General features: G+C 72.8%; 38 protein-coding genes, 1 pseudogene and 1 riboswitch. Of the genes and pseudogenes, 19 read left to right on the top strand and 20 right to left on the bottom strand.

Features of this window, described 5'->3' with window-relative positions; translation table 11 throughout:
* Window positions 1-121: 121 nt before the first annotated feature.
* From hisN to ACFWPI_RS34085, 5 genes are all read right to left on the bottom strand, one after another.
* Window positions 122-919 (bottom strand): histidinol-phosphatase, encoded by a 798-nt coding sequence (hisN, locus tag ACFWPI_RS34065; RefSeq protein ID WP_063347890.1) that lies wholly within the window; start codon window positions 917-919, stop codon window positions 122-124.
* Window positions 920-1,042: 123 nt separating this feature from the next.
* Window positions 1,043-1,366: a multidrug efflux SMR transporter gene (locus tag ACFWPI_RS34070; protein WP_063347889.1), complete on the bottom strand. Its 324-nt coding sequence runs from the start codon at window positions 1,364-1,366 to the stop codon at window positions 1,043-1,045.
* 130 nt (window positions 1,367-1,496) lie between these two features.
* Complete coding sequence (rsgA, locus tag ACFWPI_RS34075) at window positions 1,497-2,552, bottom strand: ribosome small subunit-dependent GTPase A (protein ID WP_063347888.1); 1,056 nt, start codon at window positions 2,550-2,552, stop codon at window positions 1,497-1,499.
* 15 nt (window positions 2,553-2,567) lie between these two features.
* Window positions 2,568-3,899, bottom strand: a complete 1,332-nt coding sequence (gene aroA, locus ACFWPI_RS34080) for a 3-phosphoshikimate 1-carboxyvinyltransferase (protein WP_063347887.1) — start codon at window positions 3,897-3,899, stop codon at window positions 2,568-2,570.
* 154 nt (window positions 3,900-4,053) lie between these two features.
* Window positions 4,054-4,785 (bottom strand): M50 family metallopeptidase, encoded by a 732-nt coding sequence (locus ACFWPI_RS34085; RefSeq protein WP_380379560.1) that lies wholly within the window; start codon window positions 4,783-4,785, stop codon window positions 4,054-4,056.
* Window positions 4,786-4,923: 138 nt separating this feature from the next.
* Here ACFWPI_RS34085 and ACFWPI_RS34090 point away from each other — a divergent pair, with 138 nt between their 5' ends.
* From ACFWPI_RS34090 to ACFWPI_RS34145, 12 genes are all read left to right on the top strand, one after another.
* The gene (locus tag ACFWPI_RS34090; protein WP_380379557.1) at window positions 4,924-5,676 is read left to right on the top strand and encodes an SOS response-associated peptidase; all 753 of its coding nucleotides are present in this window, start codon (window positions 4,924-4,926) and stop codon (window positions 5,674-5,676) included.
* A gap of 73 nt (window positions 5,677-5,749) precedes the next feature.
* Window positions 5,750-6,385: an alpha/beta family hydrolase gene (locus ACFWPI_RS34095; protein WP_063347884.1), complete on the top strand. Its 636-nt coding sequence runs from the start codon at window positions 5,750-5,752 to the stop codon at window positions 6,383-6,385.
* Window positions 6,386-6,686: 301 nt separating this feature from the next.
* Entirely contained in the window at window positions 6,687-7,430 is a 744-nt protein-coding gene (locus tag ACFWPI_RS34100) for a sigma-70 family RNA polymerase sigma factor (protein WP_063351149.1), read from the top strand.
* Entirely contained in the window at window positions 7,427-7,834 is a 408-nt protein-coding gene (rsrA, locus tag ACFWPI_RS34105) for a mycothiol system anti-sigma-R factor (protein WP_380379553.1), read from the top strand. The genes ACFWPI_RS34100 and rsrA overlap by 4 nt, the downstream gene beginning before the upstream one ends.
* A gap of 356 nt (window positions 7,835-8,190) precedes the next feature.
* The gene (locus tag ACFWPI_RS34110; RefSeq protein WP_380379551.1) at window positions 8,191-9,639 is read left to right on the top strand and encodes an HD-GYP domain-containing protein; all 1,449 of its coding nucleotides are present in this window, start codon (window positions 8,191-8,193) and stop codon (window positions 9,637-9,639) included.
* Window positions 9,636-10,994, top strand: coding sequence for an HD domain-containing protein (locus tag ACFWPI_RS34115; RefSeq protein WP_063347882.1), 1,359 nt, complete (start codon window positions 9,636-9,638; stop codon window positions 10,992-10,994). Before ACFWPI_RS34110 ends, ACFWPI_RS34115 begins: the two co-directional genes overlap by 4 nt.
* A 304-nt stretch (window positions 10,995-11,298) precedes the next feature.
* Entirely contained in the window at window positions 11,299-12,291 is a 993-nt protein-coding gene (locus ACFWPI_RS34120; RefSeq protein WP_380379549.1) for a tetratricopeptide repeat protein, read from the top strand.
* Window positions 12,292-12,374: 83 nt separating this feature from the next.
* Window positions 12,375-13,019 (top strand): peptide deformylase, encoded by a 645-nt coding sequence (gene def / locus ACFWPI_RS34125; protein ID WP_079135633.1) that lies wholly within the window; start codon window positions 12,375-12,377, stop codon window positions 13,017-13,019.
* Window positions 13,020-13,340: 321 nt separating this feature from the next.
* The gene (cseB, locus tag ACFWPI_RS34130; protein ID WP_363377176.1) at window positions 13,341-14,057 is read left to right on the top strand and encodes a two-component system response regulator CseB; all 717 of its coding nucleotides are present in this window, start codon (window positions 13,341-13,343) and stop codon (window positions 14,055-14,057) included.
* Between the two features lie 5 nt (window positions 14,058-14,062).
* Window positions 14,063-15,301 carry a sensor histidine kinase gene (locus tag ACFWPI_RS34135; protein WP_380379546.1) on the top strand — a complete coding sequence of 413 codons (1,239 nt, stop codon included), beginning with the start codon at window positions 14,063-14,065 and terminating at the stop codon, window positions 15,299-15,301.
* Window positions 15,302-15,477: 176 nt separating this feature from the next.
* Window positions 15,478-16,233 carry an ABC transporter ATP-binding protein gene (locus ACFWPI_RS34140; RefSeq protein ID WP_380342858.1) on the top strand — a complete coding sequence of 252 codons (756 nt, stop codon included), beginning with the start codon at window positions 15,478-15,480 and terminating at the stop codon, window positions 16,231-16,233.
* Between the two features lie 30 nt (window positions 16,234-16,263).
* The gene (locus ACFWPI_RS34145) at window positions 16,264-18,831 is read left to right on the top strand and encodes an ABC transporter permease (protein ID WP_380379543.1); all 2,568 of its coding nucleotides are present in this window, start codon (window positions 16,264-16,266) and stop codon (window positions 18,829-18,831) included.
* Between the two features lie 100 nt (window positions 18,832-18,931).
* Here ACFWPI_RS34145 and ACFWPI_RS34150 read toward each other — a convergent pair whose 3' ends face one another.
* The 9 genes and pseudogenes from ACFWPI_RS34150 to ACFWPI_RS34190 form a co-directional block, all read right to left on the bottom strand.
* Window positions 18,932-19,213: a hypothetical protein gene (locus ACFWPI_RS34150; RefSeq protein ID WP_380379541.1), complete on the bottom strand. Its 282-nt coding sequence runs from the start codon at window positions 19,211-19,213 to the stop codon at window positions 18,932-18,934.
* Between the two features lie 188 nt (window positions 19,214-19,401).
* On the bottom strand, window positions 19,402-19,821 hold the full coding sequence (locus tag ACFWPI_RS34155; protein WP_380379539.1) for a hypothetical protein: 420 nt from the start codon (window positions 19,819-19,821) through the stop codon (window positions 19,402-19,404).
* 76 nt (window positions 19,822-19,897) lie between these two features.
* Window positions 19,898-20,134: a DUF397 domain-containing protein gene (locus ACFWPI_RS34160; protein ID WP_380381083.1), complete on the bottom strand. Its 237-nt coding sequence runs from the start codon at window positions 20,132-20,134 to the stop codon at window positions 19,898-19,900.
* 93 nt (window positions 20,135-20,227) lie between these two features.
* A complete protein-coding gene (locus ACFWPI_RS34165; RefSeq protein ID WP_380381081.1) occupies window positions 20,228-20,464 on the bottom strand; it encodes a hypothetical protein in 237 nt (78 codons plus the stop codon).
* A 206-nt stretch (window positions 20,465-20,670) separates the two neighbouring features.
* Window positions 20,671-20,943 carry a Scr1 family TA system antitoxin-like transcriptional regulator gene (locus tag ACFWPI_RS34170; RefSeq protein WP_380381079.1) on the bottom strand — a complete coding sequence of 91 codons (273 nt, stop codon included), beginning with the start codon at window positions 20,941-20,943 and terminating at the stop codon, window positions 20,671-20,673.
* Between the two features lie 19 nt (window positions 20,944-20,962).
* Window positions 20,963-21,517 carry a DUF5753 domain-containing protein gene (locus ACFWPI_RS34175; RefSeq protein WP_380381085.1) on the bottom strand — a complete coding sequence of 185 codons (555 nt, stop codon included), beginning with the start codon at window positions 21,515-21,517 and terminating at the stop codon, window positions 20,963-20,965.
* A 72-nt stretch (window positions 21,518-21,589) separates the two neighbouring features.
* Window positions 21,590-21,718 (bottom strand): annotated as a pseudogene (locus tag ACFWPI_RS34180) (helix-turn-helix domain-containing protein); the annotation flags it as partial.
* Window positions 21,719-21,913: 195 nt separating this feature from the next.
* Window positions 21,914-22,909 (bottom strand): ribonucleotide-diphosphate reductase subunit beta, encoded by a 996-nt coding sequence (locus tag ACFWPI_RS34185; RefSeq protein ID WP_079136257.1) that lies wholly within the window; start codon window positions 22,907-22,909, stop codon window positions 21,914-21,916.
* 20 nt (window positions 22,910-22,929) lie between these two features.
* Entirely contained in the window at window positions 22,930-25,347 is a 2,418-nt protein-coding gene (locus tag ACFWPI_RS34190) for a ribonucleoside-diphosphate reductase subunit alpha (RefSeq protein WP_380379463.1), read from the bottom strand.
* 191 nt (window positions 25,348-25,538) lie between these two features.
* Window positions 25,539-25,681: riboswitch (cobalamin riboswitch) on the bottom strand.
* A 544-nt stretch (window positions 25,682-26,225) separates the two neighbouring features.
* On the opposite strand from ACFWPI_RS34190, the gene ACFWPI_RS34195 reads away from it, so the two are divergent.
* From ACFWPI_RS34195 to ACFWPI_RS34215, 5 genes are all read left to right on the top strand, one after another.
* Complete coding sequence (locus ACFWPI_RS34195) at window positions 26,226-27,128, top strand: hypothetical protein (RefSeq protein WP_380379439.1); 903 nt, start codon at window positions 26,226-26,228, stop codon at window positions 27,126-27,128.
* Between the two features lie 140 nt (window positions 27,129-27,268).
* A complete protein-coding gene (locus tag ACFWPI_RS34200) occupies window positions 27,269-28,723 on the top strand; it encodes a glycoside hydrolase family 26 protein (RefSeq protein WP_159398436.1) in 1,455 nt (484 codons plus the stop codon).
* A 182-nt stretch (window positions 28,724-28,905) separates the two neighbouring features.
* Window positions 28,906-29,808, top strand: a complete 903-nt coding sequence (locus ACFWPI_RS34205) for a hypothetical protein (RefSeq protein ID WP_380379442.1) — start codon at window positions 28,906-28,908, stop codon at window positions 29,806-29,808.
* A gap of 131 nt (window positions 29,809-29,939) precedes the next feature.
* Window positions 29,940-31,391 carry a glycosyltransferase family 2 protein gene (locus ACFWPI_RS34210; RefSeq protein WP_063347871.1) on the top strand — a complete coding sequence of 484 codons (1,452 nt, stop codon included), beginning with the start codon at window positions 29,940-29,942 and terminating at the stop codon, window positions 31,389-31,391.
* 15 nt (window positions 31,392-31,406) lie between these two features.
* Window positions 31,407-32,603: a glycoside hydrolase family 113 gene (locus ACFWPI_RS34215; protein WP_380379444.1), complete on the top strand. Its 1,197-nt coding sequence runs from the start codon at window positions 31,407-31,409 to the stop codon at window positions 32,601-32,603.
* 7 nt (window positions 32,604-32,610) lie between these two features.
* Here the strand turns inward: ACFWPI_RS34215 and ACFWPI_RS34220 are convergent, their stop codons facing one another.
* Together ACFWPI_RS34220 and ACFWPI_RS34225 are read right to left on the bottom strand one after the other, a co-directional pair.
* Window positions 32,611-34,761 carry an acyltransferase family protein gene (locus ACFWPI_RS34220; protein ID WP_380379447.1) on the bottom strand — a complete coding sequence of 717 codons (2,151 nt, stop codon included), beginning with the start codon at window positions 34,759-34,761 and terminating at the stop codon, window positions 32,611-32,613.
* A 135-nt stretch (window positions 34,762-34,896) separates the two neighbouring features.
* A complete protein-coding gene (locus ACFWPI_RS34225) occupies window positions 34,897-35,391 on the bottom strand; it encodes a GNAT family N-acetyltransferase (protein WP_380342789.1) in 495 nt (164 codons plus the stop codon).
* 407 nt (window positions 35,392-35,798) lie between these two features.
* On the opposite strand from ACFWPI_RS34225, the gene ACFWPI_RS34230 reads away from it, so the two are divergent.
* Entirely contained in the window at window positions 35,799-36,758 is a 960-nt protein-coding gene (locus tag ACFWPI_RS34230) for a helix-turn-helix domain-containing protein (protein WP_380379452.1), read from the top strand.
* A 43-nt stretch (window positions 36,759-36,801) separates the two neighbouring features.
* Here the strand turns inward: ACFWPI_RS34230 and ACFWPI_RS34235 are convergent, their stop codons facing one another.
* The 4 genes from ACFWPI_RS34235 to ACFWPI_RS34250 all read right to left on the bottom strand — a co-directional run bounded on the left by ACFWPI_RS34235 (window position 36,802) and on the right by ACFWPI_RS34250 (window position 40,765).
* Entirely contained in the window at window positions 36,802-37,590 is a 789-nt protein-coding gene (locus ACFWPI_RS34235; protein WP_380379455.1) for a histidine phosphatase family protein, read from the bottom strand.
* Window positions 37,591-37,745: 155 nt separating this feature from the next.
* Window positions 37,746-39,359 (bottom strand): monocarboxylate uptake permease MctP, encoded by a 1,614-nt coding sequence (gene mctP, locus ACFWPI_RS34240; RefSeq protein ID WP_063347866.1) that lies wholly within the window; start codon window positions 39,357-39,359, stop codon window positions 37,746-37,748.
* The gene (locus tag ACFWPI_RS34245) at window positions 39,356-39,622 is read right to left on the bottom strand and encodes a DUF3311 domain-containing protein (protein WP_380379458.1); all 267 of its coding nucleotides are present in this window, start codon (window positions 39,620-39,622) and stop codon (window positions 39,356-39,358) included. The genes mctP and ACFWPI_RS34245 overlap by 4 nt, the downstream gene beginning before the upstream one ends.
* Before the next feature lie 351 nt (window positions 39,623-39,973).
* Complete coding sequence (locus ACFWPI_RS34250; protein ID WP_244293370.1) at window positions 39,974-40,765, bottom strand: GntR family transcriptional regulator; 792 nt, start codon at window positions 40,763-40,765, stop codon at window positions 39,974-39,976.
* 337 nt (window positions 40,766-41,102) lie between these two features.
* Between ACFWPI_RS34250 and ACFWPI_RS34255 the strand changes: the two genes are divergently transcribed.
* A complete protein-coding gene (locus ACFWPI_RS34255; RefSeq protein WP_063347864.1) occupies window positions 41,103-42,395 on the top strand; it encodes an extracellular solute-binding protein in 1,293 nt (430 codons plus the stop codon).
* Window positions 42,396-42,439: the final 44 nt, after the last annotated feature.

Below are 42,439 nucleotides of genomic sequence, written 5' to 3' on the forward strand. Positions count from 1 at the left end.
TGCGGGCCGGCGGGGCGGGGCGCACGCTGTCGCGGGGCCGCGCCCCGTGGGGGGGGGGGCCGGGTCGACCTGTGCCGTGGTCCCCGGGGCCCGCACCACGTTCGGCCGCGCAGGAGAGCCCTTAGACGCTCAGGCGGCGCAGGGTCTCCTCGTGGAGGATGCCGTTGCTGGCGACGGCGTCGGCGCCGCCGGGGCCGGGCACGCCGTCCAGGCCGGTGAAGCGGCCGCCGGCCTCCTCGACGATGACGCAGTTGGCGGCCATGTCCCAGAGCGACAGCTCGGGCTCGGCGGCGATGTCGACCGCGCCCTCGGCCACCATCATGTAGGACCAGAAGTCGCCGTAGGCGCGGGTGCGCCAGCAGGCGCGGGTGAGGTCCAGGAAGGGGTCGAGGCGGCCGCGCTCCTCCCAGCCGGAGAGCGAGGAGTAGGAGAAGGAGGCGTCCTCGATCCGGGAGACGCCGGAGACGTGGATCCGGGAGGCCTTGGTGAGGCTGCGTCCGGCGTAGGCGCCGAGGTCCTTGGCCGCCCACCAGCGGCGCTGCAGCGCGGGGGCGGAGACGATGCCGACCACCGGGCGCTCGACGCCGTCCGGGCCGTCCTCCAGCAGGGCGATCAGGGTGGCCCAGACCGGGACGCCGCGGATGTAGTTCTTGGTGCCGTCGATCGGGTCGATCACCCAGCGGCGCGGGCCGGAGCCCTGGAGGCCGAACTCCTCGCCGAGCACCGCGTCGCGCGGGCGGGCGCGCTGCAGCACGCTGCGGACGAGCTCCTCGGCGGCCTTGTCGGCGTCGCTCACGGGGGTGAGGTCGGGCTTGGTCTCGACCTTCAGGTCGAGGGCGCGGAAGCGCTCCAGGGTGACCGAGTCGGCCGAGTCGGCGAGGACGTGGGCGAGTCGGAGATCGTCGTGGTAATCGGCCATGTCCGAAACCCTAGCGATCCCGCCCGGATCGGGACAGCCGGGCTCGCGGACCGGGACGGGCCTGCCGGCGGCGAGCGGGCGAGCAGCGGGGGTGGGCCGGTAGCAGGGGTGGGCCGGTGACGGTCAGTGCGCCGAGCCGCTGAGCTGGAGGCCGATCACGCCGGCGATCACCAGGGAGATCGAGACCAGCTTCAGCACCGAGGTGGTCTCGTCCAGGAAGACCATGCCGTAGATGGCGGTGCCGGCCGCGCCGATGCCCGTCCACACCGCGTAGGCGGGGCCGACCGGCAGGCTCTTCAGGGACAGCGTGAGCAGGCCGAAGCTGCCCAGGGCGAACACACAGAAGCTGATGGTGGGCCAGAGCTTGGTGAAGCCCTCGCTGAGCTTGAGGTTGATCGCGAAGCCGGTCTCCAGCAGGCCGGCCAGGACCACCAAGGCCCATGCCATCGCGTGCCCTCCCTGTCGATCGACGGGTCGGACCGCGCTGTGGCCCGACCTTCCTATGATCGCCAGGCCGGCGCGGTCCGACACCTCGAACGGTCGGGAAACCCATGGGACGGTAAAACCGCCGCCCGGGTCAGTCGCCCTCGCGGGCCTCCTTGCTGGCCAGCAGCCGGCGCAGCGAGTAGAGCCGGGCGCCCTCGGCGTGGCCGTCGGCGACCCAGGCGTCCAGCGCGCAGTCCGGTTCGTCGTGGCTGCAGGCGCGCGGGCAGTCGGCGGTGCCGGGCTCCAGGTCGGGGAAGGCGTGGATGACCCGGGACGGGTCGATGTGCGAGAGGCCGAAGGAGCGGAAGCCCGGGGTGTCGATCACCCAGCCCGGGTCCAGCGCCTTCTTGGAGCCCGGCTTGGCGCCCGGCGGCGGGGGCAGCCGCAGCGCCAGCGCGGACACGGTGGTGTGCCGGCCGCGCCCGGTGACCGCGTTGACCCGGCCGGTCTGCCGCTGGTGGTCCGGGACGAGGGCGTTGACCAGGGTGGTCTTGCCGACGCCGGAGTGGCCGATGAACACCGTGGAGAGGCCGCGCAGGTGCGCGCGGACGGCCTCGGCGCCCTCCGTCTCCAGTTCGTCCCGACGGGTGACCACGTAGTCGATGCCGAGCGGCGCGTACGACTCCAGCAGCGGCCCGGCCGGGGCGAGGTCGGCCTTGGTGAGCACCAGCAGCGGCTCCATGCCCGCGTCGTAGGCGGCCACCAGGCAGCGGTCGATCAGCCGGGGCCGGGGCTCCGGGTCGGCCAGCGCGGTGACGATGGCCAGCTGCTGGGCGTTGGCGACGACGATCCGCTCGTACGGGTCGTCGTCGTCCGCGGTGCGCCGCAGCACCGAGCTGCGCTCCTCGACCCGGACGATCCGGGCGAGCGTGTCGGTGTCCCCGGAGAGGTCGCCGACGATGTTGACCACGTCGCCCACGACGACGCCCTTGCGGCCCAGCTCGCGGGCCTTCATGGCGACGATCTCGCGTTCCTGCTTGGTGCCCGGGTCGATCAGGCAGGTCAGCCGGCCGCGGTCGACGGTCAGCACCATCGCCTCGGCGGCGTCATCGTGTTTGGGCCGGATCCGGGTCCGCGGCCGGGATCCCCGGCGGGCGGGGCGGTTGCGGATGTCGTCCTCGTCGGCGTCCTTGCCGTAGCGGCGCATGTGCTCAGTCTCCGCTCAGGCGTCCGCCACCGCTTCGCCGAGCAGTTCCGCCCACATCTTCGGGAAGTCCGGCAGGGTCTTGGCGGTGGTGGCCACGTTCTCCACCTCGACGCCGGGCACGGCCAGGCCGACCACGGCGGCGGCGGTGGCCAGGCGGTGGTCCTCGTAGGTGTGGAAGACGCCGCCGTGCAGCGGGCGCGGGCGGATGCGCAGGCCGTCCTCGGTCTCGGTGACGTCGCCGCCGAGGTCGTTGATCTCCTTGGCGAGCGCGGCGAGCCGGTCGGTCTCGTGCAGCCGCAGGTGGGCGATGCCGTACAGGTGGGACTCGGAGTCGGCCAGTGCGGCGACGGCGGCGATCACCGGGGTGAGCTCGCCGACATCGTGCAGGTCCGCCTCGATGCCGTGGATCCGGCCGGTGCCGGTGAACTGCAGGCCCTCGTCGGTGAACTCGCAGGCGCCGCCCATCCGGGTGTAGATCTCGCGCAGCTGGTCGCCGGGCTGGCTGGTGTGCTTGGGCCAGTCGCGGACCGTCACCCGGCCGCCGGTGACCAGGGCGGCGGCGAAGAACGGCGCGGCGTTGGAGAGGTCCGGCTCGACCACCAGGTCGCGGCCGATCAGGGCGCCGGGGGTGACCCGCCAGACGTCCTTCTCGCCGCCGTCCTCGGGGGCGTCGACCTGGACGCCGGCCAGGCGCAGCATCTCGACGGTCATCCGGATGTGCGGCAGCGACGGCACCGGGCCGCCGACGTGCCGGACCTCGACGCCCTGGTTGTAGCGGGCGCCGGAGAGCAGCAGGGCGGAGACGAACTGGGACGAGGAGGAGGCGTCCAGCTCGACCGGGCCGCCGTCGAGCGCGCCGGTGCCGTGCACGGTCAGCGGGAAGGCGCCGCGGCCGCCGTCGTCGATCCGGGCGCCGAGCGCGCGCAGGGCGTTGATCACGCCGTGCTGGGGGCGCTCGTAGCTGCGGGGGTCGCCGTCGAAGTGCACCGGGCCGTCGGCGAGGACGGCGAGCGGGGGCAGGAAGCGCATCACGGTGCCGGCGTTGCCGACGTCGATCGAGGCGGGGCCGCGCAGCGCGGGGGTCGGGATGACCCGCCAGGCCTCGCCGCCGCCGGTGCCGCCGGAGTCGTTGTTGACCTTCTCCTCGATGCCGACGCCGAGGGCGCGCAGGCCGTCGGCCATCAGCTGGGAGTCGCGGCTGCGCAGCGGCCGGCGCACCCAGCCGGGCTCGTCGGCGAGCGCCGCCAGCACCAGGGCTCGGTTGGTGACCGACTTGGAGCCGGGGATGGTGACGGTGGCGTCAACGGGGGTGGTCGCGACGGGGGCGGGCCACAGGGTCTCGGTCATGGGGGCAAGTTTAGGGGCCGTACCGGAACGGCCCCTGCGCCAACCGCATGGCGGGACGGGGGAGGCCCGGTGCAGGGGTTGTGGCAGCAGGCCCGTGCCGCGGGGGCGGCCCGGCGCAGGGTCCGGAGCAGCAGGTTCGCGCCGAGGGTGGGGTTCAGTGCAGGGGCTGGAGCAGCCAGGTCGCGCTCAGGGCGAGGCAGGCGAGGGCGGTGAGCAGGAAGACGGTGATCCAGGCGAGGCCGGGGATGTGGGTGAGGCGGGCCAGTTGGTCGGCGTCGGAGTCGCGGGCCCAGCCGATGCGGCGCTGGTGCTGGAGTTCGAGGACCGGGCGGACGGCGCCGAACAGCAGGAACCAGCAGCCGAGGTAGGCGAAGCCGGCCTGGACCTCGGCGCTGCCGAACCAGGAGACCAGGAAGAAGGCGCCGCCGGCGACCAGCACGGTGAACAGGCCGAAGGCGTTGCGGATGCGCACCAGGAGGGCGAGCAGCAGGACGATGGCCAGCCAGAGCAGCAGGGTGATCCGGCCGGTGGAGAGCAGGGCGGCGCAGCCGAGGCCGAGCAGGGCGGGGGCGGTGTAGCCGGCGGCGGCGGTGAGGATCATGCCGGGGCCGGTGGGGCGGCCGTAGGAGAGGGTGAGGCCGGAGGTGTCGGAGTGCAGTCGGATGCCGGCGAGCCGGCGGCCGGTGACGAGGGCGATCAGGCCGTGGCCGCCTTCGTGGGCGATGGTCACGGCGTTGCGGGTGACGTGCCAGAGCGGGCGGGCGAGGACGGCGAGCAGGGCGGCGCCGGCGGTGGCCAGCACCAGCCAGCCGGGCGGCGCGGGCTGGGTGCCGGTGACCTGGTTCCACAGTTCGCCGAGGTTCTGGTCGGTGGGTTGTGCGCTCATCGTCTCGTCTCCGCCTCCGTCCGCTGCGTTGGGCCGTTCGGGGCAGCCTCCCATGCGGGGACGGGCGGGCGGGAGCGGACGGTTCTCCTGGCGGGATGAAGAAGTGGTGAGCGGGGCGGGCATGGCAAGCTGGCCCGCATGTGCGGTCGCTTCGCAGCCAGTGGCAAGCCCGAGGACATCGTCGAGCTGTTCGGCGTCGAGCAGTGGGATCCGGCTGAGACGCTGGCCCCCAACTGGAACGTCGCCCCGACCACCAGCGCCTTCGTGGTGCTGGAGCGGGTGCCGAAGGGCCGGACGCGGCCGGTGCGCCAGCTGAGGGTGCTGCGCTGGGGCCTGGTGCCGCAGTGGTCGCGGTCGGCCGAGACGGCGGTGAAGATGATCAACGCCCGTTCGGACACGGTGCACGAGAAGCCCTCGTACCGGCAGGCGTTCGCCTCGCGGCGGTGCATCCTGCCGGTGGACGGCTACTACGAGTGGCAGACGGTGCCGGGCGAGCGCGGCAAGGCGCGCAAGAAGCCGTTCTTCGTGTCCCGGGCGGACGGCACCCCGCTGGCGCTGGCCGGGCTGTACGAGTTCTGGCGCGACCGGACGGTGCCGGCCGACCATCCGGCGGCCTGGTTGGTGACCTTCACCATCGTCACCACCGACGCCGAGGAGTCGCTGGCGTCGATCCACGAGCGGATGCCGCTGTTCCTCGACCCGGCCTCCTACGGCGAGTGGCTGGACCCGGGGCTGGACGACCCGGACGAGCTGCGCCGGCTGCTGATACCGCCGCCGCCCGGTGCGCTGCTGGCCACTCCGGTCTCGCCGGCGGTCGGCAGCATCCGCAACAACGGCCCGGAGCTGAAGGAGCCGTGGGCCGAGGCGGAGTACGAGACCACCCTGTTCTGATGTCTGAATGTTTGAAGTTCGACGATTGCGTCCTGACAGCTGAGGGAGCCTGAGCCGGTTGGAGCGACCGACGATGACCACCGAACTCGTCCCCACCGAGGTGGGGGACGCCCGGATCAGCTACCACCGGGCCGGTGCGCCGAAGGCGCTGCTGGCGCTCGGTCACGGCGCGGGCGGCGGGATCGAGGCCCGGGACCTGGTGGCGCTGGCCGCGGCGCTGCCGGCGCGCGGGATCACCGTGGCGCTGGTGGAGCAGCCCTGGCGGGTGGCGGGCAAGCGGCTCGCCCCGGCGCCGCGCACGCTGGACCGCGGCTGGACCCCGGTCGCCGGGCGGCTGGCCGGTCAGGGGCTGCCGCTGGTGGTGGGCGGGCGCAGCGCCGGGGCGCGGGTGGCCTGCCGGACCGGGGCGGCGAGCGGGGCGGTGGGGGTGGTGGCGCTGGCGTTCCCGCTGCACCCGCCGGGCCGGCCGGAGAAGAGCCGGGCGCAGGAGCTGCTGGAGTCGGGGGCGGCGACGCTGGTGGTGCAGGGTACGGCGGATCCGTTCGGTGGGCCGCAGGAGTTCCCGGAGCTGCCGCCCGGGCACGAGCTGGTGGCGGTGCCGTACGGCGGGCACGGTTTCGACGTGCCCAAGCGGGCGCCGGTGGGGCAGGACGAGGTGCTGGAGGCGATCTGCCGGGCGGTCGGGGACTGGGTGCTGCGGGTCGTCTGAGGCGGCGGGGGCGGCCGTGAGCGGGGGGTTTCCGCTCGATCACCCGTACGAGCGATTTCGGGGCGGGCGCGGGAATGCGGGCGGGGTCGGGGTGGTTGGCACTCTCGTCAGTACGATTCCCGGTTGAGAGGCAGGGCAGATGGGTTCGATCGCGTGCCCCGAGCGGTCAGAGCAGCGCGAGGCCGCCGCGGCGTTCGGCCCCGCCTGGTCCGACTGGATTGTCGCGGGCGAGAAGCCCGTCAGCCCGATATCCTCCATTTCGGGGCGGCCCGCCGTGGGTCGTGCCCGCCATGCCGAGGAGGTGGGTCCGGTCGTCGGGACCGAGCACGAGGCCGAGCCGGGCCGGGGCCCGGAGGAGGGCCAGCCCACGGGCGAGGCGCTCACCGGTGAGGAGCTGGCCGAGGCGATCGGTGAGGACACCTTCCGGGTGTCGGCACAGGAGAGCGAGGAGGCCCGGCGGGAGCGCTTCGAGCGCGACGCCCTGGGCTACCTGGATCCGATGTACTCGGCGGCGCTGCGCATGACGCGCAACCCCGCGGACGCGGAGGACCTGCTCCAGGAGGCGTTCGCCAAGGCGTACGCGTCCTTCCACCAGTTCCGCGAGGGCACGAACCTCAAGGCCTGGCTGTACCGCATCCTCACCAACACGTTCATCAACTCGTACCGCAAGAAGCAGCGCGAGCCCCAGCGCACGGCGGCGGAGGAGATCGAGGACTGGCAGCTGGCCCGCGCCGAGTCGCACATGTCGACCGGTCTGCGCTCGGCCGAGACCCAGGCGCTCGACCACCTCCCCGACAGCGATGTGAAGGACGCGCTCCAGGCCATTCCGGAGGAGTTCCGGATCGCCGTGTACCTCGCGGACGTAGAAGGCTTTGCGTACAAGGAGATCGCGGACATCATGGGTACTCCCATCGGCACGGTGATGTCCCGGCTGCACCGCGGCCGCCGTCAGCTGCGCGGCATGCTGGAGGATTACGCCCGTGAGCGCGGGCTCGTCCCGGCCGGCAGCGGGGCAGGGCAGGAAGCGAAGGGCTCGGGCTCATGAGCTGCGGCGATCCGCACGACACGGAGTGTGGCGAGGTCCTCGACCACCTCTACGAATTCCTCGACAACGAGATGGCCGAGGGCGACTGCGCCAAGCTGCGGGTGCACTTCGAGGAGTGCTCGCCCTGCCTGAAGCAGTACGGGCTGGAGCAGGCGATCAAGGCACTGATCAAGCGTTCCTGCGGCTGCGACGACACCCCGGCTGACCTGCGCAGCAAGGTGCTGGCCAGGATCGACTCGATCCGGGCGGGGCAGCGTTCGGGCGAGCAGGTGGTGGTCGCCGTCGACACCACGGTCGAGTTGCACGTCGAGACGGACCGGTCGGCGCCGGCCGCCGGCGAGGCCCCGGAGGAGCCGACGGTCCGGCCCGGTGCCACCGTCGAGGCGGGCGCCCCGGCGGAGTAGCCGGGCGGCCGTTCAACGGCTGGGCGGTCGTTCAGCGGCCGGGCGGAGCAAGCGGACGGGCCCGCCGGCGAGGGCGGGCCGAGCGGTCCGGACACGGAGTCAGACGGCCCCGGGAGCGTGCGCTCCCGGGGCCGCTCCCGTTGTGCTTGCGTGCGCCCCTCACTCGTTCGGGTGAGTTGGCGGTGCGCCAGCAGCGTCGTCGCGCCATCATGCGTCCCTGCGCCCGGGTGGCGGCCTATCCTCCTGACGGACGCTCACCGCCGGTCCGCCCGGCGAGCTGAGGCAACGCGGGCCCGGACGTCGGGGAGGTCGAGATCGCTATCGACGGCGAAGACGCGGCCCTGCCGGAGGGGGCGATGCGCTACCTGGTGGCCGTCCCGGTGGCGGCGCTGTGCTGCCTGCTGCCGCTGCTGCCGACCGGCGTGCCACCCGGGATCCCGCGCTGGCTCGGTGCCCCGGTGGACTGGCCCAAGGTCGGGCTGCTGGCCTTCCTGCACGGCTGCTGGGAGTCGCTGGCCCAGGGCCTGCCGACGCCCTGCCTGCGGCTGGTCCGCCGGCTGCTGCGCCGACCGCCGCCGCCCGAGCGGGCGCTCTCCCGCCCCGGGGTCAACGCCTTCTTCCCGGTGCTGTTCGCCGGCGTGCTGATGCTGCCGCCGGCCGCCGCCGCGCTGGTCGCGGTGCCCGCCGCGGTGCTCGGCGGCCCGGCCGGGCGCGGCTGCCGGACCCGCCAGCTGTGGAACGGCTCCCAGCTCGCGCTGTGCGCCTTCGCCTCCGCAGCGGCCTTCCACCTGCTGCACGGGCCGCAACTGCTGCTCGGCTCCCGCTTCCCGGCCGCGCTGCTGCCCGGCTTCGCCGCCGTCGTCACGTTCTGCCTGGTCAACGGGGTGCTGGTGGGCGCGATGCTGATGCTCGCGGAGGACCGCCGGCCCGTCGTGCTGCTGCGCGGGGCGGTCGCGGTGTGCGGGCTGCCGGTGCTGGTGCACGCGGCCGGCGGCCTGATGGTGGCCGTGCTCTGGCAGGGCCCGTACGGGGCGTTCGCGGCGCTGCTGGCGCTGCTGCCACTGTCGATCTCGGCCTGGGTGTTCGCCCAGGGCCAGCGCGAGCGGGACGCCCACCAGGCCACCGTGCAGTCGCTGGTGCAGGCCGTGGAGATCAAGGACTCGTACACCCGCGGGCACAGCGAACGGGTCGGCCGGGCCTCGGTGCTGATCGCCGGTCAGCTCGGCATGGAGGCCGAGCGGCTGCGCACCCTGCGCTTCGCGGGGATCCTGCACGACGTCGGCAAGCTGGGCGTGGCCACCGAGTTGCTGCGCAGAAACGGTCCCCTCAGCGAGGCGGAGCGGCGGGCCGTCGAGATCCACCCGGTGTACGGGTACGAGCTGGTGCGCGGGATCGCCTTCCTCGGCGAGGCGCACGCCGGGATCCTGCACCACCACGAACGGATGGACGGCCGGGGCTACCCGAGCGGGCTGGTCGGCGAGCAGATCCCCGAGTTCGCCCGGATCATCTCGGTCGCCGACGCCTTCGACTCGATGACCTCCACCCGCTCCTACCGGCGCGGCCGCCCGGTCGCCGAGGCCGTGGCGGAGCTGGAGCGCTGCTCGGGCAGCCAGTTCGACCCGGTGATGGTCCGGGCCCTGATCGACGCGCTGGCCGGGCACGACTGGCAGCCGGTGCTGCCGCCGCCCGGGGACGGCATCCGGGCCGTCCCCGACATTCCGCTCGGGGTGCCCGAGCCGGCGCGGGCGGCGCCGGGCCGGGTGCCCGCGCAGGGCGGGAGCGTCCCCACGGCCGGGCAGCCGTGACCGCGGCCGGCCGGGAGGCCCGCGTGGTGCACGCGGCGGCGGCCGCGCTGCTGGTGTTCGCGGTGGGCGCGGTCGCGGTGCGCGGGGTGGCCGGGGCGAGGGTCGCGCTGGCGTTCACGGCGCTGATCGCGCTCGGTGAGTGCGTCCGGATCACCCTTCCGGGCGACCGCGAACAGGCGCCGATCGGCGCGGCCGGCGCGCTGGCGTACGCCCTGCTCGGGCCGCTGCGCGGGGTGCCCACCGCGCACGGGATGCTCCAGGTGGTCGCGGTGACCGGCGTCGGCCTGCTGCTGGCCTGGCTGCCCGGCCTCGCACTGCCCTGGCTCAGGGCGTGCCGCCCGGGCCGGGGCCGGCCGGGCCTGACCCAGCGGGCCCGCCCCGGCCGCCCGCACCGGCGCCCGCCCTGGGCCGACCCGGCCCGGCGGGACAGCGCCGCCCGCCGGCTGCTCGGGGTCGGCTTCGCCGCCGCCGTCTTCCAGCCGCTCTACAACGGCGGACTGGTCGACCGCTTCTCGCCCGAGGGCCCGGCGTACGGGGTGTTCCTGACCGCCGTCGCCGCGCTGGCCGCGCTCTGCGACGCGACCCTGGCGGCGCTGCTGCGCCGGTCGGCGGCCGGCCTGGAGGGCGGGCTGCGGTTCCCGGCGGCGCTGGAGGACGAACTGCGCTCGCTGTTCGGGATCGGCTCGGCGATCGTCGCCACCGGGATGCTGGTCAGCCTGGCGGCCGGCGAGGTCGGGCTGTGGGCGCTGCCGCTGTTCTGCACCCCGCTGCTGCTCGCCCAGGTGTCCTTCCGGCGGGCCGCGGCGGTGCGGGCCACCACCGGGCAGACCATCGCCAGCCTGGCCCGGGCCACCGAGGTGGCCGGCTACACCCCGCACGGGCACGCCCGCCGGGTCGCGGACACGGCGTGCGCGCTGGGGCGCGAGCTGGGGCTGGGCACCCGGGAACTCGCCCTGCTGGAGTACGCGGCGCTGATGCACGACGTGGGCCAGCTGTCGCTGGTCGAGCCGGTGCCGGACGGCGCGACCGCGCTGCTGCCCTGCGCCGAGCAGCAGCGGATCGCCCGGCTGGGCAGCGAGGTGATCCGCCGCACCGGGGTGCCCCGGCAGGTCGCCGAGCAGGTCGCCCGGCTGGCCGATCCGGTGCTCGGCACGGCCGGCGGGGACGGCGCGGTGCCGCTGGCGGCCCGGATCATCCGGGTGGCCAACGCCCACGACGACCTGCTGACGGCGGCCCGCGGCCGCGGGGTCGGCGAGGCGGTGGGCCGGCTGGAGGCGCTGGAGGTGCTGCGGCTGGGGCGCGGCCGGGTGTACGACGCCCGGGTGGTGGACGCGCTGGCCCGGGTGGGCGGCTAGGGCCTGTCCAGGCGGGCCCGAAGTCCGACGGTCGGCCCGGGTCCCGTCGAGTGCCGCGGGGCGGACCGGCGGAGCGCCGCGGACCGGCGGGCCTGCGCCGGGGTTGAGGCGGGGCGGCCGGGCGGGCAGGCTGGGTAGGGGCGGCCCCAACCTCGCCGGTGGGGAGCGCGGGCGGGGGCGGGCGTGGTTGGATGCGGTCGTAGCGTGGAACACCGACCCGGGGCACCGTGCCCCGGACCCCCGCGGAAGTGGATCCGGACGCGGCGGTACGGGACTTGAGCGGACGACGACGGCAGGGACGAACGTGAGGATCTTCCACCGGGCACGGCACCGGCCGTCCGCCACCTGGCGGCAGACGACCGACCGGGCCTTCACGCTGATCGGCGACGGCCGCTACGAGGACGCCGGCGCGCTGCTGGTGATGGCCGCCGACCTGGAGCCCTGGCTGTCCGACTCCTGGTTCAACCTCGCCCTGCTGCACAAGTTCCGCCGGGACTGGGAGCAGGCCCGCTCGGCCGGGCTGCGGGCCGTCGCCCTGCTGGACCGCGAGCACGGCGCCCCCGACTGGTGGAACCTCGGCATCACCGCGACCGCCCTACAGGACTGGCCGCTGGCCCGCCGCGCCTGGCAGGCGTACGGGCTGAAGCTGCCCGGCGGCCCGGGCGGGCAGCCGGACGGCCCGGTCGGCCTGGACCTCGGCACCACCCCGGTGCGGCTCTCCCCGGACGGCGAGTCCGAGGTGGTGTGGGGCCGCCGGCTGGACCCGGCCCGGATCGAGGTGCTGTCCATCCCGCTGCCCTCCTCCGGCCGCCGCTGGGGCGAGGTGGTGCTGCACGACGGCGCCCCGCACGGCGAGCGGGTCACCGACGGGGTCGCCTATCCGGTGTTCGACGAGATCGAGCTGTGGGCGCCGTCCCCGGTGCCGACCTACGTGGTGCTGCTCCAGGCCGCCACGGCGGGGGACCGGGACGCGCTGGAGCGGGTCGTGGCGGACGCCGGCTACGCGGCGGAGGACTGGACGTCCTCGGTGCGGCTGCTCTGCCGGGCCTGCTCGGAGAGCCGGATGGCCACGGACGACGGGCACACCGCCCACCACGACCCGCACGACGACGGCGACGCCGCGCACCCCGGACACCTCAGCCACCTCAGCCAGGGCGGGGAGGCCGGCATGTCCTGGCTGGTGGAGCGCGAGTGCGGGATCGCCGCGCCCGCTCTGCTGGTCCGCTCGCTGCTGGACCGCTGGGCCGCGGCCTCGCCCGGCACGCGGGCGTACCGCGATCTGGAGGAAGTCTGTTGAGCGCGCCGCTTACCCTTGAGCGGTGTACCCGGCGAGAGCCGAATACCTGGACCATTCTCGGAAGCGGAAGCGGATAAGCAGCGATGGCGGAGCAGCACGACCACCAGCACGACCACGACCACGACCAGGAGTCGGCGGCCGACGAGGCCCCGCTGAAGGTGGTCGGCGAGCAGCCGGACCTCTCCAAGGGCACCGCGCGTCCGATCACCGTGGTGGGCAACCCGGTCCTGCACCGCGAGGTCAAGGACGTCACCGCGTTCGACGGTGAGCTGTCCGCGTTGATCGACGACATGTTCCAGTCGATGTACGCGGCCGAGGGCGTGGGCCTGGCGGCCAATCAGATCGGCGTGGACCTGAAGGTCTTCGTCTACGACTGCCCGGACGACGAGGGCGTGCGCCACATCGGCCACGTGATCAACCCGAAGCTGGAGGAGTACCCGGCGGACCGCCGGCGGGTGCTGGACGACAGCAACGAGGGCTGCCTGTCGGTGCCGGGCGCGTACGCCGAGCTGCCCCGCCCGGAGTACGCGGCGGTGACCGGCGTGGACAAGGACGGCCGGCCGATCCGGGTCGAGGGCACCGGCTTCTTCGCCCGCTGCCTGCAGCACGAGACCGACCACCTGTTCGGCACCCTCTACATCGACAAGCTGTCGAAGCGGGACCGCAAGGACGCGCTGAAGCAGATGGCCGAGGGCACCGCGCGGTACGCGACCGTGGCGAACGACTGACGAACCGTCAAGGGCCGGGGCGCGACGGGCGTCCCGGCCCTTTGCGTTTCCGCACTTGGCGTTCCCGCTCTTGCGCCTCCAGCGCTACCTGGCCCAGGGCCTGACCGCCGGGTCGGTCAAGGGGTGATCGGTGGCGGGTGCGGCGGGGGGCGTCGGTGGGTTTGTATCCGCCGGGTATCAGGGAGCGCGCGGCCTGACGTCGATGTGGGCGAGGAGGCCGGGGCGTCCGATATCTGCCGTATCGTGCCTTTGTCCGCCGCTGCCCGTCACCCGCCGCCGTCCGCCGCCGTTTGTCGCTGTCCGAGCAGGAGCCGTCCGCCCGTGTCCTCGCCCACGCCGCCCCCGCACCCCGTCCGCGTGCTGCTGGTCGAGGACGACGAGCTGATGCGCCGCTCCTTCACCGTCGCGCTGGAACGCTACGGCTACGGGATGCGCGCCGCGGCGGACGGCCTCACGGCGCTGGAGCTGTTCCGGGACGAGCAGTTCGACCTGCTGATCCTGGACGTGATGCTGCCCGGCCTGGACGGGATCGGCCTGTGCCGCAAGGTCCGGGAGACCAGCCTGGTGCCCGTCCTGATGATGTCCGCGCGCGGCGACGGCCTCGACGTCGTCGCCGGCCTGGAGGCCGGGGCGGACGACTACGTGGTCAAGCCCGTGGACACGTACGTGCTGGTGGCGCGCATCCGCTCGCTGCTGCGGCGGGCGACGTACGCGCCACCCGTCCCGGCGCCCTCGCCCGGAGCCGCCGACGGGGACGTCCTGGTGTTCGGGGACCTCACCGTCGACACCGCCGGAATGGAGGTGTCCGTCGGCGGGGCGCCGGTGGCGCTGACCCCGACCGAGCTGAAGCTGCTGCTGGAGTTCGCCGCCCACCCCGGCGTCGTGCTGGAGCGGCACACCCTGCTGCGCAACGTCTGGGAGTACGGCTGGGACGGCGACAGCCGGGTCGTGGACCTGTGCGTGCAGCGGCTGCGCCGCAAGCTCGGCCGGGAGCGGATCGAGACGGTCCGCGGCTTCGGCTACAAGCTCAGGCGCTGAGAGCGGTGCACACGACTCCCCGGCCCGCTCGCGCGCCCCTGCGCTGGAAGATCGCCGCGCTGGCCGCCGCCACCGCCTGCCTCGTCGCGGCGGCGGTCGGGGTGCTGGTGCACCTGTGGACCGCGCACGACATCCGCAGCCGGGCCGAGGCGCAGGCTTTCAACGCCGTCTACTCGGCCATGGACGTCTACCGGCGCACCGGATCGCTGGCGGACGGCGCCGAACTCGACCCCGTCGACCTGCCCGCCGCCCTGCGCCACCCGGCCGACGGCGAACGGCACACGGCCTACGACGGGCACGCCGAAGGGAACTCGGGCCCGAGCTACTGGGCCGCCCAGCGCACCGGCGGGCCCGGCAGCCCCGTCCTCGCCATCCAGGTCAACCTGGCACCGCAGCTCTCCGACCTGCCCCGGCTGGACGCGGCGATGGCGGTGGCCTCGCTGGTCGCGCTCGCGGCGGCCACGCCGGCCGCGGTCTACGGGGCCGGACTGCTCGCCCGCCGGCTGCGGCGGGTCGCCGAGACGGCGGGCCGGATCTCCGCCGGGGACCTCGACGCCCGGACCGGGCCCACCAAGGGCGGCGACGAAGTCGCCGACATCGCGGCGACGGTGGATCTGATGGCCGACAGCCTCGGCCGACGACTGCGCTCCGAACGGCAGTTCACCGCGGACGTGGCGCACGAGCTGCGCACACCGGTCGGCGGACTGCTGGCCGCCGTCGACCTGCTGCCGGCCGGCGAGACCGAGGACCTGATCCGGGCGCGGGTGCGGGACCTGCGCGGGCTGGTCGAGGACCTGCTGGAGATCTCGCGGCTGGACGCCGGGGCGGAGGAGGTGGCGCGGGCCCGGGTGCCGCTCGCGGCCGTCGTCCGGGAGGCCGTGCTGCGCACCGGGTTCGAGGCCGAGATCGCCGTGGCGGCGGAGCGGACGGTGGAGACCGACCCGCGGCGGCTGGAACGGATCGTCGGCAACCTCGTCGTCAACGCGCACCGGCACGGGGCCGCCCCCGTCCTGGTCACCGTCCAGGACCGTACCGTCGTCGTGCGCGACCACGGCCCCGGCTTCCCGGCGGACCTGCTGCGCCACGGCCCGCGCCGCTTCCACACCGGCGCCGCCGAGCGTGGCACGGGCCACGGGTTGGGGCTCACCATCGCGCTGGGGCAGGCCCGGCTGCTCGGGGCGGAGCTGCGCTTCGACAACGCGGAGGACGGCGGCGCGGTGGCGACGCTGCGGCTGCCGGGCTGAGTGAACCGGTTGCCGGGCTGACCGCGGCAGTTGCTACGGGACTGCTGCGAAGCGGCGCGGGGACTGATACACGGCGGCGCAGGGGCCTGATACGTGCCCCGGACACCCTTCGAAGTGCACCGACTCGCACCTTGACTCGCACCTCGACTCGCGCCTTCGGACAGGAGCCACCCGTGATCGCCAACCCCCTTGCCCTGCAAGCGACCCCCGGGGTCGCGGCCGCCGTCGTCGACCTGACGAAGACCTACGGCGGCGGCGACACCCGGGTCACCGCCCTGGACCGGGTCAGCGTGGCCTTCCGGGAGGGCGAGTTCACCGCGATCATGGGCCCGTCCGGCTGCGGCAAGTCCACCCTGATGCACTGCGCGGCCGGGCTCGACACCCCCACGTCGGGGTCGGTGCGGATCGGCACGACGGAGCTGGGCGGCCTGGGCGACCGGCAGCTCACCCGGCTGCGGCGGGACCGGGTCGGCTTCATCTTCCAGGCGTTCAACCTGCTGCCCACCCTGACCGCGCTGGAGAACATCACGCTCCCGCTGTCGCTGGCCGGGCGCACGCCGGACCGGCAGTGGCTGGACCGGGTGGTGTCGATGGTCGGGCTCTCCCAGCGCCTCGACCACCGGCCGGCCGAACTGTCCGGCGGGCAGCAGCAGCGCGTCGCGGTCGCCCGGGCGCTGGTCGCGCGGCCCTCGATCGTGTTCGGCGACGAGCCGACCGGCAACCTCGACTCCCGGGCCGGGGGCGAGGTGCTCGGCTTCCTGCGCGGCTCCGTCAGGGAGTTGGGGCAGACAGTGGTCATGGTGACCCACGACCCGGTGGCCGCCGGGTACGCGGACCGGGTGGTGTTCCTGGCCGACGGGCGGCTGGTCGACGAGATGGCGCACCCGACGCCGGACCGGGTGCTGGACGTCATGAAGTCCTTCGCCGGCTGACCCCGCACCCGCCACTTCCGAAAGCTGATCATGCTGACCACAGCCCTGCGCAACGTCCTGGCGCACAAGGCCCGGCTGCTCATGACCGTCCTCGCGGTCTGCCTCGGCGTCGCCTTCGTCTCCGGCACCCTCGTCTTCGCGGACTCGACCGCCGCCGTCCAGCGGGCGGCCGCGTCCCGCACCTTCGCCGACGTCGCGGTCAGCGTCACCGCGAAGGAGCCCGCCGCCACTCCTGACCAGCCGGGCGTATTGACCGACGCGCTGGCGCGCAGGCTCGCGGACGTGCCCGGCGTCGCGGCGGTACGGCCGTCGGTCGACGGGAGCGCCACGTTGAACGCGGCCGACGGCAGGCCGCTGCGGGTCAAGCGGGGCACGAACCTCGCGGCCGCCTACGTCCCGGGGCGCGACGGCAAGGACGTCCGCTACCCCGTGGTCGAGGGGCGGGCCCCCGCCGGTGCCGACGAGATCGCCGTCGACCGGGGCACCGCGGCCGCCGGCCGGTACCGGGTGGGCGACACGATCACGCTCGCCACGGACGGCCCGGCCCTCACCGCGCGCCTGGTCGGCACCGTCACCACCGGGGACACCCGGGTCACGGCCGGCGGCACGCTCACCCTGTTCGACCGGGCCACCGCACAGCGGCTGTTCGCAACTCCCGGGAACTACACCAGCCTTGAAGTCTCCGCCGGACCGGGCACCGGCCAGTACGAGCTGGCGGAGCGGATCGCCGCCACCCTGCCGCCCGGCACGGCCGAGGTCACCACCGGACAGGCGCAGGCGGACCAACAGGCCCTCTACGTCGGCACGTTGACCCGGGGCTACCAGAAGCTGCCGATGGTCTTCGCCGGGGTGTCGCTGTTCATCGGCTCGTTCCTCGTGGTCAACACCTTCACCATGCTCGTCGCCCGGCGCACCCGGGAAATCGCCCTGCTGCGGGCGGTGGGCGCGACACGGCGCCAGGTGGTGCGCTCACTGCTGGCCGAAGCGGCGCTGGTCGGCGTCGTCGCGTCGATGGCGGGGTTCGCCCTCGGGCTCGGCATCGCGGCCGTACTGCCCGGACTGCTGAGCGGTGACGGGAACCAGGTGCCGAAGGGCCCGCTCGTCATCGGGCCCCGGCCGGTGGCGGCGGCCCTGTTCGTCGGGGTCGGCGTGACGGTGTCGGCCGCCTGGCTGCCGTCGCGCAGGGCGGCGCGGATCGCGCCGATCGAGGCGCTGCGGGCGGCGGCCGCGCCGCCCGGCGGGTGTTCATGGCTGCGTCCGATCGCCGGGGTGGGGCTGCTCGTGCTCGGCGCCGGCCTGCTGGCCGCGCTCGCGCGTTCGGCCGAGGACGCCTCCGAGGAGAACCTGCGCAACGCGATGCTCGGCTGCGGGGTCCTGGTCGTCGCCCTGATCGTGCTGGCGCCGACCCTCGCCGTCCCGGTGATCCGGCTGACGGGCCGCCTCACCCGGCGGTTCGGCGTCGCCGGCCTCCTGGCCCGGCAGAACGCGCTGCGCGACCCCCGGCGCACGGCGGCGACCGCCGCCACGCTGCTGATCAGCACGGCACTGGTCAGCGGGCTCGCCACCATCGGCCACTCCACCGGGCAGGCCCTCGACCGGCAGACGGCGGACGGGCTCGCGGCCGACTACGTGATCAGCACCGGCGACACCATGACCGGCATCGACCCGGCCGCCGTCCAGCGGGTGGCCGGCGCCCCCGGGGTGCGCGGCGCGAGCGCGGTCGCCGACTCCACGGCGGTCATCGGCGGCAAGGTACGCGAGATCTCCGGCATCGACCCGGCCGATGTGGAGCCGGCCGACGTAGAGCCGGACGGCGTCGGCCAGGTGCTGAAGCTCGACTTCGTGAGCGGCTCCGCGCAGGACCTCGGGCCCGGCCGGATCGCCCTCTCCAGCAGCGTCGCCCGGGAGACCGGAGTCAGCACGGGAGGCCAGGTCAACGCCCGCCTCGGCCGGAGCGAGGAGTTCACGCGGTACACCGTCGTCGGCATCTACCAGGACAACCCCACCGCCCACGACGCGGTCGGCGCCCGGGCCGACGTGCAGAAGCACAGCTTCAAGCCCGGCTCCGTCCAGCGGATCCTCGTCCGGGGCGACAGCGCGTCCGGAGAGGGGCTGCGGGCGGCGGTCGGCAACAACCCGCTCCTGAAGGTGCAGGACCGGGCCGAACTGGTGCGCGAAGCGGCGGGGACGATGGGCGACCTGCTGACGCTGATGTACGGGCTCCTCGGCATCGGCGTCGTGATCTCCGCCCTCGGCATCGTCAACACCCTGGCCATGTCCGTCACCGAACGGACGCGCGAGATCGGCGTCCTGCGCGCCATCGGCATGGACCGCCGGGGCATCCGTCGGATGATCCGCCTGGAAGCCGTGACGGTCGCGGCCTTCGGCACCCTGCTCGGCCTGGCCGGCGGCCTGTTCGGCGCCTGGGCCGTCGGCGCGCTGGCCGGCGGCGCGGTCAAGCAGTACACGCTGGCCGTGCCCTGGGGGACCCTGGCCCTCCTCTGCCTCGCCTCCCTCACCATCGGAGCCCTCGCCGCCACCCTCCCCGCCCGCCGGGCAGCCGCCCTCAGCCCGTTGGAGGCGGTCGCGGAGGCGTGAGCGACCGTCAGTGCTGGGTCGGACACCGGCTGTCCTGCCAGACCTGATCGGGGCACACGATCATGCGGTGGCCGGACCGGCGGCTATCGGACAAGGTTGCTCACTGGGCCCCGAGACGGCGCAGGACTGCGGACGCGGGGGTGCCCGGGGCGGTGCCGGCCTGGATGGCGGCGTGGATGCGGTCACCTTCCGGATCGCGGTAGAGCTGGGCTCGCAGCCACCAGCGCCGCAGGACGCCGCCGATCGTCGAGTCGTCAGCCTCGCCCATCTCCCGGTAGAACTCCATCCGTTGCGCCGACGGGAGCGCGGTGGCGACTGCGTTCTGGGTCCGCGGGATCGGCTGCTGGTCGTCGTGGTGGCCGTGCAGGGACGCTGCGCTCACCGTTCCTCCGGAAGTCTCGTGCGGGCGGGACCGGTGCCAGTGTCCTCCCTAGCCGGCCCGGCCGGTACCGGGGGCGTCACGAGAGTCCTGAGCTGGCGTTCCTTCCCGGCGAAGATTGACCGGTCTCGCCGAACGTGTTCCGGGGCCCGCCAGAAACTCCGGCGGGCCCCGGAGGCGGGGCGGCAGCGTCAGCCCGAGACCGGTGGTCGAGCGGTGTGCCGGGTCGGGCAAGGGATGTCCGGCCAGATCCTGTGGGGGCACGCGATCACGTAGTGGCCCGACCAGCGGCTGTCGGACACCCAGCGGGACCACACCACGTCTGCGGCACCCTCCAATTGCTCGATCGCGCAGAGTCGCCGTGCCTCGGTGGGAAGCCACGGATCGCCGCCCGGTGTGTGCTCCTCGTACCGTGCCGCAAGCCAGTCGGCTGCGTCGGCCGCCGTCTCCCAGGTGCCCCGGATCTGGGCGGTGGGCCGCAGCAGCCACCAGCCGGTCATCATCGGCGGGAGTTCCGAGAGGCCGAACCGTGCGGCCTCGATCGGGCGACGCTCCGGCTCCTTCGCCAGCAGTCGGCCGTCACCGGCCCACTCGTAGCCGTGGAAGTGCAACTGTGCTTCTCCTCGGAGCCGTTGAAGCCCCGGCCGCCCGCACGGGACTGCGGGCGGCCGGGGCTGTTCGGGGGGCTCAGACGGACAGGCCGAACCGGGCCGGGTCGATCCCGGCGTTGGTCAACTCCTCGGCGGTGAACAGCAACGGCTCGCGGTCAGGACGCTTGCTGTCGCCCAGGGCGTAGACGCCCCGCTCGACCAGGCCGAGGGTCACGCACGACTCGCCGTCATCGCCCCCGCCCTGGTTTCCGCCGCACGCGCGGTTGAACTCGACCCGGGAGAGGTCGAGTTCGTACAGGTTGTGGTCAGTCATCGCCTGCACCTTCCGGTATCGCTTCGGGGCAGCACGCAACGGCCCCGCCCCGCCCAGGACTTGGGCGGAAGACTCAAGGGGAGGGCCGGTCCGTCAACGCCACAGGTTGATGCGGGTGGTGAGCTGGTCGGCCGGCACCTGGCGCGGTGGGGTGTCCGGTTCGAACAGCGGCCGGACCAGCGCCCGGCCGTCCTGGGCGCCCACGATTTCGACCAGGCACCCGGTTGTCAGGTCCTTCCGGACTGGGTTGTTGTCGATCCGCTCCATGAGTTCCGCGTGTGTACGGCGGCGTGTGGTGCCGGGCGGCTGTGCGGAACCGTCAGTGGGCATGGAGCGCTCCTGTGGCTCTCGAATCATTTCGGCGAGTCACCAAAATACCGGGGCGTTGGGGTTATTCCTGCATGCTTTCCTGTTCCCTAGAGAACTCTTCACGGCCCATTTCAGGTGGCCGCTCCGGATGCGTGTGCAGGAAGTCGGACTGGCCGACTTCCTGCGCCGCGAAGGTCCGCTGGGGTCATTCCTGCCGGGTGGCTCGGCTATTGGCAGAGACCCTGCGGTGTCTGCCGCTCAAGTTTCTTGGCGATGACCTTCGAGTGATCACCGGGGATGTGGGCCAGACTGGCGTTGACGTACTCCGGCGTCGAGAGCAGTCCGGTGATCATGGTCGGCAGGAAGTAGCGGAGTTCCGTCGAGGTCCGCTCAAGGGTTGCCAGCTCAACCTGCTTCTTTTCTGCGCCGTTTCGGCGGAGGGTTCTGGCGTCCTGCCACTCTGGGCCCGCGATCCGCGCTGAATCCGATCTGTTGTCCATTGCGGCTTCCTTTGGGTTCTTATTCTTGAAGGAACTCGTCTCGGATCCCTTCGGCCAGTGCGCGCATGTCGTCTCCGTGTAGTGCTACGGCATCGAATTCGGAGAATTTTGACAGATAGACGCCGACATCTCGTGGATCGTGAGTGGTGATCTCTGAATGGAACGTCTCCACGATGACCAGGCGATCGTCATACATGCTGAAGCATGTCATTGGAAAGTCCGGCATTCGTCTGGCGAGAGGAATGGTCCCGATGGTTACGTTGGGAAGCCGGGACAGTGACACCAGGCGATCGAGCTGCGTAGCCATGACAGCAGGAGGGCAGATCCGCCAACGTAGTACATGTTCACAGATGAGGAAGTGGAACTGCCGCTGGCGGTCGTACAACACGGCCTGGCGCTCCAGTCGAGCTGCGATCGTCTTCGTCTTCGCCTCATCTGGCAGCTCCGGGTGCAAGGCGAAGACGGCTGAGACGTATTCGGCGCTCTGAAGCAAGCCAGGAATCAGCTGTCCCTGGAAGAGCCGGAGAAGGCACGTTCGGGCTTCGATGGCGTGCTGATGCTTCCAGTGGCCCATCCGGCGGAGTTCCCGCCGGGCGACCTCTTCGGTGGCCGCGCCACGGGCTGCTTCCAGGAACTCGGCCTTGGCCTCATCCGATATGCCGAGCGCGGTCAGGATGAGGTCCACGTCCTGCACGCTCGGCAGGGTCTTGCCGTTTTCGATCTTCGAAAGCTTGGCTGGAGACATGGAAGCCCTACGGGCGACGGTCTCGGCTGTCTTGGCCGATGCTCCCGGCTCTCTGGGCGCAGGGTCAAGAACCCGATCTTTCCAGAGCGGGAAAGTGGTTGGGCCGCCCCCGCCCGGCGTGAACGATGGCTGGGGGCGGGGGAGTTCAGAGGTGAGGTCGGTACAGACAGAGGTGCCCCGCGCGGCGGTGAGCCGGGCGGGGCACCTCTGGTGTGTCTGAGTGCTTTAGAAGTCGTCGTCGAAGGCGACGGAGCCTTCGACGGCGACCTGGTACGCGGAGACGCGGCGCTCGAAGAAGTTGGTCAGCTCCTGGACGTTCTGGAGCTCCATGAAGCCGAACGGGTTGGTGGACCCGTAGCGGATCGGCAGGCCGAGGCGGGCGAGGCGCTGGTCGGCCACGGCCTCCAGGTACTGGCGCATGGAGTCGGTGTTCATGCCGGCGAGGCCGTCGCCGCACAGGTCCTGGGCGAACTGGAGCTCGGCCTCGACGGCCTCTTCCAGCATCTCGGTGACCTGCTTGGCCATCTCGTCGTCGAAGAGGTCGGGCTCCTCCTCGCGGACCGTGTCGACGACCGACATCGCGAAGTCCATGTGCATGGACTCGTCGCGGAACACCCAGTTGGTGCCGGTGGCCAGGCCGTGCAGCAGGCCGCGCGAGCGGAACCAGTACACGTACGCGAACGCGCCGTAGAAGAACAGGCCCTCGACGCACGCCGCGAAGCAGATCAGGTTCAGGAGGAACGCGCGGCGGTCCTCCTTGGTCTGCAGCGAGTCGATGTGGTCGACGGCGTTCATGTACTTGAAGCAGAACTGCGCCTTCTGGCGGATGGAGGGGATGTTCTCCACCGCGGCGAAGGCCGCGTTGCGGTCCTCGGGGTCGGGCAGGTAGGTGTCGAGCAGCGTCAGGTAGAACTGGACGTGCACGGCCTCCTCGAACAGCTGGCGCGACAGGTACAGCCGCGCCTCCGGGGAGTTGATGTGCTTGTAGAGGCTCAGCACCACGTTGTTGGAGACGATCGAGTCCCCGGTGGCGAAGAAGGCGACCAGGCGGCCGATGAGGTGGCGCTCGCCCTCGCTGAGCTTGGCCAGGTCGGCGACGTCGGAGTGCAGGTCCACCTCCTCGACGGTCCAGGTGTTCTTGATCGCGTCCCGGTACCGGTCGTAGAACGACGGGTAGCGCATCGGGCGCAGGGTCAGCTCGAAGCCGGGGTCGAGCAGCATCTTCTCGCGGTCGGGGGTGCTCACTGGCAGGCCTCGCAGGACTCGGGGTTCTCCAGGGAGCAGGCCAGCGCGGCCTCCTCCTCCGGGGTGAGGGTCGGGGTGTTCACCGGCACGGGCGCGGGCGCGGGCGCGGCGGCGCGGGCGGCACCGGAGGCGGCCTGGGCGATCCGGGTCGCCGGGCGCGAGCGCAGGTAGTAGGTGGTCTTGAGACCGACCTTCCACGCGTAGGCGTACATCGAGCTGAGCTTGCCGATGGTCGGCGCCGCCATGAACAGGTTCAGCGACTGGCTCTGGTCGAGGTACGGCATGCGGGCCGCGGCCAGGTCGATCAGCGCGCGCTGGGGCAGCTCCCAGGCGGTGCGGTAGAGCGAGCGGACCTCGGCGGGCAGCCAGCCCAGTTCCTGGACGGAGCCGTTGGCCTCGCGCAGGGCGTCGCGGGTCTGCTGGTCCCAGACGCCGAGCTCCTTGAGCTCGCGCACCAGGTACGGGTTGACCTGGAGGAACTCGCCGGACAGCGTCTCGCGCTTGAACAGGTTGGAGACCTGCGGCTCGATGCACTCGTAGACGCCGGCGATGGACGCGATGGTCGCGGTCGGCGCGATGGCCAGCAGCAGCGAGTTGCGCAGGCCGGTCTCGGCGATGCGGGCGCGCAGCGCGGTCCAGCGGTCGGCCCACTGCGGGGCGGCCGTCGGGAAGTGGTCGATGTGCAGTTCGCCGCGGGCGGCGCGGGTCTCGCCGTAGGCCTCGTGGCGGCCCAGCTGCTCGGCCAGGTCGGCGGAGCGCTCGTACGCGGTGAGCATGATGCGCTCGGCGATGAGGGTGGACAGCCGCGCGGCCTCGGCGGAGTCGAAGTCGATCCGCAGCTTGAAGAAGACGTCCTGGAGGCCCATCACGCCGAGGCCGACCGGGCGCCAGCGGGAGTTGGAGGTGCCGGCCTCGGTGGTCGGGTAGAAGTTGATGTCCACCACGCGGTCGAGGAACGTCACGGCGGTGCGGACGGTGGCGTCGAGGCGCTCCCAGTCCATGGCGCCGAGCAGGTCGTCGACGGAGGCCCCGGGAGCGACGTGGGCGCCGAGGTTGACCGAGCCGAGGTTGCAGACGGCGGTCTCGGAGTCGTCCGTGACCTCCAGGATCTCGGTGCACAGGTTCGAGGAGTGCACCGTGCGGCCGGGCAGCGCGGTCTGGTTGGCGGCGCGGTTGGAGGCGTCCTTGAAGGTCATCCAGCCGTTGCCGGTCTGCGCCAGGGTGCGCATCATCCGGGCGTACAGGGTCTGCGCGGGGATGGTGCGCACGGCCTTGCCGGCCAGCTCGGCCTTGCGGTAGGCCTCGTCGAAGTCGGAGCCCCACAGGTCGACGAGCTCGGGCACGTCGGCGGGGGAGAAGAGCGACCAGTCCTCGTTGGCGTTGACCCGGCGCATGAACTCGTCCGGGATCCAGTGCGCCAGGTTGAGGTTGTGGGTGCGCCGCGCCTCTTCGCCGGTGTTGTCGCGGAGCTCCAGGAACTCCTCGATGTCGGCGTGCCAGGTCTCCAGGTAGACGCAGGCCGCGCCCTTGCGGCGGCCGCCCTGGTTGACGGCGGCGACCGAGGAGTCGAGGGTGCGCAGGAACGGGACGATGCCGTTGGACTTGCCGTTGGTGCCGCGGATCAGGCTGCCGCGCGAGCGGATGCGCGAGTAGGACAGGCCGATGCCGCCGGCGTGCTTGGACAGCCGGGCGATCTGCGCGTAGCGGTTGTAGATCGAGTCCAGGTTGTCCAGCGGGGAGTCGAGCAGGTAGCAGCTCGACATCTGCGGGTGCCGGGTGCCGGAGTTGAACAGGGTCGGCGAGGAGGTCAGGTACTCCAGCCGGCTCATCAGGCCGTACAGCTCGGCGACCTCGCGCACGGACTGCTCGCTGTCGCCGACCGCCAGGCCGCAGGCGACGCGGAGCAGGAAGTGCTGCGGGGTCTCGATGACCTTGCGGGTGATCGGGTGGCGCAGCAGGTAGCGGGACTGCACGGTGCGCAGGCCGAAGTACTCGAAGCGGTCGTCGCCGTGTACGTCGATCAGCGCGTCCAGGGCGGCGGCGTGCTTGGCGACGAAGGCGGCGGTGGTGTCACCGATCAGGCCCTCGTCGTGGCCGACGGCGATCGAGGCGGCGAAGGAGCGCGAGCCCTGGCTGTTCGCCTCGTCGACGATCTCCAGGGCGAGCAGCCGGGCGGCCAGCTTCGAGTACTGGGGGTCCTCGGCGATCATCGACGCGGCGGCGTCCACGGCCAGCCCGCGCAGCTCGGCGAAGTCCGAGCCGGCGTGGCGGCCGCGCAGCGCGGCGGCGGCGACATGGCCGGGGTCCACCTGGGGGAGGTCGACGCTGCGGTCGGTGAGCAGCCGAAGGAGCGCGCCGCCGGGGTCGGAGACCGTCGGGTCGGTGGGGGCGGGGCCGGTGCCCTGGGCGGGCAGGGTGGCTGAGGCAGCGGTGGTCAAGGCGCTCTCTCCTGGCGGCGATCGGCGGCGGTGATCGGGGGGTACCGGGCCGTTCGGGGCAGGGGAGCACGGCACGTACGCAGGAAGCGTCGCGCGACAGTGGCGTCCCCGGCCCGCCCGCGAGGCCCGGAAGGTAGTTCTCGTGCTGGCGCGGCCTCTGCGGGAGGGCCCGTGCGCACACCGTCGGCAGGTACTCGGACTCGCGGTGCGGCTGCTGGAGCCGCCCGCTCACCGCTGCGGGGCAGTCCCGGATTCGCACCGGGTTCCCCTGCATCGACAGCAGGATTGAGCATACATCTTGTGGTGTCTCTCTGATGCGACCCCACATGTAGTACGGCGCGGTGTGTCGGCGCGATAACCGGGGGTGCTGGGAGGGGGCGGGTCGTGGCCTTGGGGCGCCTCGGATCCGGGCTCCCGGGGCCCTGGTTCCGGGCTCCGGCGTCCTGGTTTCGATACGGAACGGTCACCGGGCGGACCGGCTGGCGGGGGCATGCCCTACGATCTGGGCGCATGAGCGAGCGAAGCGCCGAGGGGCGCGTTCCGCGAAGCGATCATCGAGCGAAGCGAGGGGGCGCGTGAGCGACGGAACTGGCGCACCCGGGCAGGGTCCGCAGGGAACGCCTCCCACCGGGCCGGGGGACGCGCACGGTCAGCAGCCGCCGGTGGTGCCCGGTCCGGTGTTGCCGCCGAGCGGGGGCTTCGGGCCGCCGCCGGCCTCGTACGGGCCTCCGGTGCCGCCCGCGCAGCCGCCCGCGCAGCCCGGCCCGCCGGGGCAGCCTCCGCTGCCGCAGCCGGGCCAACCGGGGCAGCAGCTGCCGCCGCAGTGGCAGCCGAACCCCCAGCCGCATCCCCAGGTGCATCCCCAAGGACACTCGCAGGCGCACCCGCAGCCGTACCCGCAGCCCCAGGCGCCGCAGCGCGCCGAGCCGAACTGGCAGGCGCTGGCGGACCGCAACGCGGCGGACGACAAGCGCCGCCGCCGGCTGCGGGCCCTCGGCGTGGCGGTCGCGGTCGTCCTGGTCGGCGGCCTGGTCGCGGGTGGTGCGGTGCTGCTGACGAAGGGCGACGGCGACAAGCCGACCGCCGGGCCGACCGCCTCGGCCTCCAACCGGCCGTCCTCCGCCGCACCGAGTGCCGCGCCGAATGCCGCCGGAACCCCGGGCGGGAACCCGTCCGGCACCCCGGGCGGCGCGCCGGACGACCCGTCGAAGCCGATCTGGGAGGCCGCCACCGACCCGGCGCCGCAGGACGCGGGGGCGCTGTTCTCCGCACTCCAGGTGACGGTCAACGGCGCCACCTGGAACCGGACCTTCGTCTCGCTGGACTCGCCCTGCTGGGACGGGAACTCGACGACCGGCGGGCTCGGCAAGGTCCTCGGTGACCAGGGCTGCCAGAAGGTGCTCCGGGCGACCTACGTCTCCGGCGACAGCGCGGTGACCGTCGGCGTCGCGGTCTTCGACCACAAGATCCAGGCCGAGACCTCGATGAAGAGCTACACCGGCCACCTCAAGGGCGCCGTCGCGCCGGGCGCGCCGGCCTTCTGCGCTACGCCGGGCTGCACCAACACGCACAACACCCTTGGCCGGTACGCCTACTTCACGGTCGAGGGCTCGGCGAAGGGCGGCAACACCGCCGACGCCGCCGCCACCGCGGCGGCCGCCGGCTTCGGCGAGCACGTGAAGGGCCAGCTGCTCCAGCGCGCCAAGGCCGCGTCCGCGGCCGCGCCGGGTGCGCCGGGGGCCGCCGCGGCCGGCTGATCCGCCGTGACACCCCGGCCCCGGCGGGTTCGCTCGCCGGGGCCGGGGGAGTGTGGCAGGCTCTCGGGGCAGTCATTCGCACGAGTGTTCCGGTTGTGTCCGCCTGGGCCGGTGCCGGCGAGCAACCGGAGGAGCGGTCCGTGGCCCTGCCCAGAGCCCTGCGCGGCAAGCCCGCCGTCCTGGCCGCGGCCGGGGTCGTGGTGGCCGCGGGCGCCGTGGCGCTGTTGCAGCGCGACGGCCGGGCCGACGGCGAACAGCCCGCCCGCGTCCCGGTGGCGGTCGGTTTCTCCGGCCGCACCCTGCCGCCGGAGGTCGGCCGGGACCTGCTCGCCCGGGACCCGCAGGCCTCGCCGAACGCCCGGGCCGTCCAGCAGCTGCTCGCCGACCTGGAGGGGCAGGCCCGCACCGGGCAGAGCGGCGGGACGGTGATCGGCCAGCACGTCGAGGCGCACAACGAGCGCAACAACCCCGAGTACGGCGACTACCGCGGCACCAAGCAGGTCGGCTACTACTACAAGAAGGCCGCCGACCTCACCGGCAAGCTGCCCGGCTTCGTCGAGACCGACCTCGGCCCCGGCTACGGCCAGACCGGTTGGGGTGTCGGCGACCCGCGCTCCTACTCGGCCGGCCGGTGGCCCACCTGCCGGGCCGGCTGGCAGTACACCGACGACGCCGTCGACCTGCTCTCCGCCGTCTGGTCCGGCCACCCGCGCGCCGACGACGGCAGCTACGGCACGGCCGGTGTCCAGCACAACTGCGACGGCACCACCACCGAACTGCCCGACAACGGCGGGGGGCCGGCCGGGATCGTCGGCATGTCCTTCCACCAGCCCTACCCCGGTTCGGACGTCAAGTCCTTCGAGCAGGTGCTCTGTTCGAACTCCCCGGCCGCGAAGGACAAGGGCTGGTTCGGCCGCGTCGTCGACAGCGCGCACGACACCCCCGAGTACCGCGCGCTGATGACCGACCTGTCCTACCTGGCCGACCACCTGGAGTACCTGGCCGCCCACGACGTGCCGGTGCTGCTGCGCCCGTACCACGAGATGAACGTGCAGGACTGCGCCCGCAGGTTCTGGTGGTCGGGCCAGAAGCCGGCCGACTACCAGGCGCTGTGGCGGATCACCTACCGCTACCTGGTGGAGACCAGGGGCCTGCACAACCTGCTGTTCGTCTGGACGCCGGTGTCCTGGGACGGAGCCCCCGGCGCGGACCCGTGGGACTACTACCCGGGCTCCCAGTACGTCGACGTGGTCGGGGTGGACGACTACAGCGGCAGCCCCGCGCACCCGATCGGCACCGGCGAGGTGTGGACCAAGCGGTACTACGACGGGCTCGCCGCCTACGGCAAGCCGCGGATCCTGGCCGAGTCCTTCGCCGTCCCGGTCAACTCCCGCCAGCCGGACACGCTGCGGCGCACGCCCTGGACGATCTGGACGGTCTGGGGGCAGTCGCTCACCTCGGACAACCTGACGCCGGACCAGCCGCGCAACTCCGGCGCGGACGTCAACGCCACCTACCACAGCCCGCTGGCGCTCACCGGCGGCGCCGGCCCGTTCGGCGCGAACGTCGACTGGGGCGGCCTGCACGTCCGTTGAGCCGCCCCGCGCGTTCGTCGAGCCGCCCCGTGCGTCCGCCGAGCCGGTCGCCGCGAGGTGTGCTACACCACTGAATTCCGTTGAACGGCCGGAATACCGTGTCCGTTGTGCCGTGTGGCATCCTGTGGCGGCGAAGCCGAGGGGCTGACGCCGGGACGGGCCCGGCGGGGCGGGGGTGCGGGATGGGACAGGCGCGTGCGATGCGCGCGGCCGGCGGCATCGCCGTCGGCTGGGGCGTGGTGCTGCTCGGCTGGGCGGCGTACAACTGCTTCGGCCAGGTCGGGTTCGCGACCTACGTCAAAGGCATCTTCTACTACGGCGGCACCTCGGTGGACGCCGAGACCGGCAGCCTCAACTACGGCCTGATCTACCTGGTTTCGGGAATCCTGCTGCTGCGCGGGCGCACCTGGGCGCTCGGGGTGGCGGCCGGCGTCGCACTGGTCGAGGGGTACAACCGGGTGCGCAGCCTGACCGGCGCACTCCTGGACAAGCCGCAGCGGGAGTGGTTCACCAGCACCACCGAGGGCGGCCTCAAGCTCGCGACCTTCGCGCTCGGCGTGGTCGTCACCGCGGCGCTGATCCTGCTGCTGGCCCGGCTGAAGTGGCGGGAGCGGGGGGCGTCGGAAGCCGCCGCGGCGTCGGGCGGACAGCTGCACTGGTCGCTGCTGCAGACGATCCCGGCCGAGCCGGCCCCGGGCCCGCAGCCGTTCCAGCAGCAGCAGCCGTTCCAGCACCAGCCCGCCTGGCCGCAGCAACAGCAGCAACAGCCGCCGCAGCCGCAGGCCGCCTGGCCACCGCAGCCGCCGTTCCAGCAGCAGCCGCAGCCCGCGTGGCCGCAGCAGCCCCCGGCGCCGCAGTCGCAGCCCGCCGCCTGGCCGCAGCCGGCGCCGGCCCAGCCGTCGCAGCCGGTGCCGTACGCGCAGCAGCCCACCCAGCCGGCCCCGCACCCGTCGACGCTCGCCCAGCAGCCGTGGCCCGCCGCGCCGCCGGTGACGCCCGGTCCGGTCGCCCCGGGCCCGGTCGCGCCCCCGGCCGACCGCCCGCCGACGGACCGTCCGCCGACGGACCGCCCGCCGCAGGCCTGAACCTCCGCAGCCCCGAACCGCCGCAGCCCTGAACCGCCGCGGGCCTGGACCGCCGCAACCCCGGACCGCCCACGAACGACCCGGCTCCCGCAGGGGATCGGCCCGCCAGCAGACGAGGAGCGACTTTCGCCATGCCATCGACAGCCCCCGCACGGACGGTGCTCACCACGTCCCGCGAGGCCGCCCGGCTCGCCGAGCGACAGATGTCGTGGAAGCCCCGGGTCCTCCCGTTCTACTTCTCCTTCACGGTCATCTTCGCCTTCTCGGTCTGGGCCTACGTGCCCAACCCCACCCCGCTCGGCTGGACGATCACCATTTTGTGGGGGATGCCGGTGTTCGGCGTCCTGATCGGCTTCCAGGGCGTGCTGATGGTCCGCCGCCGGCTGCGCCAGGTGAGCCGGATGACGCCGGCCGTGCCGGTCGAGGACGACTTCCTGATCGTGCTGGTGCCGACCATCGGCCGTCACGACACCTATCCGGCGCTGGAGCGCTCGGTGCTCTCGTACGTCGAGCACCTGCCGGCCTACTTCCCGTGGATGCGGGTGGACGTCCTCACCGAGGAGGGCTGCGCGGCCGCCGAGAAGATCGACGGGCTGGCCGCCCGCAACCCGCTGATCCGGGTGGTGACCGTGCCGAAGGCCTACGAGACGGCCAACGGCACCAAGTTCAAGGCCCGTGCCAACCACTACTCGCACGAGCTGCGGATCGAGGAGGGCGAGGCCGAGGACGACGTCTGGGTGCTGCACATGGACGACGACACCGGCGTCGGCCCGGACACCGCCGCCGCCGTCGCGCAGTTCGTCAACCGGCAGCGCCGGGCCGGGGACGACGCCAAGCACATGGCGCAGGGCATCCTGACGTACCCGCGGGAGAACGCCGTCTCCACCTTCACCTGGCTCGCCGACGCGATCCGCCCGGCCGACGACATCGCCCGCTTCCGCGCGATGACCGGCACCGGCACCCCGATCGCCGGCGTGCACGGCGAACTGCTCCTGATGCGCTCCTCGGTGGAGGCCACCATCGGCTGGGACTTCGGCCCGAAGACCATCGTCGAGGACGCCCAGATGGCGCTGAACTTCTGCCAGCGCTACCCGGGCCGCAGCGACTGGTTCAACGGGCGCTGCTACGGCGCCTCGCCGGCCGGGGTCAAGGACTTCCTCAAGCAGCGCGAGCGCTGGGCCTGGGGCCTGGTCGCGCTCTGCTTCAACAGGACGATCCCGCTGCGGTACCGGCTGTTCATCGGGATGGGCATGGTCAGCTGGGTGCTCGGCCCGCTCCAGCACGTCGGCCTGGTGCTGCTGGTCGCCTGGTTCACCGGCACCTGGAACACCTCCCCGGTCACCCAGTCCGTGGTGCTGGTCTGGTCGATCAACTTCGCCTACGTCATCTGGACGTACTGGGAGGGCCTGCGCCTGAACGTCGTCGCCTCGGCGAACCACCGGCGCAAGTGGTGGGAGCCGATCGTCGTGGTGGCGGCCATCCCGCTGTTCTCGTTCCTGGAGGGCTGGGGCGGCCTGCGCGGGCTGATCAAGTTCCTCAAGGGCGAGGAGAACAAGTTCGTCGTCATCGCCAAGCCGGCCTGATCGGAGGTCACCGCTGTGAAGCGCCCCGTCATCTTCATCCTGCCGACCGTGGTGGTCGCCATCACCGTCGGCGTCCCGGTGGTCTGGGGGGACCACCCGCTCAAGTTCGTCCACCAGCGCCCGACCGCCGTGCACTGGGCCGGCTCCGCGACCGAGCAGGGCCGGGTCTGGGGCTTCGGCAAGGACGCGCCGCCGGCCGAGGACACCGGCCCCAAGGTGGCCCGCCCGTGGGCCGAGGGCAGCCCCGAGTGGGGCGTTCAGGTGTACTGGCTGGACGATCCGGCGGACCCGGACAACTTCGTCCAGGGCAAGGTCGACCGCATCGTCAAGTACGTGGTCGGGCTGAACGCCAACTCCCTGTCGGTGACCTTCCCGTACTACACGACGGGCACCAGGTCGAACGCCGTCGCCGCCCGGCCGACCACCCCCACCCCGGAGCGGCTGGCCCTGCTGCTGGACGCCGCCCACCGGGCGGGCCTGCGCACCACCATCCGTCCGATCATGGACGAGGACGTCTTCGACTACCTCAACACCCTCAAGTGGCGCGGCAACATCGCGCCGACCGACCGGGACGCCTGGTTCGCCAGCTACGCCGCCTTCCTGACGCCCTACCTGAAGACCGCCCAGGAGCACTCCGCGGCCGAGGTCACCATCGGCACCGAGTTCAACTCGCTGGAGGGCGACCCGCGGTGGCCCGGTCTCATCGACCAGGCGCGGAAGACCTTCCACGGCGAGCTGGTGTACGACGCGAACTTCGACAACTGGTCCAAGGGCCCGATAGCGGTCCCGGCGGACGGCACGGGCGTGGACGCCTACCCGCCGGCCAAGTCGGCCGGTGACGACGCCCCGGTCGCCGACCTGAAGGCCAGCTGGAACGCCTGGCTCGACAAGCGCGGCAGCGGTCCGCAGCCGACCACCAAGCTCACCGAGGTGGGTATCCCGGCGCAGAAGGGCGCCTACAAGACACCCGGCGAGTACTACAAGAAGACCGAGCTGAACGAGGCCGTCCAGGCGACCTGGTTCACCGCGGTCTGCCAGGTGGCGCAGGAGCGCAAGCTGCGCGGGCTGTACTTCTGGTCGCTGTACTTCGGCATCGACCCGAACCTGCCGACCAACAAGGACACCCCGCGGATGGACTACGCAGGGCGCCCGGCCTCCGAGCAGGCGATCCGCGACTGCTTCGCGCAGACCTACGAACTGCCGCCGTCCTAGGCTCCGGCTAGGGCGTGGCCCGGCCGGGCTGGGGCGAACTCGGCCGGCCCGTGGGCTTGGTGGTCGTCGGCGCAGGGGTCGGCGCGGCCGTCGGGGTCGAGGTCGGCGTCGGGGCGGCCGGGGGCGGCCCCGACGGCGGTCCGGTCAGTCCGTCCGCGATCTGCTGCTCCAGCCACGGCGTCACGAACCGCATGCCGGCCGGAGTGAGGTGCACCCCGTCGTTGGCGGGGGTGACCCAGTGGCCGTCGCGGTCCTTCCACGCGCAGGTCTCGTACGGGCAGAAGAAGGTGTTGAGGTCGACCAGCCGGACGGCGCCGGCGGTGGCCTTCACGTAGGCGGCGACCTGCTGGTCGTAGCAGGTGCCCCAGCCCTTGTTGATGGCGCCGTTCTCGACCCGTTCGTTCATCAGCAGCACCCGGGCGCCGGGCGCGCGGCGACGGACCTGGTCCACGGCCTGGGTGAGCTGGGCGGTGTAGCGGCTCCTGTAGTCCTCCTCGCAGGGGCTGAGCCAGCTGCCGTCGAGGTACTGCTCGGCGGCGTCCCAGCCGAGGTGGATCACGACGGCCTGCGGGGCGGCGCCGGCGAGCTGCCGGTCCCACGCGGCGGCCCGGTCGCGGCACTCCCGGCTGGTGTCGAACTCCTCGCCGGAGGTGGTGCGGACCTTGTCCGGGTCGAACACGCCGCAGCCGCTGATCCCGCCGTCGACCACCCGGTAGCGGTCGCCGTGCCGGTAGAGGCCGGTGGCGAGGTCCTGGGCGAAGGAGTCGCCGAGGACGAGGACCGAGGGCTTGCCGCTCGGCCCGGACCGCATGTCGTACTGGACCCAGGCGGGCAGGTACCAGGCGCCGGTGGTGGCCACCGCCGTGGCGACGGCCAGCAGCGGGACGGCCGGGAAGGCCCGCCAGCGCAGCACCCGCAGCTTCTCGGTGCCGGTGTGCATCAGCCAGGCCAGCACCCAGGAGAGCGGTGCGCCGATGGCGAGCAGCAGTTGCGGCGAGATGTCGTCGACGTAGTGCTGGAGCAGCCAGTACACCGGCAGGTGGAGCAGGTAGAGGCTGTAGGAGATGGTGCCGGTGAGCCGCAGCGGGGGCAGTGACAGCAGCCGGACCAGCGGGCCCCGGTCGTGGCAGAGCGAGGCGGCCAGGACGGCGGCCAGCGTCGCGACCACGGCCAGCCCGCCCTGGTAGAGCAATGGTTCGTGGTAGCCGCTGACGGACAGGCTGGCCCAGACCAGGCCGCCGAGGGCCGCGGTCCCGAGCAGGGCGGGTGCCAGGGTGCCGGCCGCCGCGGAGCGGTCGAGCAGGCGCCGCCGGGAGCGGGTGGCGCCGTCGTCGTCGGGGGCCGCCGCGCGGACCTGGCGGCGCAGCCGCAGGTAGACCGCGAAGGCGGCGGTGGCGCCGGCCGCGAAGCCGACCGCGCGGGTCTCGGTGCCGAGGTAGAGGCGGTCGCTGTTGTCGCCGTTCCACATCAGCGGGGCGACGAGCGCGGCGGCGACGAACAGCCCGGCGGTGACGACGCCGGTCGCGCGCAGCGAGCGGCGGCAGAGGCCGAAGACCGCGAGCAGCAGCAGCGGCCAGAGCGCGTAGAACTGCTCGGTGATGCTGAGCGACCACATGGCCGCGAGCGGGTCGATGGAGGCGAAGTGCTGCCAGTAGGCGTCGCCGCGGGCCAGTTGGGCCCAGTTGGCGACCTGGCCGAGCGCGGCGAGCGCCTGCGGGCGGAGGTCCTTGACGTCCCGCAGCGGGCTGACCAGTGCGGACAGCGCGACGACGAGGAGGACGGTGGCGAGCAGCCCGGGCAGCAGCCGCTTGGCCCGGCGGCGGTAGAAGACGCCGAGCCGGATGCCGTCGGTGCGGTCCAGTTCACGGATCAGCACCAGGGTCACCAGGAAGCCGGAGAGGACGAAGAAGACGTCCACGCCGAACAGGCCGTTCTGGAACCAGTTGGTGTGGTAGAGCAGGACGGAGGCGATGGCGAGGCCGCGCAGCCCGTCGACCGCCGGGAAGCGGACGGAGGGCGGCAGCGGCCCGCGCGGCCGGGGCGTCGGTGCGGGGATCGCGTAGCGGCTGGTGGCCGGGGGCTCGATGCCCCGGGACGTGCGCATGTCCTGGAGCGTGGGGCCGCTCGCGGGCGTGCCGAGGCCGGGCCCGTCGTCCATGTGGTGCGTCCCCCCGGGATCGGTCGGCTGCCGCGACGTGGCATCAGACGTGATCTGTGGTTTATATCAAAAGACGTCCGTTGATCGTCTGTCGGTCACCGGGGAGGGGTAGGGCCGACGACGCCCCGGCCTGGCTCAGAACGCCAGGCTGTAGACCATCAGGTCCATGCCCGGGTACGGGGACCAGTCGCGCTCGGGGGTGCGGCGGAAGCCGGTCCGCTCGTAGACGCGGTGGGCGGCGGTCATCTGCGGGCGGGTGGAGAACGCCATGCCGTCCAGGCCGAGTGCGCGGCTGCGGGCGATGGTGGCGCGGACCAGGGCCTCGCCGACGCCCCGGCCGCGGGCGGCCGCGGCGGTGGCGAGCATCCGGATCTCGCCCTCGCGGGGGCCGGCGATGTCGGCCCACTCGGTGCCGCCGACGGCGTAGGTCACGCAGCCGAGGACCCGTCCTTCGGCCTGGTCGACCGCGACCAGGAGCTCGGCCTCCCGGGCCCGGCGGGCGGCGTCGCGCAGGAGCTCGACGTAGCTGCTCTCGGGCGAGGTGTGGCCGTCGCCGACGAAGGCCTCGACGGTGATGCGGCCGGCGTCGTCGAGGTCCTCCGGAAGGGCCTGGCGGATGAGGATGTCCATCCCGTCAGTGTGCCGGAGCCGTCCGGGGTGATGATCTCCGGGGTGGCCCGGACCGGGAGGGTGGCCGGGTCGGCGGAGGGGCGCAGCGAGGCGGCGGGCATGGTGCCGTACAGCCGGTCCAGGCGTTCCGGGCCGGCCGGGTAGCCGCCCGGGCGGTGCCAGTTGTCGCGGCCGGCGGCGGCGCCGCGGGCGACCTCCCGGCCGATCAGGGTGCCGAGCAGGCCGAAACCTCCGACGGCCCCGACCAGGGCGATTGCGCTTGCGAGAGTGCCGGTGTCCATGGCTCCACTCTGGTCGGGCGGGGCGGCGGCCACGAGTGGCAGGAATGACTGATCTCATCGAAAAACTGCCACCCGGGCCTGCCCCGGCCTTCCGTCGCCGGTGCTGGCCGGGGCATCCTGGGCGGCATGCTGAAGAACGTGGTCGCGGTGGTGCTGGAGGAGATCCACCCCTTCGAGCTCGGTGTCGCCTGCGAGGTCTTCGGCCTCGACCGCACGGCCGACGGCCTGCCCGGGTACGACTTCGCGATCGCCGGCGCCCGCCCCGGACCGCACACGACGCACTCCGGGTTCGCGGTGGACGTCCCGCACGGCCCCGAGCGGCTGGCCGGGGCCGACCTGGTGGTGGTCACCGCGACGACGATCCGCCCGGAGTACCCGGAGCCGCTGCTGGCGGGGCTGCGCTCGGTGGTGGCGGACGGCGGCAGGGTGCTGTCCATCTGCAGCGGCGCCTTCGTGCTCGGCGCCGCCGGGCTGCTGGACGACCGCCGCTCCACCACCCACTGGCGGCACAGCGAGGACCTGGCCCGGCGCTTCCCGCGGACCGCCGTCGAGCCGGACGTGCTGTACGTGGACGACGACCCGGTGATCACCTCGGCCGGGACGGCCGCCGGCATCGACGCCTGCCTGCACCTGGTGCGCAAGGCGCAGGGCGCCGAGGTGGCCCGGGGGATCGCCCGCCGGATGGTGGTGGCGCCGCACCGGGAGGGCGGGCAGGCCCAGTTCGTGAGCCGCCCGCTGCCCGGCGGCGACGGCGACTCGCTGGCGCCGCTGCTCGACTGGATGCGCCACCACCTGGACCGGGACTGCACCGTCGAGCAGTTGGCCGCCAGGGTCCACATGTCCCCGCGCACCTTCGCCCGCCGCTTCCAGCAGGAGACCGGCACCACGCCGCACCGCTGGCTGACCGGGCAGCGGGTGCTGCTCGCCCAGCGGCTGCTGGAGTCCACCGCCGAACCGGTGGACGCGATCGCCGCCCGCTGCGGCTTCGGCAACGCGGCCGCGCTGCGGCACCACTTCGGGCGCCGGCTGGGGACCACGCCGCTGGCCTACCGGCGCTGCTTCGCCGGCCCGGACGACGAGGCGTGACCGGACGAGCAGGCGTGACCGGACGAGGACTCGTGACCGGCGGTCAGTTCTCCAGGGCGAGGTGGTCGACGCTGTTCCAGCGGTCCGGGTGCAGCCGCCCGTCCTGGGCGCGCCACAGGCTGGTGGAACAGTTGCGCACGGGCGCGAGCGAGGTGAGCCGTTCCTCGGTGAGTCGCTCCAGCACGTAGCGCAGCATCAGCACCGTGCAGTCGTGCGCGACCAGCAGGACGGGCCGCCCGGCCTCCTCCTCGCAGAGGTCCCGCAGCAGGCTGCGCACCCGCAGCGCGACGTCGGCCCAGGACTCGCCGCCGGGCGGCCGGTAGTACAGCTCGCCCATCTTGCGCCGCCGGGCGGACTCCTCCGGGTGCTTGGCCTCGATCGCGGCCCGGGTCAGCATCTCCAGGACGCCCAGCTCGCGGTCGCGCAGCCGCTCGTCGTGGCGCACGGCGAGGGTGACCGGGACGGCGCCGAGCCCGGCGGCCTGGGCGAGCGCGATCCGGGCGGTCTCGGTGGTGCGCACGTACGGCGAGCACCAGACGCTGCGCGGGCGGTCGGCGCTGGGCAGGGCGGCCCACCAGCGGCCGAGTGCCTGGGCCTGCTGCTGGCCGTGCAGCGACAGCGGGATGTCGGCGTCCCGGCAGCTGATCGGGACGCTGAGCGCGCCGGCGGCCTCGGCCAGCTGGAACTCGACGTTGGCGGTGGACTCGCCGTGCCGGGTGGCGATCAGCACGGACGGCAGCCGGGTGGCCGACGCCGGGCGGTGGGTGGTGAGGTGGTGCGGGCTCTGGGTGGACTGGTGCTGGCCGTTGAGGGTGGTGCCGAGTTCTGCCATGGCCGCGTGCTCCCCGTGGGTCGATCAGTTGCCGGCCGGTCGCCGGTCCGGTCTGGTGGTGCCCTGCGAAGGCGGCTGTTCATACATATGATCGCGCCGCCTTCTCCAGTGTTCACGGAGAGGGCGGCGCGATCACAGGGCGCGTGCGGCGCGAATCAGTGCGCCGCTACGGGCTCCGGCGCGTTCTTCGGCTCCTCGTCGCCGGCCTCGGCGCTGTAGTCGGCGGGCCTGGTCTCGTCCGGGCCGTCGGGCGCCTTGACGGCGCGCAGCACCAGGGTGAGCGCCACCGCGACGATCAGGTTGAGCGCGAAGGCGGTCAGGCCGATGTAGCCGATCTCGCCGATGCCGGGGATAGCGGCCGCGTTGCCGCCGAAGTGCTTGGTGGCGGGGCTCGCGATGCCGTAGGCCTTCCAGGTGCCGTAGGCCATGCCGGCCGCCCAGCCGGCGAACAGCGCCCAGTGGTGGAACCAGCGGGTGAACAGGCCGCCGACGATCGCCACGAAGGTCTGCAGGATCCACAGGCCGCCGAGCAGCTGGAGGTTGATCGCGGCCTGCTTGTCCATGCCGAGCACGAAGACCAGCGCGCCGACCTTCACCAGCAGCGAGACCAGCTTGGCGATCCGGGTCTCGTCCGCAGGGGTGGCGGCGGGCTTCAGCCACTCCTTGTAGACGTTGCGGGTGAACAGGTTGGCCGCCGCGATCGACATGATGGCGGCCGGCACCAGCGCGCCGATCCCGATCGCCGCGAAGGCCACGCCGGTGAACCAGTCCGGGAACATGTCGGCGAACAGCTGCGGCACGGACAGCTGGGCGTTGAACTTCTTGTCGCCCTTGCCGACGCCCGCCGCGATGGCCATGAAGCCGAGCAGCGCCAGCAGGCCCAGCATCAGCGAGTACGCGGGCATGATCGCCATGTTGCGGCGCACCGTGCCGCGGGACTTGGAGGCCAGCACGCCGGTCACCGAGTGCGGGTACATGAACAGCGCCATCGCCGAGCCCAGCGCCAGCGTCGCGTACGTCCACTGCTTGTCGCCCGGGAGGGTCAGCGAGCCGGGGGACTTGGGGGCGCTGAACTTGTGCGCGGCCGCGTCGAAGATGTGCCCGTAGCCGCCGAGCCGGATCGGGATGTAGATCACCGCGACGATGATCACGATGTAGATCAGGGCGTCCTTGACGAAGGCGATCAGCGCCGGGGCGCGCAGCCCGGAGGAGTAGGTGTACGCGGCCAGCACGCCGAAGGCGAGGAACAGCGGCAGGTCCTTGACGAACCAGTTGGCGTTCTCGCCGCCGCCGACGCCCAGCACGTCCAGCACCGCCTGGATGCCGACGAGTTGGAGCGCGATGTACGGCATGGTGGCCAGGATCCCGGTCAGCGCGACGACCAGGGAGAGCGGCCGCGAGCCGTACCGGCCGCGGACGAAGTCGGCCGGGGTGACGTACCCGTGCACCCGGGAGACCGACCAGAGCCGGGGCAGGAAGAGGAAGACCAGCGGGTAGGCGACGATCGTGTACGGCACCGCGAAGAAGCCCGCCGCACCGGTCGCGTAGACCGCCGCCGGGACGGCGACGAAGGTGTACGCGGTGTAGAGGTCGCCGCCGAGCAGGAACCAGGTGACCCAGGTCCCGAAGCTGCGGCCGCCCAGGCCCCACTCGTCCAGGTGCGCCGCGTCGTCCGCGCGGCGCCAGCGGGAGGCGAGGAAGCCCATCACGGTGACCAGGGCGAAGAACAGCACGAAGACGGTGAGGGCCGTGACGTTGACGTGGCTCATCGCGCGCCACCGGCCTTCCGCGCCGCCTTGCGGGCCTTCTCGTCCCGGTTGATCAGCAGGTACGCGGCCACGGTGAACACCGCGGACACCGGCACCCAGAGCAGTTGGTACCAGTAGAAGAACGGCACCCCGCCGACGTCCGGGTCGGTCTTGTCGTACGAGGACACCCACAGCATCGCGACGATCGGCACGAGCAGGGCGAGCCCGGCCAGCACCCGTTCGGGGGTCACCGCGGGCACCCGGTCCCCGGGTGGCTCGGGCATGACAGGTTCGACGGTATCGGGATCAGACGGCATCTTCGGCTCCGCTCCGGAGGGTTCTCCCCGTCGGCGCCGCAGCCCGCGGGGCACCGCACGCCCCCGCGAACCCGCCGAGCAGCACCATCGGTGATCGACAGTCAGTACGGCTGCGCAATCTAGGGCATGGAGTGATCCATGTCACCGGGGTCGGCGCAACTTCCCGCCATCCGGACGGCTGCCGGTCGTATTCGACCGGTACTGCCCCTCCCGTGACGCGAACGGGCACCGGCGCGCGCGACCCGCGCGCGCCGGTGCCCGTGGTGCGAGGGGGGAGCGCCCCGCTCGAACTGCTCCGCTCGAACTGCTCCGCCCGGACTACTCCGGGCGCTTGAGCCGGGTGATGAACTTGTAGCGGTCGCCGCGGTAGATCGAGCGGACCCACTCCACCGGGTCGCCGTCGGCGTCGAAGGAGTGCCGGGAGAGCTGGAGCATCGGCAGCCCGAGGTCGGAGCCGAGCAGGCCGGCCTCGCGCGGGTTGGCGAGGGTGGTCTCGATGGTCTCCTCGGCCTCGGCCACGGTGACCCCGTACACCTCGCGCAGCGCCGCGTACAGCGAGTTGTGCTTGGCGAGGTTGCGCCGCAGCGCGGGGAAGCGCTTGGCGGACAGGTGGGCGACCTCGATGGCCATCGGGTCGCCGTTGGCCAGTCGCAGGCGCTCGATCCGCAGCACCCGGCCGCCGGGCTTGATGTCGAGCAGCGGGGCGAGCCGGTCGTCGGCGGTGATGTAGCCGATCTCGATCAGCCGCGAGGCGGGCTCCAGGCCCTGGGCCCGCATGTCCTCGGTGTAGGAGGTGAGCTGGAGGGCCTGGGCGACCTTGGGCTTGGCGACGAAGGTGCCCTTGCCCTGGATGCGCTCCAGCCGGCCCTCGACGACCAGTTCCTGCAGCGCCTGGCGCACGGTGGTGCGGGAGGTGTCGAACTGGGCGGCCAGCGCGCGCTCGGGCGGGACCGGGGTGCCGGCGGGCTGGGTCTCGGTCAGCTGGAGCAGGTGGCGCTTGAGACCGTAGTACTTGGGGACGCGCGCGGTCGGGTCGGCGCCGGCCTGCGTCGGGAGGTTTTTCACCTCGGGGTCGTTGACCTGGGCGGTGGTTCCCCCGTCGCTGCTCATCGGACCTGTTCTCCCGCTTCTCGCGGGGCCTTTACGGGCCCCGCCACATAGTTAACGGGTGACATCGTTGCATGTATGGCTACGGAACGAATACCTCATCACGCGATGAACGATGTGCGGTGTCGGCTTGATAACGGGTGGTCCGGATCGGTCGAACAGCCGTTGACAGGCCCATTGGTCTAGGCCAAGCTCCAGGCATCTGGTCTACACCACTAGGCCGGTCACTATGAATCCCCCCACCCGCTCGAAGGGGTCCGCGGCACCTTTCCCCCCGCTTTACGTGGGTCTGCCGCTGCCGCCCGACGGGGGTAACCCAGGCATCCCTCAGGAGGATGGCGTGAAGCGTCAGCTCATCGCGGCGGTCGGCGTCGCAGCAATGGTCGTCGGCCTGGCGGCCTGTGGCTCGGACGGCAAGAGCAAGGACAACGCCGGTTCGAACTCGTCGTCCGCGGCGGGCGCCAAGAACTACAGCGGCAAGACGCTGAAGGTGTGGCTGATGACCGGCTCCGCCCCGAAGGGCTGGACCGACGCGGTCAAGAGCGAGTTCGAGACCACCTACCCGGGCTCCAAGGTCGACTTCCAGATCCAGGAGTGGGACGGCATCGGTCAGAAGGTGACCGCCGCGCTGTCCGAGGGCTCGGTCGACGTCGTCGAGCTCGGCAACACCCAGACCTCCGGCTACGCGGCCTCGGGCGGCCTGCTCGACATCACCAAGGACAAGTCCGCCCTGGGCGGCGACGGTTGGAACGCCAACCAGAACGAGGCCGCCCAGCTGGACGGCAAGCAGTTCGCCGCCCCGTGGTGGGTCTCCAACCGCGTCGTCGCCTACAACAAGGACCTCTGGGCCAAGGCCCAGCTGACCGACGCGCCGAAGACCCTGGACGAGTTCTACGCCGACCTGGACAAGCTGAAGGCCACCGAGGGCGTCGCCGACCCGATCTACCTGCCGGGTCAGGAGTGGTACACCTACTTCGGCCTGCTCACCGGTGAGGGCGGCAAGATCGCCAAGAAGGACGGCGACAAGTGGGTCGGCGGCCTGTCCTCGCCCGAGGCGCAGAAGGCCTTCGAGACCTACAAGAAGCTGCAGGGCTACTCGGCCACCGGTCCGAAGGACAAGGACGAGGCCACCCCGCAGCAGAAGGACGTCTTCGGCAAGGGCAACGTCGGCACCATGATCGCCCTCGGCTGGGAGCTCCCGGCGGAGAAGGACATGGCGAAGGACAAGATCGGCTTCTTCCCGCTCCCGGGCAAGACCGCTGACAAGCCCTCCGGCGTCTTCCTCGGCGGCTCGAACCTGGCGATCGGTGCGCAGAGCAAGAACACCGACATGGCCAAGGACTTCCTGAAGATCGCCCTCAACGACAAGAACGAGGGCGCGGTCGCCGCCGCCGGCAACATCCCGAACAAGGCCGCGCTGAACAGCCAGCTCACCGGCGACTTCGCGAAGGCCGCCCAGTCCGCCTCGGCGGTCGGCGCGGTCACCCCGATCACCCCGAACTGGGCGAGCGTCGAGGACAAGCCGAACCCGATCAAGGAGTTCCTGACCGCGGCCCTCCAGGGCGGCGACTACGCGGCCACCGCGAAGAAGTACGACGACGAGATCGCGAAGCGGCTCAACCAGAAGCAGTAGGCACCGAGCGGCGTCGCTCACCGACCCCCGGCGGGGGGTCGGTG

It is taken from the genome of Kitasatospora sp. NPDC058492 (assembly GCF_042720685.1).
Lineage (GTDB): Bacteria > Actinomycetota > Actinomycetes > Streptomycetales > Streptomycetaceae > Kitasatospora.

Excerpts from the sequence above, each read along its gene's own strand:
- ACFWPI_RS34205 (WP_380379442.1), top strand. The coding sequence starts at position 28,906 with ATGGGACAGGCGCGTGCGATGCGCGCGGCCGGCGGCATCGCCGTCGGC.
- ACFWPI_RS34235 (WP_380379455.1), bottom strand. The coding sequence starts at position 37,590 with ATGGCAGAACTCGGCACCACCCTCAACGGCCAGCACCAGTCCACCCAG.
- ACFWPI_RS34160 (WP_380381083.1), bottom strand. The coding sequence starts at position 20,134 with ATGACTGACCACAACCTGTACGAACTCGACCTCTCCCGGGTCGAGTTC.
- ACFWPI_RS34175 (WP_380381085.1), bottom strand. The coding sequence starts at position 21,517 with ATGGGCCACTGGAAGCATCAGCACGCCATCGAAGCCCGAACGTGCCTT.
- ACFWPI_RS34110 (WP_380379551.1), top strand. The coding sequence starts at position 8,191 with ATGCGCTACCTGGTGGCCGTCCCGGTGGCGGCGCTGTGCTGCCTGCTG.
- ACFWPI_RS34095 (WP_063347884.1), top strand. The coding sequence starts at position 5,750 with ATGACCACCGAACTCGTCCCCACCGAGGTGGGGGACGCCCGGATCAGC.
- ACFWPI_RS34185 (WP_079136257.1), bottom strand. The coding sequence starts at position 22,909 with ATGCTGCTCGACCCCGGCTTCGAGCTGACCCTGCGCCCGATGCGCTAC.
- mctP (WP_063347866.1), bottom strand. The coding sequence starts at position 39,359 with ATGAGCCACGTCAACGTCACGGCCCTCACCGTCTTCGTGCTGTTCTTC.
- rsgA (WP_063347888.1), bottom strand. The coding sequence starts at position 2,552 with ATGCGCCGCTACGGCAAGGACGCCGACGAGGACGACATCCGCAACCGC.
- ACFWPI_RS34170 (WP_380381079.1), bottom strand. The coding sequence starts at position 20,943 with ATGGACAACAGATCGGATTCAGCGCGGATCGCGGGCCCAGAGTGGCAG.
- ACFWPI_RS34085 (WP_380379560.1), bottom strand. The coding sequence starts at position 4,785 with ATGAGCGCACAACCCACCGACCAGAACCTCGGCGAACTGTGGAACCAG.
- ACFWPI_RS34210 (WP_063347871.1), top strand. The coding sequence starts at position 29,940 with ATGCCATCGACAGCCCCCGCACGGACGGTGCTCACCACGTCCCGCGAG.
- ACFWPI_RS34090 (WP_380379557.1), top strand. The coding sequence starts at position 4,924 with ATGTGCGGTCGCTTCGCAGCCAGTGGCAAGCCCGAGGACATCGTCGAG.
- ACFWPI_RS34225 (WP_380342789.1), bottom strand. The coding sequence starts at position 35,391 with ATGGACATCCTCATCCGCCAGGCCCTTCCGGAGGACCTCGACGACGCC.
- hisN (WP_063347890.1), bottom strand. The coding sequence starts at position 919 with ATGGCCGATTACCACGACGATCTCCGACTCGCCCACGTCCTCGCCGAC.
- ACFWPI_RS34165 (WP_380381081.1), bottom strand. The coding sequence starts at position 20,464 with ATGCCCACTGACGGTTCCGCACAGCCGCCCGGCACCACACGCCGCCGT.
- rsrA (WP_380379553.1), top strand. The coding sequence starts at position 7,427 with ATGAGCTGCGGCGATCCGCACGACACGGAGTGTGGCGAGGTCCTCGAC.
- aroA (WP_063347887.1), bottom strand. The coding sequence starts at position 3,899 with ATGACCGAGACCCTGTGGCCCGCCCCCGTCGCGACCACCCCCGTTGAC.
- ACFWPI_RS34245 (WP_380379458.1), bottom strand. The coding sequence starts at position 39,622 with ATGCCCGAGCCACCCGGGGACCGGGTGCCCGCGGTGACCCCCGAACGG.
- ACFWPI_RS34145 (WP_380379543.1), top strand. The coding sequence starts at position 16,264 with ATGCTGACCACAGCCCTGCGCAACGTCCTGGCGCACAAGGCCCGGCTG.
- ACFWPI_RS34220 (WP_380379447.1), bottom strand. The coding sequence starts at position 34,761 with ATGGACGACGGGCCCGGCCTCGGCACGCCCGCGAGCGGCCCCACGCTC.
- ACFWPI_RS34070 (WP_063347889.1), bottom strand. The coding sequence starts at position 1,366 with ATGGCATGGGCCTTGGTGGTCCTGGCCGGCCTGCTGGAGACCGGCTTC.
- ACFWPI_RS34230 (WP_380379452.1), top strand. The coding sequence starts at position 35,799 with ATGCTGAAGAACGTGGTCGCGGTGGTGCTGGAGGAGATCCACCCCTTC.
- ACFWPI_RS34250 (WP_244293370.1), bottom strand. The coding sequence starts at position 40,765 with ATGAGCAGCGACGGGGGAACCACCGCCCAGGTCAACGACCCCGAGGTG.
- def (WP_079135633.1), top strand. The coding sequence starts at position 12,375 with ATGGCGGAGCAGCACGACCACCAGCACGACCACGACCACGACCAGGAG.